Origin of the sequence: Coleofasciculus sp. A1-SPW-01 (assembly GCF_040217205.1) — a bacterium.
GTDB classification, from domain to species: Bacteria; Cyanobacteriota; Cyanobacteriia; order Cyanobacteriales; family Coleofasciculaceae; genus Coleofasciculus; species Coleofasciculus chthonoplastes_A.
The window spans coordinates 1-57,671 of record NZ_JAVJNP010000130.1; the positions used below are offsets into that span (position 1 = coordinate 1).

General features: G+C 44.6%; 40 protein-coding genes and 1 pseudogene (1 of these 41 running past the window's edge). 19 read left to right on the top strand and 22 right to left on the bottom strand.

Annotated elements, in window-relative coordinates; translation table 11 throughout:
• Positions 1-609: 609 nt before the first annotated feature.
• The 5 genes and pseudogenes from RH949_RS20400 to RH949_RS20420 form a co-directional block, all read right to left on the bottom strand.
• Complete coding sequence (locus RH949_RS20400; RefSeq protein WP_446355707.1) at positions 610-1,524, bottom strand: Rpn family recombination-promoting nuclease/putative transposase; 915 nt, start codon at positions 1,522-1,524, stop codon at positions 610-612.
• A gap of 273 nt (positions 1,525-1,797) precedes the next feature.
• A pseudogene (locus RH949_RS20405) lies at positions 1,798-1,989 on the bottom strand (alpha-amylase family glycosyl hydrolase); the annotation flags it as partial.
• Positions 1,990-2,070: 81 nt separating this feature from the next.
• Positions 2,071-2,766: a hypothetical protein gene (locus tag RH949_RS20410; RefSeq protein ID WP_446355709.1), complete on the bottom strand. Its 696-nt coding sequence runs from the start codon at positions 2,764-2,766 to the stop codon at positions 2,071-2,073.
• 313 nt (positions 2,767-3,079) lie between these two features.
• Entirely contained in the window at positions 3,080-6,466 is a 3,387-nt protein-coding gene (gene treS / locus RH949_RS20415) for a maltose alpha-D-glucosyltransferase (RefSeq protein ID WP_446355786.1), read from the bottom strand.
• A 136-nt stretch (positions 6,467-6,602) separates the two neighbouring features.
• Positions 6,603-8,564 (bottom strand): alpha-1,4-glucan--maltose-1-phosphate maltosyltransferase, encoded by a 1,962-nt coding sequence (locus RH949_RS20420; RefSeq protein WP_446355711.1) that lies wholly within the window; start codon positions 8,562-8,564, stop codon positions 6,603-6,605.
• Between the two features lie 729 nt (positions 8,565-9,293).
• Here RH949_RS20420 and RH949_RS20425 point away from each other — a divergent pair.
• The 4 genes from RH949_RS20425 (at position 9,294) to RH949_RS20440 (ending at position 15,615) form a co-directional block, all read left to right on the top strand.
• Positions 9,294-9,911 carry a helix-turn-helix domain-containing protein gene (locus tag RH949_RS20425; RefSeq protein WP_446355713.1) on the top strand — a complete coding sequence of 206 codons (618 nt, stop codon included), beginning with the start codon at positions 9,294-9,296 and terminating at the stop codon, positions 9,909-9,911.
• Positions 9,912-9,925: 14 nt separating this feature from the next.
• Entirely contained in the window at positions 9,926-12,634 is a 2,709-nt protein-coding gene (locus RH949_RS20430) for a peptidase domain-containing ABC transporter (RefSeq protein WP_446355715.1), read from the top strand.
• Positions 12,635-12,709: 75 nt separating this feature from the next.
• Positions 12,710-14,221, top strand: a complete 1,512-nt coding sequence (locus RH949_RS20435) for an HlyD family efflux transporter periplasmic adaptor subunit (RefSeq protein ID WP_446355717.1) — start codon at positions 12,710-12,712, stop codon at positions 14,219-14,221.
• A gap of 650 nt (positions 14,222-14,871) precedes the next feature.
• Positions 14,872-15,615 carry a peptidylprolyl isomerase gene (locus RH949_RS20440; RefSeq protein ID WP_446355719.1) on the top strand — a complete coding sequence of 248 codons (744 nt, stop codon included), beginning with the start codon at positions 14,872-14,874 and terminating at the stop codon, positions 15,613-15,615.
• A gap of 189 nt (positions 15,616-15,804) precedes the next feature.
• On the opposite strand, the gene RH949_RS20445 is transcribed toward RH949_RS20440, so the two are convergent.
• The 5 genes from RH949_RS20445 to RH949_RS20465 form a co-directional block, all read right to left on the bottom strand.
• Positions 15,805-19,083 (bottom strand): type 2 lanthipeptide synthetase LanM family protein, encoded by a 3,279-nt coding sequence (locus RH949_RS20445; protein WP_446355721.1) that lies wholly within the window; start codon positions 19,081-19,083, stop codon positions 15,805-15,807.
• 115 nt (positions 19,084-19,198) lie between these two features.
• Positions 19,199-19,441: a mersacidin/lichenicidin family type 2 lantibiotic gene (locus RH949_RS20450; RefSeq protein WP_446355723.1), complete on the bottom strand. Its 243-nt coding sequence runs from the start codon at positions 19,439-19,441 to the stop codon at positions 19,199-19,201.
• A gap of 419 nt (positions 19,442-19,860) precedes the next feature.
• A complete protein-coding gene (locus RH949_RS20455; protein WP_446355725.1) occupies positions 19,861-20,061 on the bottom strand; it encodes a hypothetical protein in 201 nt (66 codons plus the stop codon).
• A 438-nt stretch (positions 20,062-20,499) separates the two neighbouring features.
• Positions 20,500-21,591, bottom strand: coding sequence for a T3SS effector HopA1 family protein (locus RH949_RS20460; protein WP_446355727.1), 1,092 nt, complete (start codon positions 21,589-21,591; stop codon positions 20,500-20,502).
• Between the two features lie 35 nt (positions 21,592-21,626).
• Positions 21,627-22,808 (bottom strand): phosphotransferase family protein, encoded by a 1,182-nt coding sequence (locus tag RH949_RS20465; RefSeq protein WP_446355729.1) that lies wholly within the window; start codon positions 22,806-22,808, stop codon positions 21,627-21,629.
• An 839-nt stretch (positions 22,809-23,647) separates the two neighbouring features.
• Here RH949_RS20465 and RH949_RS20470 point away from each other — a divergent pair.
• The 7 genes from RH949_RS20470 to RH949_RS20500 all read left to right on the top strand — a co-directional run bounded on the left by RH949_RS20470 (position 23,648) and on the right by RH949_RS20500 (position 34,292).
• On the top strand, positions 23,648-23,896 hold the full coding sequence (locus RH949_RS20470) for a hypothetical protein (RefSeq protein ID WP_006100365.1): 249 nt from the start codon (positions 23,648-23,650) through the stop codon (positions 23,894-23,896).
• Positions 23,893-24,300, top strand: a complete 408-nt coding sequence (locus RH949_RS20475) for a PIN domain-containing protein (RefSeq protein ID WP_446355732.1) — start codon at positions 23,893-23,895, stop codon at positions 24,298-24,300. The genes RH949_RS20470 and RH949_RS20475 overlap by 4 nt, the downstream gene beginning before the upstream one ends.
• 390 nt (positions 24,301-24,690) lie before the next feature.
• Entirely contained in the window at positions 24,691-28,506 is a 3,816-nt protein-coding gene (locus tag RH949_RS20480; RefSeq protein WP_446355734.1) for a two-partner secretion domain-containing protein, read from the top strand.
• 309 nt (positions 28,507-28,815) lie between these two features.
• Positions 28,816-29,652 carry an Rpn family recombination-promoting nuclease/putative transposase gene (locus RH949_RS20485; protein ID WP_446355736.1) on the top strand — a complete coding sequence of 279 codons (837 nt, stop codon included), beginning with the start codon at positions 28,816-28,818 and terminating at the stop codon, positions 29,650-29,652.
• A 308-nt stretch (positions 29,653-29,960) separates the two neighbouring features.
• A complete protein-coding gene (locus RH949_RS20490; RefSeq protein ID WP_446355738.1) occupies positions 29,961-32,696 on the top strand; it encodes a CHAT domain-containing protein in 2,736 nt (911 codons plus the stop codon).
• A 172-nt stretch (positions 32,697-32,868) separates the two neighbouring features.
• The gene (locus RH949_RS20495; protein ID WP_446355740.1) at positions 32,869-33,510 is read left to right on the top strand and encodes a restriction endonuclease subunit R; all 642 of its coding nucleotides are present in this window, start codon (positions 32,869-32,871) and stop codon (positions 33,508-33,510) included.
• 212 nt (positions 33,511-33,722) lie between these two features.
• Positions 33,723-34,292 carry a Uma2 family endonuclease gene (locus RH949_RS20500; RefSeq protein WP_446355742.1) on the top strand — a complete coding sequence of 190 codons (570 nt, stop codon included), beginning with the start codon at positions 33,723-33,725 and terminating at the stop codon, positions 34,290-34,292.
• Positions 34,293-34,526: 234 nt separating this feature from the next.
• Here the strand turns inward: RH949_RS20500 and RH949_RS20505 are convergent, their stop codons facing one another.
• The 4 genes from RH949_RS20505 to RH949_RS20520 form a co-directional block, all read right to left on the bottom strand.
• Positions 34,527-35,504, bottom strand: a complete 978-nt coding sequence (locus RH949_RS20505; RefSeq protein ID WP_446355744.1) for a tetratricopeptide repeat protein — start codon at positions 35,502-35,504, stop codon at positions 34,527-34,529.
• Between the two features lie 162 nt (positions 35,505-35,666).
• The gene (locus RH949_RS20510) at positions 35,667-37,427 is read right to left on the bottom strand and encodes a protein kinase domain-containing protein (protein ID WP_446355746.1); all 1,761 of its coding nucleotides are present in this window, start codon (positions 37,425-37,427) and stop codon (positions 35,667-35,669) included.
• Positions 37,428-37,597: 170 nt separating this feature from the next.
• Entirely contained in the window at positions 37,598-38,896 is a 1,299-nt protein-coding gene (locus RH949_RS20515; RefSeq protein ID WP_446355748.1) for an NB-ARC domain-containing protein, read from the bottom strand.
• Between the two features lie 211 nt (positions 38,897-39,107).
• On the bottom strand, positions 39,108-39,500 hold the full coding sequence (locus RH949_RS20520) for a hypothetical protein (protein WP_006100053.1): 393 nt from the start codon (positions 39,498-39,500) through the stop codon (positions 39,108-39,110).
• 429 nt (positions 39,501-39,929) lie between these two features.
• Here RH949_RS20520 and RH949_RS20525 point away from each other — a divergent pair, with 429 nt between their 5' ends.
• The 8 genes from RH949_RS20525 (at position 39,930) to RH949_RS20560 (ending at position 47,012) form a co-directional block, all read left to right on the top strand.
• Positions 39,930-42,143, top strand: coding sequence for a phosphoketolase (locus tag RH949_RS20525; protein ID WP_446355751.1), 2,214 nt, complete (start codon positions 39,930-39,932; stop codon positions 42,141-42,143).
• 118 nt (positions 42,144-42,261) lie between these two features.
• The gene (locus tag RH949_RS20530; protein ID WP_044206282.1) at positions 42,262-42,594 is read left to right on the top strand and encodes a hypothetical protein; all 333 of its coding nucleotides are present in this window, start codon (positions 42,262-42,264) and stop codon (positions 42,592-42,594) included.
• Complete coding sequence (locus RH949_RS20535) at positions 42,591-43,025, top strand: type II toxin-antitoxin system VapC family toxin (RefSeq protein ID WP_006100354.1); 435 nt, start codon at positions 42,591-42,593, stop codon at positions 43,023-43,025. Before RH949_RS20530 ends, RH949_RS20535 begins: the two co-directional genes overlap by 4 nt.
• Positions 43,026-43,051: 26 nt before the next feature.
• A complete protein-coding gene (locus RH949_RS20540) occupies positions 43,052-44,002 on the top strand; it encodes an AlbA family DNA-binding domain-containing protein (RefSeq protein WP_446355754.1) in 951 nt (316 codons plus the stop codon).
• Positions 44,003-44,156: 154 nt separating this feature from the next.
• On the top strand, positions 44,157-44,399 hold the full coding sequence (locus RH949_RS20545) for a hypothetical protein (RefSeq protein ID WP_446355756.1): 243 nt from the start codon (positions 44,157-44,159) through the stop codon (positions 44,397-44,399).
• Between the two features lie 25 nt (positions 44,400-44,424).
• On the top strand, positions 44,425-45,558 hold the full coding sequence (locus tag RH949_RS20550) for an AAA family ATPase (RefSeq protein ID WP_044206280.1): 1,134 nt from the start codon (positions 44,425-44,427) through the stop codon (positions 45,556-45,558).
• Positions 45,512-46,321, top strand: a complete 810-nt coding sequence (locus tag RH949_RS20555) for a hypothetical protein (RefSeq protein ID WP_446355758.1) — start codon at positions 45,512-45,514, stop codon at positions 46,319-46,321. Before RH949_RS20550 ends, RH949_RS20555 begins: the two co-directional genes overlap by 47 nt.
• Before the next feature lie 94 nt (positions 46,322-46,415).
• Positions 46,416-47,012, top strand: coding sequence for a Uma2 family endonuclease (locus RH949_RS20560; RefSeq protein WP_006100161.1), 597 nt, complete (start codon positions 46,416-46,418; stop codon positions 47,010-47,012).
• 535 nt (positions 47,013-47,547) lie between these two features.
• Here RH949_RS20560 and mutL read toward each other — a convergent pair.
• The 8 genes from mutL to RH949_RS20600 all read right to left on the bottom strand — a co-directional run.
• Positions 47,548-49,275 (bottom strand): DNA mismatch repair endonuclease MutL, encoded by a 1,728-nt coding sequence (mutL, locus tag RH949_RS20565; RefSeq protein ID WP_446355761.1) that lies wholly within the window; start codon positions 49,273-49,275, stop codon positions 47,548-47,550.
• A 300-nt stretch (positions 49,276-49,575) separates the two neighbouring features.
• Positions 49,576-51,090 carry a PAS domain-containing sensor histidine kinase gene (locus RH949_RS20570; protein WP_446355763.1) on the bottom strand — a complete coding sequence of 505 codons (1,515 nt, stop codon included), beginning with the start codon at positions 51,088-51,090 and terminating at the stop codon, positions 49,576-49,578.
• Between the two features lie 7 nt (positions 51,091-51,097).
• Positions 51,098-51,604 carry a Rab family GTPase gene (locus RH949_RS20575; RefSeq protein ID WP_044206278.1) on the bottom strand — a complete coding sequence of 169 codons (507 nt, stop codon included), beginning with the start codon at positions 51,602-51,604 and terminating at the stop codon, positions 51,098-51,100.
• Between the two features lie 157 nt (positions 51,605-51,761).
• Positions 51,762-54,479 (bottom strand): OmpA family protein, encoded by a 2,718-nt coding sequence (locus tag RH949_RS20580; RefSeq protein WP_446355766.1) that lies wholly within the window; start codon positions 54,477-54,479, stop codon positions 51,762-51,764.
• A 201-nt stretch (positions 54,480-54,680) separates the two neighbouring features.
• On the bottom strand, positions 54,681-55,292 hold the full coding sequence (locus RH949_RS20585) for a hypothetical protein (protein WP_006100083.1): 612 nt from the start codon (positions 55,290-55,292) through the stop codon (positions 54,681-54,683).
• 391 nt (positions 55,293-55,683) lie between these two features.
• Positions 55,684-56,502: a DUF928 domain-containing protein gene (locus tag RH949_RS20590; RefSeq protein WP_446355768.1), complete on the bottom strand. Its 819-nt coding sequence runs from the start codon at positions 56,500-56,502 to the stop codon at positions 55,684-55,686.
• Between the two features lie 16 nt (positions 56,503-56,518).
• Entirely contained in the window at positions 56,519-57,352 is an 834-nt protein-coding gene (locus RH949_RS20595) for a DUF928 domain-containing protein (protein WP_446355770.1), read from the bottom strand.
• A gap of 237 nt (positions 57,353-57,589) precedes the next feature.
• Positions 57,590-57,671: the 3' end of a DUF928 domain-containing protein gene (locus tag RH949_RS20600; protein WP_446355772.1), read on the bottom strand. It continues 707 nt past the right edge of the window; the window shows 82 of its 789 coding nt (coding positions 708-789); the start codon falls outside the window, past its right edge — the gene reads right to left on this strand; it ends in the stop codon at positions 57,590-57,592.

The window sequence follows — 57,671 nt, forward strand, 5'->3', positions numbered from 1 at the left end:
ACCAATTAGGCTTAGAGATAGTCCGAACTAGGGAAGTATTCGGAAGTCTGTACCAGGACTAGGCTCAAAAAGCTATTCACCTCTTACGTTGTCCAAACTGGCTTGGTCAATCCTTGTCCCTTTTAGGGCAAGGTTGGTGAAGAGTGTGTTACTGATGAATTCACTGATAATCAATCTGCCCATTCAGACAAAACAGTTTGGCTAAAGGAAATTATCTCTGACCAGAAACAATTTTCGGCAGGTAAAGGAGGTCGCCCTCGTTTCAAGATTTAATACACGTTTGCTAGTTTAACGCTTTACGTTTCTTACTCTTTCGCTGATTTAAGGAATTTATTATTTTTTAGAAAAGAATATGTAAAACTTATCAAAATACTTGCCTAAGAAAGTAAATAAAGTATTATTTGTCAATAAGTAAAAATACTGAGGATGCCCGAAACGAGAGGAAAAACAGCTATCAACTTTCGGCAACACCAACTACTGTTTCCGCCAATGCAGAAAACAGCGATAATGATTCAAGAGTTAGGGTAGGTTAGGTAACGTTTACGCTTTACCCAACCTAAAAAATTGACATAATACTCGCTCTGATCTGCCGAAGTTGTTAAGGAATGTTCAGCGCGATCGCTCTTCCAGCCAATGTTCCAAATCTGCTAAACGGTTAAAGTCTAAAAAATCTTCTCCTAAACGTTCCAACTCTTCAATCGATAACATTTCAATTTGGCTAGTTATCGCGATATTAATCTCACCAAAACGCTTTTTGAGTTGACGCAGGATTAACGCGATCGCTTCCGTGAGTTTTCCTTCTTCTTTACCTTCTTCTTTTGCATAAGTTATCCGCCCTTTCTCATCTTGTAACATTATCCCTCGGCGATCAACCATGTCTAACTCTTCTACCGTCATTTTGGCTTGGTTAGCAATATTTAAAGCCAGTTCTATCTCACGGACTTCTCCTAGATTATCGGGTATGGCATCCAAGGTAGCAGCTTCTTTAATAAAATAAATCCATTTATCGCTTAAACTATTTAATTCTGACAGGGTTTTACGAAATTTCGGCAATTCTATAAAAATGAGTTGCAATTCGGTATCGGGATAGGCAATTTTTTTCGTTTTTTCCTGAAAGATAAATTGATTGATTACATCAGGAGTCTGGTTAAACAGGATAAAATCGGTGATAGTGACAGCAATCACCGGGGTCAGACTGAGATAGTCTTCGCCGATACCTAACTGATTGGTGTAAGCTTTGCTTAAATTATAAACAACTCGTTTACTAAAAGCACTCACCCGCGCTATTTGCATTTCAATAACGACAATAGACCCATCATATAAAACCGCTTTTATATCTAAATATGTGTCTTTTAAGGTCATTGCCTGACCAGGATTATAGGGATTGATAATTGTCAAAGATTGAATAATCTTCTCGCCCCCATAAATTATCGCATTGAGAAAACTGATTAAAATATCCTTGCTTTGTTCAGAGCCAAATATTTTTTTAAAGGCATAATCGACCTTGGGACTGATAAATTTCATACTTCCCCCATTTAAGCCTAAATATATTTAATATGGTTGAATTTTACCACGCTGTCATGCATTTAAATTGGGTATTAGTAGCGAGCAAGATGCTCGCACTACAACCCGCATTTCTCACAAGTTTTGCCATCTTAGTCCTTGAAACCTTTACCTAGAGGATGTTTCGAGCATTTTTGACCGAACCTAAATTTCGACAGAGTGTTGAAAGCCTTATTGTACCGTCAAGCCAGGTTGTATAAGTCTTTGGACAATTGTGGTGAGAAATCCGGGAGTCGTAAACCCCGCCTGATGCGCCTCAGCTTGCCAAGGAATCGGAGTACGAGAACCATCTCTCCCTTTCATCACCGGATACGCTGCAATTCCCAAAGGATCTTGCATTTTCTCATAGGGAACCTCGGCTTGGGGAAGTCCTAATTCATCCCCTTGATACAGACAACAACTCCCTGGTAAAGACAGAATCAGCGCCTCCTGTCATTCTGAACGCAGCGAAGCGGAGTGAAGAATCCCTCTAAATGTTGAGGCTAATCCTAATTTATGTCCAGGTACTTAGGGTTCCCACTCGACTGGAACAACTTTTATCTCCTGTTCGTTGTATGCGCTAAGACAAGCCCGTATCTGTCCGTTTGACTGGATTATGCCTCTGATGTGATACTTGTAACCGTCTCCGTATTCTATTCGCGCTATCTCCACGGCTTTAGCTTCAATTGCACTATCTGGTTTCAAGTAGAAGAACTTGATGCTCAGAGGTACTGCGACAAGCGCTATCCCCAAGATGAATGCCAGCATTAGAGGGGGAGCAGAGTGCAAATGATCTGATCGCACCAATGCTGACACGATAGGTGCAGCACGCAGTTGTGTGTAGACCCAGAAAGCAACAGCGATCGCTATAATCTGAACTAGGGTTGGCAGAAAATTGCTCACTGGATCAACGCGAAATGCAATTTCCCAAAAGTCTGTCGGAAACAAAAAGGGAAGTCGGATCAGATTGCTGGCGAAGTACGCGAGAATTAAGGCAGCAAACCATGTAACTAGGGAAACGATTTGCAGATTTCCCCGAAGGAACAACACACCCAATACCACTAAGATTGCCGATCCAGGTGATGAAGATGTTGGACTCGGATTTGATGATAATATGCACTGCGGATCATCAAGCGTAGACCAAAAATAGGCGAACTCGAGAATCCCACAAGCGATCAGCACAATACCTACCCGCGTCAAAATTTGTCTTTTGTCATTCGTCATTCGTCATTTGTTGAAGATGACTTGCACTCTAATCAGGGCGGGTTTAGTGATATCAGGGTGAAAACTAAACGTTAATAATAAAACCCGCCCCTACACACAGGGCGGATTTTGCTGTCAACCTAGTGCAGCGGGCATAAAAATACTTGAGCAGCTTCGTAGATACGATGAAGCAGGGGGAGCAGAGGGAGCAGGGGAAGCGGGGGGAGATATTAGCTGTTCAGTTATTTCTGCCTTCTTGCACTAGGGAGAATAACCAATATTAGTCCCTCACCCCCTCACCCTATCTCCCCATCTCCCCATCTCCCTTACCTGTCTACCTCATCGGCGGCGTTTGGAAACTCATCTGTTCCCCGGACATTGGCACTGACTCCAGCAACTGGAGAATGCGCTGTAAGGGAATATCTACCCACTTCGGTCGATTATTGAGTTCATAGCCTAACTCATAAATCGATTTCTCAAACAGATAAGCATCCAACAGCACCTGCAACTCCTGAGTCGTTTCCGGAATAAACGAATGACCTGCACTTGTCGCCAGATAGGTTTTCAGGAACGTATCACTCACCCAGGAATACCAGAACCCGGACCATTGTTCCATCACCGAGAGATTATCCGGGCGAATCATACCACTGTCAATTTCATTGCGTAAACCCAGAGTCACCGCATAGTGGAACGATTGCAGCATTCCCGCCACATCTCGCAGAGGCGATCGCTTCATCCGCCGTTCACTTAATGGACGGGCGGGTTCTCCCTCAAAGTCAATGATAATTAAGTCTTTCCCCGTATATAAGACTTGTCCTAAATGGAAATCCCCATGACAACGAGTCCGCATCGCCGTAATTTGCAGATTGACTATGGCTTTAAAGCGTCCTAAAATCTGCTCTTGGCGGTTGAGAATGGTTTGGGCTAAAGGCTGAGTTTCCTCCGGTAATACCTCGATCCGTTTTTTCAGTAGCAGTAAAACCTGACCCGTCAGGTTCCGCATATACTGATACACAGACCGTTGATAGAACGAGGTAAACGGTTCCGGGGCAAAGTTAGGATTCTCCGTATCTGAGGACAACGCAATATGCAATTGAGCGGTTCGCTTTGCCAACAGTTGGGTTGTATCCAAATAGGGAACAATCAGATTGTAGCCAAAGGGCGGATCAGTTCTATCCAGCGACTCCACAGCCGAAGGTAAGAGGAGTTCCATTTCCTGTAAATCTGATCCGGGCAATACCATCACTTGCTCAAAATAGCCGCGCAGGGAATCTAAGGTATAAGACCAAGCATTGGTGGTATTGGGAACAAATGCTTGCAAAGCGCCGATGGTGATTGTATCTGAGTTGGCACCACGATACTCCAACGCCCCCGCCACGGGAACAAAATGTTCGGTGACTTTTTTCTCGGTGAGGAAACGCCCAATTTCTAAGTCTGGGTTAATTCCTTCCTCAACCTTGCGGAACAGCTTTAAAATAAAGCGATCGCCATACACGATTGAAGTATTACTTTGTTCGCCTCTGAGCAGATGCGGCTCCAGGTGAGTCGCCTCCTGCATCAGTTCAGCCAGGGCGTCTGTTGCTGTAGCCACTAAGGTTCCCGCCTTTCCTTTATAGCGATGCTTGTGATGAACGGCATCTAAGGGGAAGGCTAAAAAGTCCGGTTCAGCTACCGCATCGAATAATAAGCCCACCTCTTCATGTCCCTCAACCTGGAGATAGGCGATGACTTGATTTGCCTGAATGTTCGACCCATCGCCACCCAGTTCCGTTCCTGGCGCGTAAGCTAAGGGCAGAATGTAGGTTTCTGGGATACCCTCAGTGTATTCGAGTTTGATAAAAATTAACTCCGCCTCGGTTTGTTTATAGGAGACGGGAATGGCTTCCACAATCTCTGCCGATTGCACTGTCCTTGCCTTACCCCCAAACCAGCGACAAGTATAGAGATAGTTGGGCAAAATTGACTCTAGGGTGGTCTTTAAAATCGGTTGAGAAAATACCGTTTGCCATTTGCCACTCACCCTCAGTGTCGGCGGTTGAACTTGGGAACTGGGGGTTTCTGCTAGAGTGTCTTGCAACTGGAGGGTAAACCAGTAGAAGCTATGGGGGGTAAGGCTGAGGAAATAGGATGCAGAACCAATCGCTGGGAATTGGGTACGTCCAAATATCTCCACTGGCACCATCCCTTGGAATGCCGAGAGATCCAATTCCACGGTTTGCACAAATCGCGACAAGTTGGCAACCACTAAGATATGTTCCCCCGCATAAGTGCGGGTAAATGCCAAGACTTTACGGTTATCGGGATGGAGAAACTCAAACGTCCCCCGCCCAAAGGCTTGGAAACGCTGGCGGGTAGCAATTAACCGCTTCATCCACCACCACAGGGAATTGGGATTCCCCTGCTGCGCTTCCACATTAATCGCTTCGTAATGATATTCTGGGTCAACAATCGGCGGAGCGTAGAGTTTTTGCGGATTCGTGCGCGAGAAGCCAGCATTGCGATCCGCACTCCATTGCATCGGTGTGCGTACCCCGTTGCGATCGCCCAGATAAATATTATCGCCCATACCAATCTCATCTCCGTAGTACAAGACTGGCGTACCCGGAAGAGACAGCAGCAACCCATTCATCAATTGAATTTGGTCGCGATTATTCCCCATCAGTGGTGCGAGGCGGCGACGAATCCCTAAATTAAGCCGTGCCTGCGGGTCTTCTGCATACACTTTATACATGTAGTCCCGGTCTTCATCGCTGACCATTTCCAGGGTCAGTTCATCGTGATTTCGTAGGAACAATGCCCACTGACAGTTATTGGGAATTTGCGGCGTCTGGTTGAGAATATCAATGATGGGGAAATTATCCTCCATCTTTAAGGACATGAACAGGCGTGGCATTAGGGGAAAATGGAAATTCATGTGGCACTCATCCCCCTGCCCATAATACGCCGCCGCATCTTCGGGCCACTGATTCGCCTCAGCCAACAGCATCCGATTGGGGAACTTGGCATCAACATGGGCGCGTAACTGTTTTAAGAACGCATGGGTTGCGGCTAAATTCTCACAGCTTGTGCCTTCTTGTTCATACAGATACGGCACAGCGTCCATCCGCAGTCCATCTACCCCCATCCCTAACCATAAATCCACAACCTCCAAAACGGCTTTACCTACTTCCGGATTTTCGTAATTGAGGTCAGGTTGATGGGAGTAGAAGCGATGCCAGTAATAGGCTTTCGCTAACGGGTCCCACGCCCAGTTAGAATGTTCAAAATCCTGGAAAATAATCCGGGCATCTTTATATTTTTCCGGGTTGTCACTCCAAACATAAAAATCCCGTTCATTGCTTCCCTTGGGGGCTTTGCGAGCGCGTTGAAACCAGGGGTGCTGATCGGAGGTATGGTTAACAATTAACTCAATAATTACCCGTATCCCCCGTTGATGCGCCGCCTCTAACAGCTCTCGCAAGTCTTCGATTGTGCCAAAAATGGGATTAATTTTTTTATATTCGGCAATATCGTAGCCATCATCTTTCAGCGGAGAGGGGAAAAAGGGTAATGTCCAGATGGCGGTGACCCCTAAATCCCGCAAATAATCCAGCTTCGATGTCAATCCGCGCAAGTCACCAACTCCATCGCTATTGCTATCGGCAAAGGCACGAATTGGCACTTCATAGATGATGGCATCTTTAAACCATAACGGATCATCTTTTAAGATCGAGTTAAGCATTTTTTCTTTGGTAGTTGTTCCTGGTTGATTCGTCATTGGTCATTGGTCCTTGGCTTCCCCTGCTTCCCCTGCTCCCCCTACATCGGAAATGAGGTTTGGAGACCAAACCCCTACTGTTCCCATCTCCCTCAGCTCTTTATTGCCTTACCCAGAAAACGTGTGCTGGAATATCCTGAGGATTGAGTTCCACATAGTTATGTCCGCCAAACCAGGTGTAGTGGGTATCACTGAGTAGATCATGGAGATAGTATTCCCGATAGGGGTCAATCCCTAAGGATTCTAAGGGCAAGTCAATGAACCCCGCTTGCATCCATTGAGGGTCAAAACTGACCACCATTAGAATCACATCCTTGCAATCATCAGTCTGTTTGCTGTAACAAATAATATGGTGATTATCCGTGTGATGAAACCGCAAACTGCCGTTACTTTGCAACGCGGGATGTTCCCGACGGGCAAAATTGACCCGGCTAATCAAGTCTTTGATTGTATAAGGACTATCTAAATCCCACTCCCGAATCTGATATTTCTCCGAGTTTAAATACTCTTCGCTACCGGGTTTGAGCGCCCGATTTTCGCAGACTTCAAACGCTGGTCCATAAATCCCATAGTTTGCCGTTAAGGTTGCCGCTAGGACTAAGCGAATAATACAGGCAGGGCGTCCTCCATGCTGAATAAACTCATGCAAAATATCGGGGGTATTGGGCCAGAAGTTAGGGCGAAAGATGTCATAAGCCGGGGTTTGGGTGAGTTCGGTGAGATATTGGGTCATTTCCCACTTACTATTACGCCAAGTGAAATAGGTATAGGATTGGGTAAATCCTAACTTGGCGAGGCGATACATCACCTTGGGACGGGTAAAGGATTCCGAGAGGTAAATTAAATCGGGATAGGTTTGTCTCAAATCCGCAATCACCCATTCCCAAAAGTCAAAAGCTTTGGTATGAGGGTTATCGACTCGGAAAATCCGCACGCCTTTTTCAATCCAAAAGAGCATGACACTCCGCAGTTCTTGCCACAGATTTTGCCAGTCTGGGGTTTCAAAGTCAATCGGATAAATATCCTGATATTTTTTCGGCGGATTCTCGGCGTATTGAATGGTTCCATCAGGGCGGCTACGGAACCATTGGGGATTTTCTTTGACGTAGGGGTGATCGGGGGAACATTGGAAGGCTAAGTCTAGGGCAATTTCCAGTCCATGTTCGGCGGCTTTGGCGACAAAGTCCTCAAAGTCAGCCATGGTTCCTAATTGGGGATGAACCGCCTTGTGTCCGCCTTCGGCTGCACCAATACCCCAGGGTACACCCACATCATCGGGTTCGGCGACATTGGTGTTATTTTTGCCTTTGCGATATTGTTTGCCAATGGGGTGAATCGGGGGTAAATAAAGAACATCAAACCCCATACTGGCAATATAGGGTAAGCGGGCTTGGGCATCTTTGAATGTGCCGTGTTTGCCCGGTTCACCACCGGAACGGGGAAACATTTCGTACCAGGTGCTAAACTTTGCCCGTTCTCGGTCTACGATAATTTTCAGTTCTTTGTGGTAGGTGCTGGCAAATTTGCGATCGGGGTATTTTGCCATTAGGGTGGCTAGTTCCGGGGAAATGGCTTTATCGCCTAAAATTGGTTGAGCGACATCTTGCGATCGCAGTGTCGCGACCCAGGTTTTTAACTGTGCCGCATCATCCCCACTGGCGCGTTTCACCGCCTCTTCGACTAAGTTTGCCCCAATCAGCAAGTCAACGGACACATCCTGTTCGGCTGCCAGTTTTTTGGTCATGTCCCGTTGCCAGGATTTAAAGTGGTCAGCCCAGCCCATAATGGTATAGACATAATCCCCCATCTCTGATACAGTAAACTCTCCCTGCCAGCGATCGTTCACCGTTGGCGACAGGGGAACCTCAAACCAGGTTTGCGACTTCTGGGGACGGTATAAAATGACACCCGATACAGCATCATGACTGTCACAGAACATATCCACTTCCACATGGACTCGTTCCCCAACTGTCCGCTTGATGGCAAAACGACCCCCATCAATTTGGGGCAACACACCCTCGATTTGAACTCGTCTCCGACCTTCCTCTGGCAATGGCAGCATGATCAACACGTCCTTTAGCTTTTGCTTCTAAAACAGTCGCAGGTGCCCCTTACTGTCATACCGCTTTATCCTTCAGCCCTTACTCTTGTTCCTTTGACTCTGGCTAAGGAACTGAAGTTGGTGTAACTACCTAACTGTAAAGCGTTTCAATAAACCTGTCCGACTGCTACCTTAGTTAACTTTACGAATTAATGTCAAGATTTCTATGCAAAATGTTAATAAATGAGACTATAGTCGAAAAGCTTACACAGTAGACTACAGGAAACGGTCAATCGACGCATCTGACCCAGGGAAGAGTTATTTTTTTCAGAAAGGATATTGGCGCAGTCACCGGGTTCATGTTTGATGGTTTATGGCGATGAACTCGGTTGGTTTAGCAGTAAGTAGGTAGGGGCTGCTGAATAAGTCTTGTGGTGGGGAGAGGCAATAGGCAATAGGCAATGGGCAATGGGCAATGGTTTCAACCCTCTGTCTAGGGAAGTAAGTGAGGTCTCTCAGAACCCCGACTTCTCAGAGAAGTCGGGGTTCTTGCTTGGATAATACTCACTTTGTATATAAACTAAAACCCAAGCTATAAAAGCATTTGGCGACAAAACCCAAAACAATGTATTTTTTGTCTTGACAGAGAACCTCTGTCTATTTTATATATAGTTTATACAAAGTGATTTCCATGAGAAAAGGGATAATCCTTGTGATAAATCCCTGCCCATCCCCAACGCAACCATAGAAATGTCCAGCCACCAATCCCCACCCAACCTGGGTCAACGCCGCACTCTGCATAAATCGGGCGGTGAATACCTCACTCCCTTTCAGCGCAAACGACTGCAAAAAAATCTGCAAGAAGATTTATCGCCAAAATATCGCCAGCGCCTGCAAATCATGCTAATGGCGGACGAGGGGAAAACCCAAGCCCAAATTTGTCAGGCGTTGAACTGTTCCCCCATCACCGCCCGACATTGGATGCTGATAGCCCGTAGTGGCGAGGCGCATCATTGGCAATCTCATCCGATTGGACGTCCTAAAGCGGTGAATGAAGAGTATCTGCAACGCTTACAAGAATTAGTCACTCAGAATCCCCGCGACATAGGCTATTCCTTTCGCAACTGGACCGCCCAGAAGTTAAGCCAACACCTGGCTAGAGAATTTGGCATTGAAGTTAGCGATCGCCATATTAATCGATTGTTGAAAAAAATGGGACTCTCGACTCGCCCCAAACCCCCTCAACCCGACACTCCCCCTGATGCAGAGGAGGATTCAGATAAACGGATTGTGATTAGCAACCTCACCCCCAGCCATACCCCAAAAACCCAGGATGTCTGGCAATTCAATCCGATTAAAATGAGTTGAGGTGCAAACCCATTATGGTACAAACTCCCCCCCGAATTTCCCGTCAACACCTTAGTGATTGTCTCGGACATAATTTTAGTGAATCACAATTCACTAACTGTCTGAAACAGATCAAAATCCTTGAACCCCAACTCGGTCAATTTTGGCAATCGGATCAATCTGAAGCCGGACTTTATCTGATTATTACCGGGAAAGTTAGACTCATTGATGCCAACGGTGAACTGATTACCACACTGAAACCTGGAGACACCTTTGGTGAAGTCACCTTTTTTCCCGATGAACCCTTTCAACCCTACTCCGCTAGGGCATCCCGTCATCTCCAATTATCCTACATTCCCCCAACCCTCCTCTTTTCCCTCGTCCAAAACCATCCTCATATTCGAGACCATCTTTATCATCGGGCAAAGGTCAGGAATTCCCAGTTTAGTTCCGGGGATAATTTAGCTGTCCCCCCAGTTATTCCAGAGGAGGTGGACACCCCCGAACCCTTAACAAACGGGCAGCAAACCATCAGTAAAGCCTACTTTCCCAATCCTACCCAGACAGTCGGTCATCTCTGGCAGCGGATCACGCGCCGCTATCCCTTTTATGCCCAACAAAGTGCCTCAGATTGTGGGGCGGCTTGTTTGGTGATGGTGGGTCGGTATTGGGGAAAAAAATTAAGTGTAAACCGCCTCAGAGATATCGCCAATGTTAACCGCAATGGGGCATCTCTACGGGGACTATCCGCCGCCGCTGAAAGTATTGGCTTTTCCACGCGACCCGTAAAAGCCAGTTTAGACCAACTCGCCCAACAACCGCTTCCAGCAATTGTTCACTGGGACGGAAACCATTATATCGTTGTCTATGAAATTACGGCAGATCAGGTGATTGTCGCCGACCCAGCCATTGGTCAACGCGGTCTTACTCCTGAGGAATTTAACGCCAGTTGGACAAGTTATTCTCTCCTGTTGCAACCCACCGCCTTATTACAGGAAACCGAGGAAGCGACGACTCCCTTCTGGCAATTCTTTGAATTAGTTAAACCCCACGGATTTGTTCTTCTGGAAGTCTTTATTGCTTCCCTGCTAATTCAAATATTCGGATTAATTACCCCCCTATTCACCCAACTTCTATTAGACCGCGTGGTTGTCCAAGGTAGTAACCTCACCTTAACCGCTGTTGGTTTAGGGATGCTAATTTTTGGTCTGTTCCGCGTCGCTATGACCGGATTGCGGCAATATTTATTAGACCATACCGCGAATAAAGTTAACTTAGCCCTAATTGTCGGCTTTATTCGCCATACCTTCCGCCTCCCCCTTTCCTTCTTTGAGTCTCGTTATGTGGGGGATATTATGTCGCGGGTACAAGAAAACCAGAAGATTCAGCGTTTTCTTACCGGGGAAGCCCTATCCATTTTACTTGACTTACTCACGGTGTTTGTTTACGTGGGGTTAATGTTTTGGTATAGCTGGAAAATGGCACTTTTGGCATTAGTGATTGTCCCGCCATTTATCCTACTTGCCCTAATTGCCACCCCATTCCTGCGCCGCATTTCCAGAGAAATCTTTAATGCTTTTGCAGTAGAAAATAGTTATCTAATTGAATCCCTCACCGGGGTTCGCACCGTAAAATCCATGGCGGTAGAACAAACCGTGCGTTGGCGCTGGGAGGAACATCTGCTGCAATCGGTGAAAAAGATGTTTTCTGGGCAGATTATTAGCAACCGCTTGCAAATTTTTAGCTCAACGCTAGAAACGGTGGTGACGACGGGGTTACTCTGGTTTGGCGCGTCGTTAGTGATTCAAAACGAACTGACGATTGGACAATTAGTAGCATTTAATATGTTAATCGGCAACGTAATTACGCCCTTTGAACGATTAACTGTACTCTGGAATCAGTTACAGGAAGTAATCATTGCCGTTGAGCGGATTAATGATGTCATTGATACCGAACCCGAAGAAAATTTACAGGCATCAGTGCGGCAAAGTTTACCTGATTTAAAGGGAGAAATTCAGTTTAATCAGGTGACATTCCGGTATCATCCCGAAAGCGACATTAATGTCCTAGAAAACTTAAGTTTTACCGTCAAACCCGGTCAAACCGTCGCCCTAGTGGGACGCAGTGGTTCCGGGAAAACCACGATATCAAAGTTAATTTTAGGACTGTATCCAGCAACAGATGGAAAAGTCTTAATTGATGGGCAAGATATCACCAGTTTATCCCTACAATCTTTGCGTCAACAAATCGGCGTTGTAGATCAAGATACTTTCCTCTTTGGTAGCACCATCCGGGAGAATATTAGCATTGGTCATCCCTCAGCCACCCTAGACGAAATCATCACCGCCGCCCAACAAGCCGGGGCGGATGAGTTCATCAAAAAGCTACCCATGGGCTACGAAACCCAGATAGGAGAAGGGGGTGGAATGTTATCCGGAGGACAAAGACAACGACTCGCGATCGCGCGGGCATTATTAGGCAATCCTAGCTTACTTATTTTAGATGAAGCCACGTCTCATTTAGACGCTGAATCGGAACGAATTATTCAGACCAATTTCAACACCATTCTCCAAGGACGAACCACGTTCATTATTGCCCACCGCCTGTCTACAGTTCGCAAAGCCGATTTAATTTTAGTCCTAGATAAAGGAGTTTTAGTTGAAAGTGGCACCCATCAGCAATTAATGGCAAAACGCGGTCATTATTATTACCTCAACCAGCAACAAATGGATCGGACAGAATAATTGTCATTTGTCATTCGTCATTCGTCATTCGTCATTCGTCATTCATCAGACACTTCAAAAGCCCATCTCTACATCATGAACTCCAATCAAACTCCCACCCCTCTGCGAACCTCTGCGCCAACCTCTGCGAACCTCTGCGTTTCCCAAAAAAATCCCCCCTCCGACTGGTCCTATGCAACAAAAGAACTACTAGATACCTTACCCCAAATTTGGACGCGGGGACTGTTATATTTCTTAATTTTGTTTGCCGCGATCGCACTTCCTTGGGCAATGTTAACCGAAGTCGAAGAAACCGGAAGTGCCAGAGGGCGATTAGAACCCAAAGAACCCACCGTAAAACTGGAATCCTCCGTCGGGGGTACAATTATAAACCTCCCCGTTATTGAAGGAAACCGCGTCAAAACTGGACAAACCTTACTCACCCTCGAATCCGACATCGTGCGGTCAGAAATTGAGCAACTTCGCAGTCAATTAGACGGTCAAAAAAATCGCCTCAATCAATTAGCCATCCTCAAAAACCAGTTAGACATTGCCCTCCATACCCAGCAGCAGCAAAACCAATCCCAAGAACTAGAAAAACAGTCTCAAATTGAACAAGCCAGACAAAACCTGAACGCCCTAGCGAGTACCTACACCCTGGAAAAAGCCGAAAAACTGGCGCAAGTCAACCAAGCCAAACAAGCCATCGCCTCCAGTCAAGCCGCCTACAATCAAGCCAAAGTTAACTTAATCGAGGCAAAAGATAAAGTCAAACGATACCGTAACGCCTTTGATGCTGGCGCCATTTCTACTGACCGCTTTACTGAAACACAAAACCTGGTAAAAGTCAACACAGAACGCTTAGTTCAAGCCAAATCCGACATCTCCCAAGCCCGGTTACGGCTCAAAGAACAACAAGGCAGTTATGACCGAATTCTCCATCAAACCCAAGCCGAAATTGAGCAGGCAAAACTGCGCCTACAGGAGCAACAAAAAAGCTATGATACCCTAGTTCATTCCGGTAAACTGGCGGTTCTAAAAATACAGGAACAACTCAAGAACCTAGAAACTCAGATTAGCACACTCCAGGCGGAAATCAAGCAAAGCGAAAGCCAAATTGCCGCCAAAGACATTGAACTCAAGCAGCGAGTCTTCAAAGCACCAGAAAGCGGTACCGTCTTTGGTTTACCCGATAAAGGAGTCGGGGCGGTGGTACAACCGGGAGAATTAATTGCCGAGATTGCGCCCCAGGGTTCCACCCTAATTCTCAAAGCCCAAATGCCCACGGCTGAAAGTGGCGCATTACAGGAAGGAATGGAAGTGAAGCTCAAATTTGATGCCTATCCCTTCCAGGATTATGGTGTGGTGGAGGGCAAACTAATTCGCAAATCGCCCACCTCTAAAGTCACCGAAACCGCCCAGGGTCAAGTAACCAGTTTTGAGTTAGAAATTGAGCTAAATCAGACCTGTATTCCCACCAAAAATCAATGTTTAGACTTGAAACCGGGGGATACAGCCACGGCTGAAGTCATCGTGCGGCGGCGGAAGATAATTGATTTTATTCTTGACCCATTTAAGAAGTTACAAAAAGGAGGATTAGAACTTTGACGTTCGTTCGTAGTAGGCACTTTAGTGCCATAAAGACCAAGTTTGTAGTAGGCACTTTGGTACCATAAAAACCAAGTTTGTAGTAGGCACTTTGGTACCATAAAAACCAAGTTCGTAGTAGGCACTTTGGTACCATAAAAACCAAGTTCGTAGTAAGCACTTTAGTGCCATAAAACCTAACCCACTAGCACATTGTATATCCCCTTACCGTCCCCCTTTTCGATCCCCCTCCCGTCCCCCTTAAAAAGGGGGAAGCCAGCGGATGCTTCGCTTTTTTTGCACGGGGAGACCAAAGGATGCTTCGCTTTTAAGCTGTCAGGCATTTAAATTGGGAATGGGTAGCGAGCAAGATGCTCAATGTAGCGAGCAAGATGCTCAATGTAGCGAGCAAGATGCTCAATGTAGCGAGCAAGATGCTCGCACTACGGCAAGAATTTCGCCCTTATTGATATTAAGGTTTAAATGCTGAACAGCTTATCGTACAGGAGAAACACAATGATACTTTGCTTATTGTCATGCTGCGGAATAGTAAGCCCCCCTTTTGAAGGGGGGTTTGGGGGGATCTCCGGATGTTCAATACAGGCTTCCAAGTCGTATTAACTCCCCAGCAATTTTCATCCAAAAACCTCTAATTATTTAGGAGAAAAATTATGTCACAAGCCATCACAATTACCAACCAAGACATCCTGCATCACCTCAAAATCGCCTGTCAGATTCCCACAATTGTTGAAGGAATCATCACCCGCAAAATCATTAACTCAGCCGCGACTGAAGCCAGTATCCAGGTTGAAATCACCGAATTACAACAAGCAGCAGATCAAATGCGGTTCATGAATAAACTGCTTAATGCGGATGACACCTGGGCGTGGCTGCAAAAATTTGCCCTTTCTTTGGATGATTTTGAAGAAATGGTTTATATCAATGTCCTTTCCGGGAAATTAGCCCAACATTTGTTTGGCGATAAAGTAGAACCCTGGTTTTATGAACATCAGTTAGACTATGCAGGGGCGGTAATGTATGAAGTGGTTTTGGATGATGAAGATTTAGCCCTAGAGTTATTTTATGAACTTCAGGAAGCAGAAACCAGTTTTGCGGAGATTGCTCAGGAGTATATTCAGGAGGAAGAATTACGGCGCAAGGGAGGATATTTAGGATTGGTTAAACGCCAGCAGATGAAACCAGAGATTTCGGCGAAAGTGTTTGCGGCGACACCAGGGGAGGTTTTGAAGCCAATTGTCATGTCTAAGGGGGTACATTTGATTAAAGTGGAGGAGATTATTCAGCCAGAGTTGAATGACAAGCTACGTTATCAGATTCTTTCGGAGTTGTTTGAAGGGTGGTTAAAGCGACAGGTTGAGGAGGTGGAGGTGGTGACGGCTATGGGCGAATCTTAGGTGTTTTTATTCTGGGTGTAATGTAGGGGCACGACACTGTCGTGCCCTTACCTCTTGTTATCTATTGGTATCCTGGAAAAAACCACAACATCGGTATAAAATATCCCACGTTGATAGGGCGCAAGCCTTGCGCCCCTACAATATTCACATCTTGTATCTTATGTCAAATACTTCGACTTGACCGACGCTCTAAACAGTTGAGAGGAATCGCGCCTTCTGTTCTATGCGGTTGAGTAACGGATGTTCAAGCGCCAGCACAGAGGGAACACGAGTTGGTTCTGCTAAACGTAGCAACTCATATCCAATACCGGCTAGCCCAGTCATCAATCCTGGTGTTTCAACGCCTAATGGTACTCCACAAAGCCAACCCTGCTGATTGATGCTTTCGAGAATAATTGCAGCCAAGCGGTTAACTTGGGTTTTCCACTGGGGGTGATCCAGGATGAGACTAGCTTGCAATAACAGTTCCAAATTGCCGAGATCGCCATGACACAAGGAGTGATTCATGCCAAATCCTTGAGTCAGAGTCGTGTTTAGGGCGGTGTCAATCTCTACACGAATTTGGGAATCATCAAGGTAGGATAGAGAACGTAATCGACCTAATCCAACTCCTGGCGCCCCATGACACCAAGCTGTCATAAAAATATCTATCTGTTTGTTATCTGAGAGAACTGTATTCTCAAACTCACGCAAATCGGGCCAGTTTCCGACTTTCCCAGAAAAGAGACTGCGTTCATAGGCGATCGCTCCCAGTGCAGCTTTGTGAAACCGTTGCTCACCTGTCATTGCTGAAAGTTCCAGCAACGCCCATGCTATACCCGCAGCGCCGTGAGAGAACCCTGTTAAAGGTCTTTTTCCCACACCTGTGGACACCCATCCGATCCCTTGGTTCATCGGTTGAGCGCAGGTAATCAGGCGATCGCCACATTGAATTGCCACAGCAAGTGTGCGTTGAGATGGTTTACAGCGATACAGATTGAGCAAACTGATCAGACAACCAGCAGCACCGCCGATGATATCGAATTGTTCATCTTTGGTAATCAAATCGGGAAGTAATTCAACCTGTGATTCCGCCTCAGCCAAGAGTTCGAGTTCATCCCACAAAATCCCCAGATGGGTCAAAGTATAGATTATTCCGCCCCAGCCACTATAACCACCGATCGCGGTTATCGATGCTTTTTGAGTCTCCACCTGACGTTGCATCGTCTTCAACGCCGCTTTTGCCAATTCGGTGTAACGCTTTTGGTTAGTGACATTGCCAAGGTAGGCAAGAAAGAGAATAATACCTGCTAAACCATCATAAAGGTCGATTCCTAATGGAGTCAGAATCCAGTGCTTTTGAGCGATTAGCGTTAAGCCAATCCAAGAGACATTTTGCTGTTCACCCAACGCCAGAAACTCTAAGCGATCGCCAATTTGTTGGGCGGCGATTAATAGTTGTTCACGAGTCACAGGATTTTTGGCTTCACTCAGATGATAACGAGTCCACTGCGCTTGTTCATCTGCCATGGCTAATGTTGTTAAAGAAGCACGAATAAACCATCGCTGTTGCTGCAAATCAGCTTCACTTAGTTGCTGGAGACGACGTTGCACTAAACTCATACCTGTTTCACCAAAGAAATCGCCAATGGGTTCGTTAGAGCTACTCCAAATCGTCCGCGAATTCGGGCGGGTGGTGAACATGGGAATATCACCCTGCCACAAATCTCTCTGTTCAGCCGCAATCACCCTGACTAGATAGGGGTGTCGCTCAATTTCTGCCCACAGTCGATCAAAAAAGCGATCGCGTTCTAAAGCATTGCGTAAGAAATCAGGATGGAAACTTTCAGAAAGTAACAGGCTGTAGGTGCGAGTCGGTCTGAGGATACAACGCACTTCATCTTCGGCGAAACAGGCTAACCGTCCATTTTCAGCCAATAACTCATCTTGATAGTGCAGCAGTAATTGATAAATGTTAGTAAAGCCAGTTAGAATGGCTTCAGTATAGTCTAAGACATTCACGTCAACACCATTCAACCTTGGTCGATTCTGACGTCCTGGCATTGGCATCCGCTTGCGAGCAAACCGCATTTCATCGGTTCCCACTGCTTCTAAATAAGGAACCGGACTTGGTGTCAATTGACCCGCTTTTCCTCCCAAACCACTCATTTCGATTCCTTCGGATTCAGCATTTGTCCAAAAGCGTTCCGGAAGTAATCCAACTCGCAAAACAGAATAAGCAATTTTGTGATCAGTCGGTAAGTCAGATTGAGTTGCTTCTAGACTTTCAGGACGAGGATGAAACAGAGACTCCAGATCAACTAAGACTGGATGTTCCCCAGCAGCGATTAAATTTTCAAAATGAAAATCAGTCGCTTCAATCGCATACAAAAGCGCTAAATAGGCTCCCTGTCGTTCATAAAAACGCTGAATCTCTGCTGTATCAGTACAGCCAGCCGCCTCCACAAATTCAACCCAACCATAATTGCCGCGATTTAATAGTTTGAGAATCCGGAATGGTGGATGATTCCCCCGTTGATTGAGCCAAGTTAGTAATTCCTGAAAATGAACATCGACGGCAAGTGATCTGGGCTTATATACGAGCTTTAAACCTGATGCAAATTGAGCAATTAGCACCGAACGTCCGCCCCGATGGGTGTCACCCAAGCTACCCTTTATCTGTTGCAATAATCCGGGTTGCTTATCGGGGCTGAATGTGGCACAAATTATTGACCAATCGTGACACAGATGTTCAAGGAATTCTTGGCTAAATTTGACCCATTGATTAGTACCAATTACAATTTGACGCGCCAAAACCGGATATTCTTCTAAAAGAGAAATCAGAGTGTCACGTTGGCACAGGCGTTGCCAAAAACTCTGAAATCGCTCATCTTGGGTGTTACCTTGTAATAACCCTTGTAGACGCGCTACATTCAGTTCTAAAACCATTGTCCGACTCACCATCCACAGCAGGCGTTCTGAAAGACTGGCGAGGAACAAATCTGCAACTGTATTGGGGTCAAAAGGAAGATTCGGGTAGGTTGGGATTAATTTTTGGATTTCTTGATGGAGGCGATCGCGTGCTTGATTAATAAAAGGTGCAAAGACATTTAGAAATCCAGTCGCTTCTTGATCTGGCAATTCTTCTAGGAGTGGAATTAAACCGAGATGAGGACGAGTCAAGGCTTCAGCAATTTCTGTTAACCAGTCTGGCGGAGTTGAAAAATAGTTTTGAACCGCCTGAATGGGTTCGCCGAGAATTTCCATGAATTTATCTTCCGTAATTCCATTTATGGCTAGGCGGTGACTCCAGCAACTACTTTTATTAAAGGAAGACGTTGATTTCCATTTCTGGATGCGCTGCTGAGCAATTTTGTGATTAATTTCCCTTTGACAGCAACCGCTTGACATATTACTTAGTAAGGCAATTCTCTCAGTTAAGGGAGTTGCATTGTACCAAGCAGCCGATTGAAAGTCAGGTTGATTCATAGGATTAACATCAATGAAAAGGATTTAAAATTATTCCAAGTCTGGAACTTTTTGTGCAGAAGAGGAATCTTAACAATCCCTCTTCTTACCGAACTGACCTAAACGTTAATTAGGTCTAACGCCTGCACCACCAAATTGTTTTTGGACAATAACATTCGGCAGTTGCTGTAAAGAAAGCTCCACAACGTCCTTTCAATGTAGATGCGAAAGTAAATCCTCCTTGGACACCATTGATTTCCTCATCTGTCAAGTCAACCAGTCCAGCCGGGTTGTCTGGTAACTGTGCTTTCTGTTCTTCACTCAAGCTATTGCGGAACTCTTCATCCTTCCAAGCACGGATGATATCGATGTTTGCCATTTATTTTTTCCTTGATTTAAATGAACAAATTTTAGTCGATAGGCTTAAATCAATATCGACAATTACATTGAAGCAAATGCACCAGAATATATCAATAAAATCTTGAATAATAAAAAGACTTTATCTTATATTAATGTCTTGTTCTTTCGATATCTTTCATGGATGTGTATATTATTTAAATTATATATTATTGGTATTGGGGAGTAAATTCCGTGAGCATGAAAAATAATTCGGACAAAAAGTTTATATATTTTTCTCAAAAAGCTTGGATAATATCATGTTAACTACCTCCCAAAAATTATCCCTGCCTCTTGACAAGGTGAGAGACAGGGATTGAATTAAAAGGAAGATATTTAGGACTCGTTAAACACCAACCGATGAAACCATAGATTTAGCTGATTTACATGAGGATGAACTCCTTATTTCTCGTCCCATTTAAAAAACCCCCAGAAAACCTCACCTTCCTTTCCATCATTCCATTGACAATAAGATGACCAAGCCAAATATTGTCCTTGTCCGAAGATCATGTCTTCATCAAGAAGATCATGAAGAAAACTTTCTGAATCATTAAACAAATCAGAACCAACTGGATTAAGAGTGTCAATTTTGATGGTAGCCATTGCAATCTCCTTGGATTTATTCGTTGAATTGAGAAGCATTATTTGTTTTTGCTTCTATTAATAGCTTAATCAATTAACATAAAAATGACAAGTGCCTAGCGAGTATATAAAAAGACATTAAAATAATGTTTAATGCTGGTTCATTAGCTAAAAAAAAATTTACTAATTGTAATGGGTTGAGGCTTATTTACATAAGTTGATATATGTGGGTTTATTGCCATCGTTCTACTTATCGCGTCAAAATTATTAGGACTTACGCAGTGGTTAAGGTGCGTTACGCTACCCTTCGGGAACGCTCTGCGAACGCTAACACACCCTACGATTAGAGGCTTTTCGTAAGTCCTAATTATATTATTTTGTCCGATTTATTTAGTTATGTGCATAATGATTTTAGAGTTTGTAGTAAGCGCTTTAGCGCTTATGGCACTCAAGTGCCTACTACGAACCCAGTAAAGGTGTATAATTATCGTCAGAATTGGCATTGAGATAGGCACGGTTTATGTCAATCCCAAACAGGGAAAACTGTTGGAGAATTGCCTGCATTCGCCCGTCTGGGGAGTTATCCCCGTTTTGCCAAGCTTCTAGTAATCCATTGGCAACCAGTTGACAGCGGTTCATGCCAAAACTTTCTTGTGTGCCAAACTTGGTATCGGGTTCTTCAGCTAACCCTAATCCGGGGGCGAGTATTTTAGTAAATAGGGGAACTTGGGGTTTAAAATGGGCTTGATTTTCCTCATAGATCACCTGCAACACTTGGCAAACCGTGGGGTAATTGGGTTTATCGAAGTAGAAAACTCCGGAATCATAACGTCCGTAGTCGGCGGGGTTATACAGGACTTTAAAGGTAAAGGGTAGGTTAATCGCGTTAAACTTCTGAGTTAGGCTATCCATGACCGAAACCGCCCCGTCTGGGGTGAGGTTAACGTAAATTCGCACGGTTTCTGAGGGATGATTTAAGGTGGGTTCACTCTGGGTTCCGGCGTTACTTACTGCCATGTAAAATCCGTTTTGGATCAGGTTTTTGGGCATCCGAATCGCTACGGTATCCCCAATAGCTGCGGCTTGGTTGGGGTGGAGATGGCGTTGGGGTTCAATATGCAGCTTTAAACTGCCTTTGCTGACGACAATTGTGTTATCTGATTCTTGTTTGAGGACGAACCAACCGGGGTCAAAGTAACCGGTTCCTTGATTGTGATCGTGTAATTGTTGATAGAAGTTTAAGTCTAATCCTAAAAGGGTATTATTTTCTAGGTCGAGGGGTAAGGCTGGGTTATCGGTATTCAGGGCGAGGCTATTTTCTAGGGATTGATTGTAGTAGATCCCGTAGAGAAAGCCACGTAGTTGTAGACTCCAGTAGCGTTGTTGGATGTCTGGGGGCATTTTCTGGAGACGGTTAATTATTTCTTGGGGTAGTTCAAAGGGTTTGTAGTTGGGATGATGGATGGAAAAGTTGGCTTGGAGTTCTATGGTGTTGGCGATGTTTTGTAAGGTGTCGAGGAGGGAATGGGTGGGGATGTTTAGGAGTTGCATGGTTTTCTTTTTTTTAACGCAGAGGAACGCAGAGGTTAACGCAGAGGGGCGCAGAGGGTTTCGGGGGAGTTGGGGGAGGGGTTTGGGGGTATTAGATTAGTAGCCATGGTGCCAAATAGGGTGGGGATGGATTGTTGGGGACGACAGAGTAAGGTTTTGGCGACTTGTAGCATGGCGATTCCTGAGTTGCTAAAGGATTTTTGGTATTGAATTGTTGCTTGAATTTGTTGAATTAAGGCTAAACCTGCAAATTGAATGATTTGGAGTAAGAAGGTGGGGCGGTGTGTTAAGATTTCGGGGAAGTTGTGGAAATAGGCTTGGGTTAAGCTGGCAATTGAGGGTTGCAGTTGGTCGAGGGGAGTTGTAGCTAACCGCAGGGATTCTTCAATATTCAGAGCGTTGCTGATGACTAAACTATCCAGCCAAATTTGGATATAGCTGGCGATGAGAGTTCCTACGTCAAAGGCTGGATCTCCCCAATGAGAACGTTCCCAGTCAATCAATCGTACTCTGCGATCGCGCGATTGTTCCCAGTGGTTAGACAGCAGGATATTATTGAGTTTCAGGTCATTATGGGTGAGACAACTGGGGGTGAAGGTTTTGCCGAGTTGGGCGATCGCGTTTCCTAAACTGTCGTATCGTTGATAGAGGGCAAAGAATTTGAGTCCATCGACGGGAACCAGCCCAAAGATGTCTGGAGTGATTCGTTCTAGTCCGCTAATCAGGTTGGGTACGGTTTCGGGGAGAGTGTGAGACTTTTGTGAGAAAAACTGCCGATAGTCGTCTCGGTTAAAGGTGGTGCGATGAATGGTTGCTAGAGTGGTACCAATAGACGCCGCGATCGCACTCGGGAAGATTGTCTCTTGGGCGTAGAATTCCATTAAGTCGCGGTACTCGTCTAAGTAGCGGAATATGATGATTGATTCCCCCGGGTCAAAATGCAGTATCTGGGGTAGATAGGGGTGAAGGGTAGTAAGTTCAGGAAAGTGCTGTAAAAACTCTTGAATCCGCCATTCTTGACTAAATTCTCCGGCTGTTTTCCCGTCCTGATTATACCGTTCTTGCTTAACTAGGAGTTTTTTACCGTCGGGTAAGGTGACTAAGAGGTTAAAGTTTTTCGCCGCAACGGGTTTAATAATGAGCTGATTTTGCTTTTCTGGTGGACATAGCCCCAGGCGGATTAAATAGTTGGGGAGATTAATTGAGCTTAATTGCATCGTTGATTAGGTCTGACTTCATGAATTCAGTGGTTATCTTAGGTTTCATTTTATTTTCAATCCCGGGTTTGTGAAGTATTGGCGGATGAATTAATTGGCGTAAATTTATAAAATTTTGTCTTCTGCCAGAATGCGTGGATATCCCCACAAATCCATAAACAGTGCTGGAATATAAGCAAGTGAAGCGCTTGCCAGAGTTGCCGTTGGGGATGCGATATGTTCTTTAATTGACAGAATTATGTCTGATTAACTACTGTGTTATCGGCACATAGAATTAGCCCTTGACTTTATTTCGGATTAAATGTAATTTTATAAAAGGGAAAAATGTGCCGTCCTCATATACCCCAATCAACCTTAATAACCATTTCTCGTAGGGTGGGTTAGGCGGTACTCAATTGACTTCCCAAACCCTTTAATTCCCTATCCGCCGTAACCCACCGAGTTATCGTTGGCAACAGGTAAACCCAAGAAGAGGGCGAGTCGATAAAATTAATGCCTCTCCCCGTCACGATAGTGCAGCGACTCGCCCCTACCAAGTTGTTACAAGGTTACAGGATTACAGGACACAGGACACAGAATACAATAAAATAAAATAAATATCAGGTTAGGAATGACCTAAACTTCAAATCCAGAGGGTGCTATGTTGACCATCAATCAAAGCTTACAGCGTCTGATATATGGAAGCGCGATCGCAAACTACCCCGCCATCCCCGACGTGCTAAGAAATGTTAACAAGCCTCAAACTCTTACTGTTCCCTGTTCCCTGATCCTTCCTAATCTCAACCGTTAACTTTAATTGTGTCCGACTACTTAAGTCATTAATGGAGGACGACTGACTCATGAATAGTTCAGAACTAAGAACCAAAGTTTTGCAAGAAATCCAGAGTGTTCCCGATGATAAACTGATTGAACTATTAGAGCTGATTCATACATTCCGACTACGTTCAGAACCTGCCCATTCTCCCAGCCAACTGATCATGAAATTCGCAGGTTGCTGGCAAGATCTACCCAACGAAACCTATACTGACTTCTTAGACGACATTTCCCAGCGCCGTCAGCAAGCATTTCAACAGAGGCAAAACCGATGAAGCCAGCCTTAGTTGACACTGACATTCTATCCATGTTTTTTCGCGGCAATCCAGCCGTCGTTTCTAATGTTCAGACCTATCTGAACAAATATCGTAAAATCAACCTCAGCATTATTACCTACTACGAAATTCTCAGTGGCTTAAACCATCGCGACGCCCACAAGCAACTTGCCTTATTTCTAGAATTTGCCACTCAAAACACCGTTTTGCCCCTCACCCAAACATCTGTCACCCTTTCAGCAGACTTCTATGCTAGCCTGCGAAAAGATGGAACGCCTGTCGATGATATTGATCTGTTAATTGCTGGTACTACAGTTGCCAATAATCTAGTTCTCATTACCCACAACCAGCGTCATTTTAGCCGAATTGAAGGGCTAGAATGGCAAGACTGGAGTCAATCTTGACGATGATCACGAAGGGAGATCGGGGAAATCGCGGCGAAAAAAATAGAATTAGTGCTTGACTTTCTTTCTGATTTTAGGTAATTTTATATCATGGAAAAATATGCCGTCCTATAGACCCCGATCACCCGTAAACCGTAGGGTGGGTTAGGCGGGATTAAATCCCAGAAACAAACCATTTAATTAACTATCCAACCTAACCCACCGAGTTATCGTTGGCAACAGGTGAACCAAGGAAGAGGGCGAGTCGATAAAAGTAATGGATTTCCCGGTAACGATAGTGGGGCGAGTCGCCCCTACAGGATTACAGGATTACAGGATTACAGGACACAAAACACAATAAAATAAATATCAGGTTAGGAATGACCTAACTATCAAATCAAAGAGGGTGCTATGATGACCATTAATCAAGGCTTACAGCAGATAGGATATGGAAGCGCGATCGCCTCATTCTTCTTCATCCCCTGTAACCCTGTCCTCGCCCAGATTACACCCGATTCCACATTAGGCGCTGAACAATCCTCAATCCTACCCAATGGAGTGGTTATTGATGGAGTAACCGCCGATTTAATTCAGGATGGCGCTAGCCGAGGTTCCGCCTTATTTCATAGCTTTTTAGAATTTAATATTAACGAAGGACAACGGGTTTATTTTGCCAATCCTGACGGAATTGAAGCCATTTTTAGTCGGGTAACCGGAACTGATTCCTCGGACATTTTGGGGACATTAGGCGTTAATGGTACAGCCGATTTAATTTTTATCAATCCTAATGGAATTCTCTTTGGCGAAAATGCTCAATTGGATATCCGGGGTTCCTTTATTGGGAGTACAGCCAATGGGGTGGTATTTGAGAATGGCACAACGTTTAGTGCAACTAATCCAGAAGCGCCACCATTACTCACTATTAATGTTCCCTTGGGGTTGCAATATGGAAATCAGAACTCAGCCGCGATTACGAATTCTGGGAGTCTAGAAGTTGGAGGAGATTTAACCTTAGTTGGCGGAAAAATTAGCAGTACCGGACAATTAGCCGCCCCCGCCGGACATTTGGAGATAGCCGCCGTGAATGGAGATGCAATGGTGCGGGATGGGTTGGCGCAGTCGGCTATTTTATTCGCGAATAATAATTTAATTTTAGAGGAAAGTCAGTTAGTCACCGCCGGAGATTTAATCTTATTGGCGGGGGATACGGTGCGAGTGCGGGATAGTGTCGAAATTCCGTTTATCGCCCATACAGGTGGGAATCTTTATATTCAAGGAAATCAAGGCATTGATATTCTGGCATTGAATCATCCAGGAACGCCGTTTCAGAGTGGTGGGGATTTGATTTTAATTAGTGATGGGGTGATTTCTGGGGATGCTCATTTTGCCAGTGGGGGTCAGTTTGCGATTCTAAATTTAGCGGGGGAACCGGGGGATTTTATCAGTTTATATGACCCGATTATTAGTTCCGAAGGGGATGTGGTTTTAGGGGATTATACAGGAGTTTCGCTGAAGGTTGAGGCGAGGGGAAGTATTACCACAGGAAATATTCGGATTACGGGTGAAGATACGACATTGAAAACTGAAGACTATCCGAATGATCCAGATGTCGATACGTTGATAAATAATCCTGCCTTAATTTCAAGAGCGGGGCTAGATGAGTTAAAACATCCGCCAACGACATTAATTCCTGTTTATTGGGATGATTTTGAAGGAGAAATTCCTGATGTATGGTCAAATACATCAACAGATATCACACCAAAAGGAAACCGTAGATTTTTGGGACAGTTTAGCGAAAAAGATGCGACGAGTTTGACACTTAATAATCTCCCCTCACACAACCTAGTAACAGTATCGTTCGATCTGTTTATCATCAACTCATGGGATGGTAATTCTACAACATTCGGACCCGATATTTGGGAGTTGAGTGTGGAGGGGGGTCAAACAGTTATCAATACAACTTTCAGCAACCAGGACTTTCCTCGGGAAAACCAACCCGGATACCCTCAGACACAGTCACACCCCGATGAATATAATCCGGCAAATATTATCAATAATCCAGCCCGCCAAGGAGCTATTGAGGATAGAAACTCTCTCGGATACGAATTCTTATTTCAAGAAGATACTGAAAAAACGCCGATGGATTCAGTCTATCACTTTAGCCCGACCTTTTCCCATACAGCGAATTCCCTTGAACTGAACTTTTCTGCCAGCCTGACAGAAGAGGATTATGATGAAAGTTGGGGAATAGATAATGTCAGTGTTTCTGTGGGCTCAAGTGTAACATTTTCGGGAGAACCATCACCAAATAATAGTCCCAATGATTCAAACTTAACCTTATCTCAAAATCCATCCCCAGGACGTATCACCACAGGCAACCTGGAAACCCCTGGAGGACCTATTATCTTAGACGCAAGCAATGATATCACGCTCAACGGCTCAATTAAAACAAACGGTGGGGATATTACACTGGAAAGTGGTGGTGTAATTGATACTACCGCAGGGGAAATTGACGCCTTTTCCGGTACTAATGGAGGAGACATTAATCTCGAAGCTGACGGTAATATCAAAGTAAGTAATATTACCTCATCGGGTAATGCATTCGGTGGCAATATCAACATTACCAGCAAAAATGGAGTCATCTCTCTAGATGGTGACACACTCGTTCGCAGCGATACCTTTGTTTTGGGTAGAGGAGGAGATGTTAACCTATCCGCTCGGTCAATATTGATCACCAATGGTGCTGGCATTATTACTGGAACGGATAAAGTAGGTCAAGGTGGAAATCTGACAGTAAATGCCCAAGAATCTGTTGAAATTCTTGGAACGTCAAATGACGCAAATCTATCTCTGAGTATGTTATCCACCGCCACCGCAGGAACTGAAGCTGCTGGAGATTTAACCATTCACACCAAGCGATTAATTGTCCGAGATGGGGGAGTTGTTTCAGCTTCAACGGCTGGTGCAGGTGATGGGGGAAATTTGATTGTAAATGCTTCTGAATTTATTGAATTAAGCGGTACAGCACCCGATGGATTTCCCAGTGGATTTTCTACAGATACGATTAGTAGTGGTAATGCGGGAGACTTAATTATTGAGCGAGGACGCTTAATTGTGCGAGATGGTGCCGCCGTATCCGTTTCCACATTTGCTGACGGTGAGAGTGGTAATTTAATCATCCGTGATTCGGAATCCATTGAACTGAGTGGGACTTCACGAGCAGGATTTCCTAGTGGGTTGTATGCTCAAGCATTTGGGGATGGGGATGCGGGAAATTTAACCATAAATCATACCCAAAATTTGAGCGTTCGGGATGGGGCAAAAATCACCGTAGCGGCGGGTAATGCGGTAGATAATAGAATTCCTACGGGGCGTTTGGATAGAGCGAAAACCGATGAAATTGCCGATATAATTGGTGCGCCTGACATATCTATCAGTCCCCAAGCAACAGGGAATGCAGGAAACATACAAATCACAGCAGACAATATCTTTCTGGAAAACCAAGGATTAATTATTGCTGAAACGGAATCAACTGAAGGTGGTAATATTACCCTCAACGTTAACGATATATTACTCCTACGCCATAACAGTTCAATTTCCACCACTGCTGGAACTGCTCAAGCTGGAGGAAATGGCGGTAATATCCGGATTAATTCACCCTTTATTGTCGGGCTTCCTTGGGAAAATAGCGATATTACCGCTAACGCCTTCTTGGGGAATGGGGGGAGAGTTGATATCACCGCCAACAAGATTTATGGACTCGAATTTCGCCCTCGCCTCACTCCCCTTTCTGACATTACCGCCAGTTCCGAATTTGGCGAACAAGGAGTCGTGGAACTCGACACCTTAGAAATTGACCCGAACACCGGATTACTGCAATTACCTCCCCCAGCTTCTCCACCGGATTTTGTCAATTTCTGTCAAGGGCGTTCTGACCAAACTCCTAGCCATTTTATTATTAGTGGACGTGGTGGTGTTCCGCCCACAATTTCTCAAGTCACCGGAACCGATAACGTGTGGGAAGATTTACGTCCATTGACTCCCAATAGTGATAGTCGCCCAGCCAAAATTGAACCCGTAACCCAGACTCGTTCAACGCCAATAATTGAAGCCCAAGGCTGGATAAAATTACCCGATGGAACAATCGTTCTCACCGCCGAAGCGCCTAATGTTACCCCTAATCCGGGTTGGCAAAATCCGATACATTGTCAGAGTGCTATTGAGTGATAAGTGGGGGATAATAATGAGGGACTGCTGAATCTAACTTTTCACGGTATTTGGCACATCTGTAGGGGCGGGTTTCACGACTATCTTTTTGGTTGCACCCAGATGTGACTAAACCCGCCCCGACTCAGGTTTGTACACTTCCCTTGAAAAGTAGGGACACCATCCTTGCGCCCTCATGTACCTCTATTTGAGCAACGCTATTTTTTAACGCAGAGTTTCGCAGAGGTTGACGCAGAGGTTCGCAGAGGGATTGAGTGGTGGGGAGGTGAGGGGTTGATGGTTCTGAAATAAATAGGAGGTGGATGATTGATGACGTTTATTAATCCGAAAACTGATTTTGCTTTTAAGAAGATTTTTGGCTCCAAGAAAAGTAAGGAGATTTTGATTAGTTTCCTGAATGCTATTCTGTATCAGGAACGGGAGATGATTCAAGACCTAGAAATCCTTGATCCTTATCAATCCCCTCGCATCCAGGGAATCAAGGATTCCTATTTAGATGTGAAAGCCGTCATCACTGGAAACAAAACTGTCATCATTGAAATGCAGGTACTCAACGTTTTAGGCTTTGAAAAACGAGTCCTGTATAATGCCGCCAAAGCCTTTTCCATTCAACTGAGAGTCGGGGAAGATTACAACCTCTTAAATCCAGTGATTGCCTTAACCATTACCGACTTTGAGATGTTCGCCAACAGTGCCAAAGTTATCTCTCGCTATTGCCTCAAGGAGAAAGAAACCTTAACCGATTATGCCGATGACATTGAATTAGTCTTTGTCGAATTACCCAAATTCAATAAAACCTTGGATGAATCAGAAACCTTAACCGATAAATGGCTCTACTTTCTCAAATTTGCCAACACCTTAAAAGACGTGCCGCCGCCAATGGCAACGATTCCCGCCATGAAACAGGCATTTACTATCGCCAGACAGAGTAAACTAACCAAGCGAGAGTTAGAAGCCCTAGAGAAGCGAGAGATTTTTATTCAAGATAGTCAGAATGCGATTCGCAAAGCCAAACTGGAAGGAAAAGAGGAAGGTATGAACGAAAAAGCAAATGCCATTGCCCGTGAACTCCTCGATGTTTTAGACATTGAAACAATCAGTCAAAAAACCGGATTAAGCATTACCGAAATTCAAGACTTAACCTAGATGTCAGTTCCCCTTGTTCCCCTTCTCCCTTGATGGGAGAAGGGGTTAGGGGATGAGGGTGAAAACCTTACCAGTCATGCTTTTTACCTTAAGTTGACACTAATAAAGACTTGCGCCCCATCCAGGATTGAGTTAAATCGATGCACTTCCCAAACAACAAACAACGTTAGCGGTCACAAACGGAGCTTTTGTCATGCAGAGCTTAGTGAAGTATAGCGTAACATAGTCGTGAGATTCTTCACTCCGCTATCGCTCCGTTCAGAATGACAAATTTGGCCGTGCGAAGTATAACAAAGGACAAATGACGAATGACCAATAACAATCGCCATCTACTGATTGGATTTATCCTCGGATTATTCCTATTCACAGGTATCCCCCCTGTCTTATCCCAAATTAACCCAATTACCCCTTCTATCCAATCCGCCGCACAATCTATAACCCAAGGGAGAACCTATTACGCCGCCAAAGACTATCAACAAGCCATTCACTTCTGGCGACAAGCCGCCCAAGGCTACGAAACCCAAGGGGATACCCTGCATCACGCCCAGGCGTTGAGTTATTTGTCCTTAGCCTATCAAAAACTCCACCAATGGACAGACGCCGACGCCGCCATCACAGCCAGTCTGACTCTATTAGATACCCTAGCAGAATCAACAGAGCGATCGCGTCTTTATGCTCAAGCCCTGAATCACCAAGGTCGTCTAGAATTAGCCTTAGGGCGGGCGGAATCTGCATTAGCCACCTGGAAGCAAGCCACGCAAATCTATCAACAACTCAATGATGACATCGGAGTAACAGGTAGCCTATTCAACCAAGCCCAAGCCATGGAAGCCTTAGGATTCTATCGTCGCGCCTGTCAGATTTCCCTGCAAGCCCTCCAGGTAGACAATCATTGCAACTTATCTGAGTCAGGCGAATTAGACGCCGCCGTTAACACCTTTACCCAGCAATCTCAACCCGCATTTACCGTTGTCGGGTTACGCCATCTAGGAAATGTTCTCCGCCTCGTTGGACATTGGCAAGAGTCAAACCTTATTTTACACCAAGCCTTAGACTTAGCCGAACAAATCGACTCCCCATCCCAACAAAGTGCCACATTACTCAGTTTAGGCAAAACCCAATACGCTATATATCGCCAAGACAAAGACTTATGGGAGAGAAGTAATATCACCCAGAATCGCGACAATGCCAAAGAATGGGCAAGAAAAGCCTTAAACACCTATCAGCAAGCCGCCACCATCAACACCGACTCCACCACCTTACCCTTAGAAGCCCAACTGCATCGACTCCGTTTATTAATCGAGTTTCAGCAGTGGTTACAAACCCTAGCAAAAACCGATAAAACCGCAAACCCAGCCGAATTTACCTCTCAAATTCAATCCCAAGTCCAGACATTACTCAACAGTCCCCTTGCCAACTTAGAGGACAGTAAAATCGCCATATATAGCCAACTATCCTTTGCCCAAACTCTACTGAAATTACCCCAGTATGACCCAAACTTTAGTCATGCCCTTGATTATACCCAAGCCGCATTAAATCAAGCACAATCCCTGGACAACAAACGGGCAGAATCTGAAGCCCTGGGGACATTAGCTCACATTTATGAACAGAACCAAAACTGGTCAGATGCCCAAGACTTAACCCATCAAGCCCTCGGTTTAGCCCAATCCCTTAACACCGAAGACTTAGCCTATAAATGGTTATGGCAATCGGGACGAATATATTGGCAACAACAACAAAAAGAAAAAGCAATTCATGCTTACGACGCCTCAATTAACCTGCTGGATTCCGTGCGGCGGAACTTATTAGCCATCAACCCCGGCGTGCAATTTTCTTTCTTAGACGATGTGCGACCCATTTATCAAGAATTCCTGCAAATCCTACTCCAACCCGACGCCAATCTTGACCATCTCAGTCAAGCCACACGCATCAGCGAAGCCCTACAATTAGCTGAACTCGAAGACTTTCTCCGCTGTAGTTTTACCAACTTAGTCCCCATTGACCAAAGTAAAAATCCCCCCGATGCAATTATTTATCCAATTTTACTCGAAGACCACCTCGAAGTTCTGGTAAAATTGCCCCAATCTGACTCATCTCCAGAAAACGTTTATCGGTATACCACCCAGGTTTCTGCTAAAGACTTTAGCCAAACCCTCTACGACTTGCGCCACCAATTAGACGACCCCAAAAATCCAGTAGACAGCCTAATTTTACCCCCAGCCCAAAAACTCTATAACTGGCTACTCAAATCAGCCCAGGCTGACTTACCCCCAGAGGGAACCCTAGTCTTTGTTCTCGATAGCACCCTGCAAAATCTCCCCATTGCCATTCTCCACGATGGTCAGCATTACTTAATCGAAACCTATAACATTACCGTTAGCCTCGGGTCACAATTACCCAACCTCAACCCCTTATCCCCAAACAATTGGCAAGGGCTACTAGCCGGAATTCATAAAAAAGCCGATAGTTACCCACCCAAATTACCACCCTTATCCAGTGTCTGGGAGGAACTACATCAGATTCACAATACTGTCCCCAGCCAACTTCTACAAAACGAACAATTTACCCAAACCAACTTCCGAAACCAACTAATTAACCATCCATTTTCCGTAATTCATCTAGCCACCCACGGCGAATTTAGTTCAGATGCAACCAAAACCATCATCTACGCTTGGGACAAGGAAATCCCCGTAGAAAAATTTGGTCAACTCCTGCAACAGAGACAACAAACCCGCCGCGAACCCATTCAATTATTAGTCCTCAGCGCCTGTCAAACAGCCTCTGGAGATAAACGCGCCGCATTAGGATTAGCCGGAGTCGCCTTAAGAACAAATGCCAGTAGTACAGTCGCCAGTTTATGGCGCGTTAGTGATAACTCTACCGCCCAATTAATGAACGACTTTTACCAGCAATTAAGCCAAGGCATTCCTAAAGCCGAAGCCCTAGCCAACGCCCAACGAAAACTTCTAACGAATCCCGATAATCCATCCCACAAACATCCTTACTATTGGGCAGCATTCATCCTCGCCGGAAACTGGTTTTAATCGTTCGTAGTAAGGGCTTTAGCCCTAGCTATATTTCCGACGTAAACCCAACCGACAATCAAATAACTCCCCATCGCTTGTAGCTTGTAGGGTGCGTTAGCGAAGCGTAACGCACCACTGCTATTCCAATAGCGTTAAAATAGCCAATATTAACGCTATAACTTGCAAGTCCATGGTTTTAACAGTTCAAGCCTCAGTTATCCCCATAGACCAACTAGAACAGCAATTTAGCTTAGTCGAAGTCGAGGATACTCAATTCTTCCAGGAATGGCAAAACAATCTCCCCGAACTCTCTGACATCGAGAAACAGATGTTAGACAAACTCAAGCGAGGTTACTTCAATCTCCTCAAACACCCACCCTTATTAGAAAATGCCATCCGCATGGCAATAATTGCCCCACTACTATTTTTAGCCGACTTTTACCTGTTCCCCTTTCACATCAAAGCCGAAAAATCCGTCGATATTTCCACAGAAGACGAAGGCTTAATTGTAGAAGGGCGACTAGACGTATTAGTCCTCAAGCAGCACCTCTGGGTAGCCGTAATCGAATCCAAACGCGCCGCCTATTCCATTGAAGCCGGACTCTCACAGATGTTAGCTTATATGCTAGCTAACCCTCACCCCGAACAACCCAGTTTTGGCATGATTTCCAATGGCGGAAGTTTCCTATTTGTCAAATTAGTTCAAGGACAAATACCTCAGTATGCGACATCAAGCCAATTCGACTTGCGACGCAAACCCGACAATGATCTCTATAGCGTCTTGAGTATCTTAAAGCATTTAGGAGAATTAACCCAAACTAACTCCAACTAGCCATCCCAATTCTCCTACCCGTAGATTCCCAATACCTGCAAAAACTCATATCACTTCCAATTGCTGGCAAAACCATAAACCATTAACCCAAAGCCTTCAACCCCCTCTGCGTACCTCTGCGTTAACCTCTGCGTACCTCTGCGTTAAAAAAAAATATAACCAACATAACATCAGCCTTCTCAATCCAACCCACCTAAACCCCAAAAAAACAAATGATTGCCAATCCCCAACCCAACTACCTAACGCCCCAAGACTACCTAGACTGGGAAAAACACCAAGACATCAAATACGAATACATCAATGGTGAAGTTTTCGCCATGACAGGAGGAACCATTCCCCATAATGAAATCGCCGTTAACCTCATCGCCGCCTTAAAAAATCACCTGCGTGGGAAAGGGTGTAAAGTCTTATCCTCAGATGCAAAAGTTGGCATATCAGACAATGGTTCATTTCACTATCCGGATGGCATGGTAACCTGCGACGAACGGGATAAATATGCCATCGAATTTGTGCGCTATCCCTGTCTAATTATCGAAGTTCTATCACCCAGCACCGAAGCCATTGACCAAGGTAAAAAATTTAGACATTATCGTCGCATTCCCACATTAAAAGAATACGTTCTCATTAGTACCGATCAAATCAATGTTGAGTATTTTCGACGCAACGCTGAAGGAATTTGGGAACTACATTCTTATACAGAAGAAAATGAATTACACCTAACCAGCGTTAATTTTCACTGTACGCTTGAAATGCTTTACGAAAACGTAGAATTAAGTTCGTAGTAGGGGAACCTTAGCCCTGTCCAGCTAGAGGGAGCGAGAACTAAAGTTCTCACTACAAACAAAGCCCTATTTTAGGTGGGTAACGGCACTACTGGACTGACCCAGCTAAAATTGTGCAATAGATTGATGGTTAAATCGGGCGCACGCCGTGCGCCCCTACAATTCTAATCCACCAATTAAGGTGTGCCACTACGTCTAAAACATTTAAGTCAATGACCAATGACCAATGACAAATCAATTTAATCGCTGCATCGCTTTTTCCACAGTCTCAACTCGCTGTTCAGCACCAATTGCCTCATATCCCGCCTTAGCTTCTTGATACCAACGCCGCGCCTCTTCATAATTATTATCCATTTCATAAACTTCGCCTAAAAACTGGGCAACTTGCGGAGTCAATTCAGCATTATTTAACTGCTGATAATTGCTGTAGGCTGCTGTTAACACCTCAACAGCTTGCGGTAATTTTTCCTGCGCCACAAAGGATCTCGCCAGTCCAATTTGCGCCTGGGCAAGTCCGGCAATATCTTGACGACTGCTTGCCAAATCTAGGGATTCTTGATACACTAATTCAGCTAATCCCGGTAACTCCAATCGATTATATAAATTCCCCAGACTCTGATAAACCTCTAAATTTTGGCTATTTGTATCAATCGCTTCTGTTAGCGTTTGAATCGCCAAAGTCATCAAGTCATAGTCTTCGTAAACCTGGGCAAGTTGCAGCGCCATTTCATCTGTACTCAGATTCTGCTGGCGAATCTCTTCCACCTCAACCATAACAGATTCAGCTTGGCTGGGTGTCATCAGTCTAAACATCGATTTCCCAGCTTTTCCATCCGCCTCAACCATCAATTCATAATTAATCCCAGGGGTTAAGGGAGATTGATTAGCCGGATAGGGAATTTCTGTGTCTCGCACATTCGGTAATTCCCAGACAGTTTCTCCCGATCGCAACAAACGCACGGTATACTCTTGAGTATCGGCTAGCGGTGTCCAAGATAGGGTAGGTTGGGGATTTAGCAGCGAACCTCGGGGCGGAGTGATAACCCGAATCTCCGTCAAACCACTGCGACGAGGGAAACGACAAGGACCATTTTCTGGGCAGATTGGCTTGGGGTTTTGGGTATCCGCGATCGCACGTTGCCAAACAATGCTTTCGATTCCCGTGGTTAAGCTGAATGCAACGATTAAGGGAAATAATACCTTAGGCTTCATATTAACACAAAAGCAGGGTAGCAGCACAAAACATTAATATCATTGTATAGACATTAACGATGACATTTCTAGCAACATTGCTTGTCTTAACAAAATTATTGCTTGTCTTAACAAAATCGTAGGGTGCGTTAGCGCAGCGTAACGCACCGTTGTTCTGTAGAATTACTGTGAATTTAAATATTCCTGGGCTTCACCTTGCCAAGTTTGAACTTCGGGCAATCCTCTCGACTCAAATTCAAGGCAGTTTTTCCAGGAAATCAGTGCATTTTTCTCATCGCCTTGTTTTTGTCGTACTTGGGCAAGTAAGCAGTGTGGCGCAGCTTGGGTTTCATCTAGAGTAATAGCAGCTTGCAAATAGTTCTCGGCTTGCTGATAGTCAGCTTTTTGTCTAAATGCCCAGCCGATATTTTTGTAGAGTACGGATTGGAGACTATTTTTTTCTGTCTCATCTAAATCAAGGGTTTCTGTACGCTGCAACGCCTTGAATAGAATATTGTTCGCTAAATCATAATTAAACATTTGCCAAATCTGTAGACGAGCAAAATTATTCGTAGCATCAATACCGACATAACCGTTATCTTGCATGGCACGTTTATATTCAGCCAGCGCCTGTTCAAAGTTTTCGCTATCCTCATAAAGTATTCCCAAGTTGTAGTGAATCGTTGCCCTTGTTTCAGCGTCTGACTTTAGATTTAAAGCTTGGATGAATTGTTCTTTAGCACATTTAAAGTCTTCTTGATACTTACAAACTAGTCCTAAATCACTACGCGCTATGGCACTATTAGGATTAATTTTAACCGCTCGTTCCAGATTTAATCTAGCTTGCTCTAAGCGAAGTTCCATAAGGTCTTCTCGTCCCTGTTTAAAATAATACTGAAATCGCCAAGGTTGTGAGATATGATATACGCCAACTCCCATCATTCCTAGAGTAATAATAGTGGCAATTCCTTTAGGCGATCGCACCCAGCAGCCCAAACCCCGCAACCACAGACTGACGCGGGTTAACCCCTGCGCGATCGCTTTCACATCTTGGGGACGATTCACCACCGCATCTGCCATCAAATCATCGATAAACTCGGCTAAAGGTTTAGAGATTTGTGGTGCTTTATCTTGCCAAATTAACTGACCTGTATTATGATTAATAGGTAGACAACTAGGCGGTTTATTAGTAAGTAAATGAACCAACGTGCGTCCCAAGGCATAAAAGTCGGATTGGGGCAAACATCTACCCTGCCTTTGTTCCGGTGCAGTGTATCCTTCTGATATAATCTTAGTTAATTCAATATCTCCCCGAAGTTTAGCTAAATACGTCCCTGTAATCTCCCGCACACTGCCAAAATCAATCAAGACCAATCTGCCATCCGGCTTCAGGATAATATTACTGGGTTTAATATCCCGATGAAAGAATTGGTTTTGATGCAAATACTCAAGAATCTCTAGAATTTGTCTCAGCCAATTGAGGGCTAATGCTTGAGAAATTTCCCCATACTGTTTTGCCCAGGCTTCTAAATTCTGTCCCTCAATTCTTTCCAAAACTAGGCAGTGTAATTCGGTGGTACTATTAACAGAAACCGTAAAATACCCATCACTCTCAACCTTGGGAATCCCTGGATGATTTAAAAGTTCCAGTGTCAAAGCTTCCCGTTCAAACAGTTCGACTAATTTGCTATGATTATCTCTGAGAACCTTCATCACTTTCCGGGTTCCCTGATCATCCACCTCAAAGATATCGGTATATTTCCGCGAATCTAATCGACGTAGGGGTTGAATCAACCGATATCGGTCATGAATTAATAGTGGAGTACCGCAGGTTTGGCAACACTCCAATTCATCGAGATTTTGACGCTGTTTGCAGTGGGGATTAATACAGTAAATCACATGATTGTTAAGGGTAGAAGGGGAAGAGAGTAAGCTGTTCGGCATTTAAACCTTAATGTCAATAATGACGAAATTCTTGCCGTAGTGCGAGCATCTTGCTCGCTACATTGAGCATCTTGCTCGCTACATTGAGCATCTTGCTCGCTACTAATACCCAATTTAAATGCATGACAGCTTAGAAGGGTCAACCTGTAGAGACGTTGCATGCAACGTCTCTACAAATCATTCAGTTTGTAGGTTTTAACATATTTCCTAATAATCGGTTGTAAAGTAAAAAATGGTTCGCTAGTCTTCTTCCCATCACCCCCAGTCTTCTCAATCAGAGAACGTCCCCGTAAGGAGTCCAATACCTCTAATAATTCCGAAAACGAGATAGAATTATTTTTTTGTAACGTTCTCAGAGACAGAGGCTTATCTTGACGCGCTAAACTCTGTAGAATATCTTTCTCTAAATCCGATAACTTCTCAAACTGTCGGTCGAGGTTTTCCCGAAAAATATCATCAACTAAAATCGTTTGCAGATTAGTGAATTCCACCACATCCCCATTAAAATACTCTGTAATCGTCGCGGCGACTAACTTTAACGCTAAAGGATTCCCTTGATAATCCCGAATCAAATTCTCCCATTTTTCCTCACCCGTTAACCCATTTTCGGCTAAAATTTGGCGGGCGGCGGCGTCGGGTAAGGGGTTCAGTGGTAAAGAATGAACCGAGGGACGAGTTGTTTCTAAGCGGCGGATATCTCTCAGAGTTTCTTGAGAACAAAGTAATAAGCAACTTTGATGGGACGATTCACCAACTTGTCTCACAAGTAACCCGTATTCCTCATAGTCAGGACTATAGCGTCCAAATCTATCACCACTTCGCACAATTGTTTCCACATCATCGAGGATTAATAGACAACGGTGTTGGTTTAAATAATCCCGCAACAGAGAGAGTCTCTCATTCAAATCTGTTGGTAAATCCGATTCCGCCTGATTTCCCAAAGCGATAAGCCAATCCCCTAAAAGGGTGTCTAGGGGTAGCGGATTCCTAAGCGATCGCCAGATAATAAACTCAAACTCCTCCTCTATATCCTGCGCCAGGTTCACCGCCAACGTAGTTTTGCCAATTCCTGCCATTCCCAGGATGGCGACTAAGCGCGAGTTATCCTGAACAATCCATTGCTTCAGCCTCTCTAGTTCCTCTTGACGCCCATACATCACCGAGATATCCGGCGCTTCTCCCCAATCTCGACGCCGAGCGGACTGAGTTTGATAGGATTGATAAGCAGAGATGAGACGCTGTTTCAATTCCACTAACTTACCCGGACCCGTTCCCGTAATCTCAAACTTGCGATAAACTTCACCCAGTCGCTTCCGCAAGGCGATGGGAGTGATCCCCAGAAATTGGGCAATCTCATCCTGAGTTGACTTGCCCGTCAGGACTAACGATAACGCCTCCAGTTCAGTGGAGGACACACCGCGTTCGTCGGTCAAGGTTTTCAGGAATTCAGGGGGAATCGGGGAAGTCAATGTCTTCGGTTCTCACGTTAGTCTGTACTTCTGATTATAGACTGTGAGACGGACAGTTTAATCCAGTCCATTTTAATGGACTTTAGCTATAAGCCCGGAGTTTGAACTCCGGGCTCCGGACTTTGCTTGTGTAGCTGTGACTTCTAGTCGTCCTTTATATTTTATATAAGGTGAGGCTTCGTTAACCCCATCACGGAGGCTAACGCTGCATTTATCTAGGAGAAGAACGCAACGATGGAGCCGCAGCCGCGCCATAATTCACTCGGCAACCGATATTAAAGACACTAACGCCACATTCTAGGGGAACTACATCACCGTTCCGCATGGCACTACAGCTCACATAACCATCATTGTTGGTATCTTTCATCATGCACTCAATGGGTTCTGCACCAGCACGATCAGACCAAGAATTCATCCCCATCCCAGCAACAATGTGATGCCAGAAGAAAACCAGCAGGAAGAAACCCAGAAAAATTGAAACAACGGCTGTCGTGATTAATCCAGCTCTAAATTTCCAACTTTGCAGAAAATTGCCCGACTGAGTTGGAGCTGCGTCTGGGGTAGACGTAGATTCATTAATTGGTTTATCTTGAGTTTCGGTCATAGGAGTACGTAATCTCTTGTGATTTTAAGATAATCGCTTATGGATCTATTCTGATTGTAGCGATCGCGCCTTCCCCCTGCTTCCCCTGCTTCCCCTGCTTCCCTTTATTCAGCAGCCCCTACTTCAGCCCTAGCCTTACCATCTGATCAGTTGCACGATGGCAGGGCTTGTCGGACCTTCAGGCAGTTTCATGGCAGGGTGTTTGAGTTCATGTTTCTTAGAGTAGCGAATTGCTGCCTATTGACATAACCCTGATTCTGTGAAACAGATTCAACTCCTTTCTGCGCCGTTATCGTGAATCCAGTCTGATTACCTAGAATTATCACTGCATAACGCAAAATTGATTAAGTTTAACAACATTCACGTTGCAAAACGTTGTAAAATTTTCATAAAGTTAATCTACCGATACAATTATTTAAGGTACTCAGCATGACTGCAACAACCCCAAAAACTACGTCACCCGTTCCAGCCTTTTGCGAAGGCATCCAATATTTTGGGCAAGGCTTACCGGGTTTGGAGACGTATGGTGGAAAACCTGCCATTGCTGAGGACAAAGTCGCGATCGCATCTCCATCTGACCCGGCGGCTGTCTTTCAAACCCTCCTAGCCGCTGATGCCCTGCGTTACCTAACCCTGCAAGTCACAGCCTCCAAAGCATCCGGTCATCCCGGCGGATTTGCCAGCGTCGCCGAAGGCATCGCCGCATTAATCATGCTGGGCTACAAAAATATTATTACCGAAGTAGGACACCATGCCCCTGGCTTTTACAGCACCATGTTCTTAGACCGTTCCCTAGAGGACATGGGGATTACCACCGTGCAACAAATGCGGGAACGCTTTCGGGAAATGCATGGACTCCTAGGACACCTATCCGGTCAAATTCCCGGACTGCTGAACCCCGCCGGACCCTTGGGACAAGGGCAGCATTTCGCCATGGCGGGGGCGTTACTCCACCGGGATACCCTTTTCCCCGTGACAATTGGCGACGGGGGGATTGGTGAACCCTACATAATGAGTAGTTTTGGTCACTTCAACACCGCCTATCCCGATGTCACCAACTTCCTGCCCATCTTAGTTTGGAATGGATACTCCCAGGAACACCACAGCATGGTATCCACCAAACCCAACGAGGAGATGATTAAATACTGGGAAGGTAATGGATTTAAAGAAATTATCCTAGTCAATGCCAAAGACTTTGACGACGCCAATCAACCCGGTGAATATGTGGATAGCACTGCCTTTTCCTGGGAAAAACGCTTGGAATTTACCAAAGCCGTATTAGAAGCTACCGACAAAGCCGCCAAATCTGCCCTAGGCGGTAAGCTTACCGTACTGATTATCAAACAGCTTAAAGGTGCTGGTGTCCATGCGCGAGGCGCAAAAGCCCACAACCTCTACGCCTACCATACCCTAGACAATGAAGAGATTGTCCAAGCCTTGAAACAGCGTGCCTTACCCCCAGAAGCTTGGCAACTGGTACGCACCAACTCTGAACGGGCGGCTGGGGGTCCTGCGTCCCATCAGGTAGTGACGGAGAAGGAGTTATCCCTACCGGATTTAGGCACATTACCCTTAAACGAATTTGAAATTAAGGGTGATAAGCAAGTGGCGACGACGGCGATGGGGGCGTTAGTTGCCCATGTCGGGAAACAAGACCCTAACTTTATCATTTCTAACGCCGATGGCAATGCCGCCTCTGGGATTAATAATGTTAACGTGGCGCTGAAGATTCTCCATCCTACCGTTGATGACCTCTATTATCAAGGACCTAAGGGTCAAGTTTACGAACCGTTGAGTGAAGATGCTTGTGCGGGGTTAGCCGCGAGTTTAGCCTTGTTTGGTTCCCGTACTCTGTGGTGTTCCTATGAATCCTTTGCGGTGAATGGGCTACCGATATGGCAAACTGTTACTCAAGCCATGGCAGAATTGCGGCGTCCCACACCTGCGACAATTACCTTATTTACCGCCGGGGCATTGGAACAAGGTCGCAACGGTTGGACTCACCAGCGTCCAGAGATTGAAAATTACTTTGCTGCCATGATGCGGAATGGCAATGTGTTTCCTTTGTTTCCTTGTGATGCTAATAGTATCCAGGTGTGTTATGACTGGGCGCTGACAATGAAGAATAAGGGGATTACGATTACGGCGAGTAAGTCACCTTTACCGGTATTAACTACATTTGAACAAACCCGTCAAGCCTTAAAAGATGGGGGTGTGGTACTCCATGAAACCGAAGGGAGTCAGAAAGTTGTGTTTGCCGTGATTGGCGATATGACACTGATTCCCGTCTTAGATGCAGCCGTTCACCTGGAAAATCAAGGGATTGGCGTGCGAGTTGTTTCGGTAATTAGTCCCCGGCGTTTGTATCGTCCCCATGATGTAGCGTGGGAAACTTGTACAGATCCTGATAGCCACTTTTTAAGTGATCAAGGGTTTGAGGAGTTGTTTGGTGGCGATGCGTTGATTGGCGTAACCGGGGGTGCCAGTGCCATGCTGGAACCGTTGATGTTACGGAGTACCGTTAAGCGCGATATTTTTGCCTGGAAGCGCGGGGAAACGGCATCGAGTGCAGGTCAAATTATGGCGTTTAATGGGTTAACGGCTGAGAATTTAGCGAAGCGAGCGACTGAGTTGGTTGGATAAGATTGATTTGCATTAGGGCTTGCTGAATCACGATTGTAGAGACGTTGCATGCAACGTCTCTACTCTTGGGTAGGAGATTGTTACAATAGAGCCAAAAATGAGGGTTAAAGCATCATTTATGACTATCTCACTATCTGTGCAAACAATAATTGAATCCATTGAAGCCCTTTCTCTTGAAGACCAAGCTTTATTATTTGAACAACTTTACAGGCGAAGGCTGGAAAAGCAGCGTCAAGAGAATATCAAGGAAATAGCTGAAACAAAAGAGAATGAGCCAGTAACAGGCAAGTCTCCTCAATCTCAGAATCCTTTACTACAGGTTCCTGCTACGCTCAAAAATAATCCCTTATTTGATGAGGTATTAGGATACATAGCAGCCTATCGCCATGAACTCGATCAGGAAACAGAAGCTTATTATCGTGAACGTGACACCGAGGTTCAAAGCAAGTGACTCGATACATTCTGGACACTGATCATGTCACATTTTTGCAACAAGTTCATCCAATTGTTACCCAGCGTGTTAGTGCAGTTAATCCCGATAATATTGGTGTTACTGTCGTAACCGTTGAAGAACAAGTACGGGGATGGCTAAGTGCGATCAGAAAAACATCCCAATCGTCCCAACCTGAACGATTAATATGGGCTTACAGAGGATTGCGAGATGGGGTTAAATATCTGAGCCGATTAAACCTAATTGACTTCAGTGAAGAGGCTTACGCTCATTATTTGGACTTGCGTCGTCAAAGAATACGCATTGGCACACAAGATTTGCGAATCGCCGCTATTGTGCTGGCAGAAAATTCTATCCTCGTTACGCGCAACCATCGTGATTTTGCACAAGTACCTGGTTTGGTATTTGAAGACTGGACAGTACCGAATTGAGATAGCAGAAATAGAAACAAGTAAAAATGAATTCTAGACAAATTGAAAGCTGGGCATTGAGAGTTATTGATTGTGTCAAAAATGGTCAACCCAACGAAGATTTTTTAGTTGAGTTGAAGCGAGATTGGATAGAAAAAGAAAAAGCGGCTCGTCGAATCGCAGGTCATGCCAATGCGGCGCGAGGAGAAAATATACTTTGGTTAATAGGTGTTGATGAAAAACAAGGTGTTATTGGAGTCAATGCCACCGACCTTGCTACTTGGTATCCTGCTGTAGAGTCTTGCTTTAATGAACTAGCTCCAAGAATGATACCATTAAATATTCCTGTAGATGGGAAAACAGTTGTAGCTTTACTGTTTGAAACTGATCGCGCTCCTTTTGTCGTTAAAAATCCGGTTTATGGATCTAAATGCGCAGGTGCTGTTGAGCTTGAAGTTCCTTGGCGTGAAAACACATCGGTAAGATCAGCACGTCGATCTGATCTGATTCGATTACTAGCACCACTCGAACGGCTACCAGATGTTGAAATTATTGATTGTGACTTTACCGCAACAATAAAAGGAGAAGACTCTTTCGGAAATTGTACTTTTGACGCATTAGAATTGAGTATAGAATTGTACCTTGTCCCTAAAAATAACAATCGTATAGTTATCCCGTTTCACCGATGTAAGGTAGAATTTGAAATGATCGGAATTACAACAATTCAATCTAATTGGATCGGATTAGAGCCAGCTAGGGGTAAGTCTTATGGAGGGGGACGTACAGGTAGACCTGGGTCTTTAACAATTCAAAGTACAGCATACGAAATCATAATTGATGATCCTGGTATGATTTTACTAAAAGCAAGATCAAGAAGACCATCATTACCTGATAACGCAAAAAATTGTGATGTTCGTATTTTCATTCATCTTTTACCAACTGATTCTGATCGCCCAGTTGTATTAACTAAGACATTGCCTTACCCAAAAGAACAATGACGGTTCATATTGTGGGGTCTTCCGTAGCAAGGCTTGCGCCCTTACCAAAGTGTCACGTCATCCAAAAAATTGCTATATTACAGCGGTTTTCAAGTTAGTAGACTAAAAATACAGTATAGTTTTAAATACAGTATAGTTTTAACGAGGTATCACCATGACACAGGAAGAGTTGTTGAATGATTTTTTGTCCCTGCCAACTGAAGCACAACGCCAAGTTCTAAACTTCATCGCTTTTTTAAAAAAATATAGGGAAACTGAACTTGCCTCTCAAACAAAAAATGTTGATTTAATCAACGATCCATTCATTGGGATGTGGCGAGAGCGTCAAGATTTAGCTAATAGTACGGCTTGGGTGCGTAGTGTTAGAGAAAACGAGTGGTCAAAATCCCGTGGCTAATCCAACTATTGTAGATATATAGCCAATGTTAGTAAAGTTAGAACTCCATAATTTTAAAAGCCATCAATCTACACAACTTAGCTTTGATCGTTCCCGTTTACATGCCATCGTCGGACAAAACAGTGCTGGAAAAACATCAGTACTGCAAGCATTGCATTATCTCAGTCGATTGGCTGGCTCAGAATTTAAATATATCTTCCAGTATGAAAGATCACCTCAATTTATTACAACAACAGGCAAAAACAATATGTCGGTTACTGCCAGCGGTTTTTGGGGATATGACAAGCGGCAAGATTGGCAAGCATCCTATAGCTGGACACAAGAAAAACCTGATCATTGGCATCCAAAGGCATCGTGGAAAGTAGATGGCAAACTCGATAACTGTGAGGGATGGCAAAGCTCACTAAAAGACTCGGCATATCCTATTCCTCAATCTCTAAGACATACAGTTTATCTTAAGCTAGTAGCCAGTAATCTTGCCAAAGCAGCGTACAGTGATGACATTACACCGCGAGTTGAGTACGATGGTTCAGGACTAGCACCGACTCTAGACTTTCTGCGTAATGAGAATCCAGATAACTTTCAAGCTTTAGAGGAAAGGTTAAGGCAAATCGTACCCGGTATACGCAAGGTAGGCGTCAAGCGAGCAAAGGTTGTCGTCAATCGCCAGCGTTCCCTCGAAGTCAATGGTAAATTTATTCCTTATGAAGAAACTCAAGAACTTACCGGACAAGAAGTTGTACTCGATATGAATAGTGGTGAGCGTATACCAGCTCATTCTGTTAGCGAAGGAACGATACTTACCCTAGGATTGCTGGCTGTGCTAATGAATCCTAATCAACCCAATTTGGTTTTACTCGATGATATTGAACAGGGACTCCATCCCAAAGCCCAACGAGAATTGATGACTGTTTTTCAGGAAATTATTCAAGACAACTCAAATCTGCAAATTATCTTTTCGACTCACTCTCCCTATATTATTGATGAACTAGTTCCTGCTCAAGTACATGTTTTAAATAATACCGATTCCGGCTTCACCGTCTCCAAGCGGTTAGATGAACATCCTGATGTGGAATGGGCAAAACAAACGTTAACAACGGGTGAGTTTTGGGATGCTGAGGGCGAAGATTGGGTTGTTGCAGGAGAAGGAAGTGATTGAGTTTATTGTTATTGTGGAAAGTGGTGCAGATGCACGAACGGCTACAAAATTAGCTGAGCGTGTTCTGGTCGAGAAAGTAGATTGGTTAGATGAGGATAATCTTCAGTACTTTTTCCGGTGGAGTGGATTACAGAATGGAACACAACATTCCTGCTGGAGCGATATTGGTAAAATTATTGACGAAGCAAAAGAACAACTGAGATTTAAACCGCCAAGATTTCTGGGTCATGATAGAAAGGGTGAACCGTTAAAAGCTGATGGGGCAATATCTGTAAAAGTCCTAAATTTGGTTCGTTTCCTCCAAAGAACGCGACAGATTAAGGCAATTCTCTTTATCCGTGATTTAGATAATCAACCCGAGCGCCGCCAGGGGCTTGAGCAAGCACGCTTAGAACAGGTTAATCGACAACCTTTATTAGAAATTATTATTGGTACAGCGAATCCAAAACGTGAAGCATGGGTTTTGAATGGATTTGTTCCCTTGAATCAAAAGGAAAGACAAATTTTAGAAGCAATAAAAACCCGATTAACTTTTGATCCTTGTACCGAATCTCACAGATTACGCTCTACTTCACTGAAAGAACCTGGTCGAATTAGAAATCCGAAAGTTATAGTTGAACAGCTAACGAATGGAGAGATGAGACGCGAACAACAGTGTTGGGAAGATACAGACTTAGAACTTCTGCGCGAAAGAGGTGTTTATACAGGTTTGCTAGACTATATCGGTGAACTTGAGCAACGATTACCCGCTCTAATTCAATAGACACTGAAACTTGTATTGATTAGCTTAATTGTTACTAAATATATTTTTCAATACAGTCGCATTCGTATACTATCCCGAAAATTTTAAATTTACTATGACCATACAACTTACAGAACAACAAAACCCAGTTAACGACCAGTACTTTATCTTACCTGGTCGTTATAATTGGCAGCAATTCAAGGCAATTCAAGCCGTGATGCAAGATGTTCCTGGATTAAAATTAACGTATTTTGATGGGTGTGTGGAGTTCATGACTACAGGTGAAGACCATGAAATGATTAAAAAATTTATAGCGATTCTCATAGAAGCCTATTTATTTGAAAAGGGTATTCGATTTATCCCGATTGGGAATGCAACTCGTGAAGCTGAAACAAAAGGTGCTTCCTTTGCTCCCGATGAGTCTTACTATATTGGTACAAAAAAAGAGCATCCTGATCTGGCAATTGAAGTGGCTCTCACCAGTGGCGGAACAGATAAACTCAAAAAGTACAAGCGGTTTCAAATTCCTGAAGTTTGGTTTTGGCAAAAGAATAAGATTTTAATCTACCGTTTTCGGCAAAATGACTATGAGCAAGTTGAGCGCAGTGAGTTTCTACCAAACTTGGATTTAGAGTTGCTGGTGCGCTGTGTGTTAATGTCTGATATAGTTGAGGCGAGAATGGCGTTTATTAATGGGATACGACAGTCGTAATTTCCGGGTTAATATATTGAATATTGACACGTTTGCGGAAATAATGACTGGAAGTATATACATCGATTAGGACAAACGAACTGTTGTAGAGACGTTGCATGCAACGTCTGGAACAAAATGATGTGTCCTAACCGCTATGGCGGTTGCTATATTACCCCCTTTTGCCACGGCGATTGAAATCGCTGCTACACAAACAAAGTCCGCCTGCGCGGACTGGCTTATAAGGGGGGTAGCTAACCCGGATTTATTATGACATTGCGGTTTCCGTAATCACGGTTATGAAATTGCGCTATGGCTTACAAATCAACCCTCAACGCGCCCAGAAAATTGAACCCGTTTTAACGGGTTTTCGCTTTTAGCCCTAACTTTAGTTCAGGGCTTAAGCTGTCATGCATTTAAATTGGGTATTAGTAGCGAGCAAGATGCTCTCACTACAAGGATTTCACCATTATTGACATTAAGGTTTAAATGCCGAACAGCTTAAGTTAACTACTCTAGCGATACGATTATGGCGAAGACAGCGCAACTACAAACGTTAAATGCCATGGCTTTTGCCAATCACCCAATGACGACGAAAGAAACGAGCCAGCGCTGATTCTTCTAGGGGTAAGTAAATCGGACGCCCATGGGGACAGGTGCGGGGATGGCGGGTCATTTTCCATTGATTTAATAATGTCTGCATCTGCTCTAAAGTTAAGGGTGTGCCATTGCGAATTGCACTGCGACAAGCTGTGGCAACTTGTGCGTTTTGTAAGTCTCCACCTAAACTGAGTTCTAATAGGGCATCAGCACAATCGTCTCGCTGATGCAGTAGGGCGGGTGCGTTGCGAACTGCCCACAGTTGATCGCCAAAGGGTTCTATTTCTAAGCCAATCCGTTGCAGTTGTTCGAGTTGAACGGGGGTTAAATAGTTGAGAATCACGGGGGGTTCTAGGGGAACCAGTTGCCAGCGATCGCACAGTTGTTCGTACAAGACTCGTTCATGGGCAATATGCTGCTCAATTAACCACATTCCTGTATCATGTTCTGCCAGAATATACATGTTACGCACCTGGGCAACGGCTTTTAATTCAATTAAGCCAATATCGGAAGGATTACGCTCCTGTTTTGGTGATTCATCCAGGTGATAAACTCCCTTTTTTGCCGAAGCTGTCAGTAATTTGCCGACGCGATGGGATTGAGAGGCGGTGTCGAAATTTTCCGCCCCAATCCGCAGGGCTTGTTCAATGGCTTGGCTAATTTGTTCTTGCCAATAGGAAAGGGAATGCAGATAAATTTCGGCTTTGGCGGGATGACGATTCCAATCAATTTGACTGGGGCAAATTTGTAGGTGAATAAAACAAATTGGATAGCGATCGCGCGGTAAGGTTTTCGCCATGGCGGTGAGAATCGTTTGTTCCAATTCTGGCGATCGCACTAACCGCCCATTCGTCGCCACTTTAACCCAATCTGGGCGGCGACGGTGACAGCGATCGGGTAATCCTAACACTAAATGTAGAGACGCGCCATGGCGCGTCTTTGGGGTTGAGTTGTAAGTAAACTCCCTTATCTCCCCTGCACTCCCCTCCTCTGGTGTAGGAACATCTAGGGTTAATTGCTGCAAATCATGCACCCGAACCTGTTTGAGAAGTTGTGGGATGATCTGTTGAGTCGTTTTACCCGGACTAATTGTAAACCAGGAGCGATCGCTTTGCTGAACTTGCCAAGTCACCGATGGATGGCAAAGGGCTATATTCTGTATCGTGGCTTGGATTATGCGTTGTTGTTGACTCCTCGACGGTAATCCCTGACGACGCAGACGCCACTTGCCAAATAGATTCGAGACAGTCACCACTGTACCTGGCGCGATCGCAACCGCTTCTGTTTCTTCTGCTTCTCCCTGCGTATTATACGTACAGCGCCATCCCTCAAAACCTGTCTGTCGGCTGCATATTTCTAATTCGGCTAACGCTGCAATACTATGCAAAGCTTCACCGCGAAATCCCAAACTGGTAATCTTGTATAAATCATCGCGACTTTTAATTTTGCTGGTACTGTGTGCCGATGCAGCTTTTTGTAAATCTGTCAAGTCCATACCCGTGCCATTATCTGCCACACGCACGCGCCACAAATCAAACCATACAGCCACAGCGATGCGCGTCGCCCCCGCATCCAAAGCATTTTCCACCAATTCTCGTACTACAGCGGCTAAGGAATCAATCACCTCGCCAGCCGCAATTAAGTTAACAACCTCCGTCGGTAGGGTTTGAATAGAACCAGTCATAGTGGTGAAGTAGGGGCGGGTTTAGACGCTTGCGTTTCGCTGTTGATGATAACGTTTTCTCAACACCAGCCCTGTAAACACTGATTTCACAGATTTATTGAAACAGTAGCGGTGGGGTGTCACAGGTTAGTCACACTGATTTCACGGATTTACGGTAGCGGTGGGGCTGTGATACCAAATCCGGGTTAGCCACCCCCTTTATAATCTAGTCCGCGCAGGCGGACTTTGTTTGTGTAGCTGCGACTTCTAGTCGCCAAGGCAAAAAGGGGGTTTCTTGACCGATGTCCTAGAGAATGTCATTCAATCTGTGTAATCTGTGTTCAGAGGTAACGTGACTTTAAACGTTGTACCCACACCCACTTCACTGTGAACCGCCAATTTACCCCCGTGTAAATCAACCGATTTTTTGACAATGGATAAACCTAATCCTGTCCCCTGAATATTGCCCACATTTTTAGCCCGATGAAAGGACTCAAAAAGTCGCTTTTGATCCTCTGGAGGAATGCCAATCCCTTGGTCTTTAATTTCAAAAATAACCTCCTGTTCTCGACAGTGACAGTTAAACTGCACGGTAGAACCTAGTGGTGAATACTTTACCGCATTTGTCAGCAAATTGGTCAAAATATGCCGCAGGAGTTTTTCATCCATGCAAGCCTTGCTCGCCATACCTGAATTAATCCAACTGATTTCATGCTGCTTACCGATACCCAGTTCAATGTCTTCGACTAAATCCTGGCACAACTGGTTTAAATTTAAGGGTTGAGGATTAAACTCCAGCTTACCTGATTCCGCTTTGTTGACAATCAACACATCATCTAACAGGGTTGTCATGCGGTTCACTGAGTCTTTAATTCGATTAAAGTGTTTGAGCTTTTTCTCCTCCGCCCAATTACTACTATACTGTTCCAGTAATTCGGTCGAGGAATAAACCGCCGTTAACGGAACCCGGAATTCATGACTCGTCATGGAAATAAAGCGAGATTTTAGTTCCGTAAGTTCTTTTTCTCGCTCTAGTGCCTGAAGCATTTCTGCTTCCAAAAGTTTACGCTGGATCAAATCTCGACCGACATAGACGAAATTGAGTGAACCTTCTAGATCAGTTATCAGAGCCGAACAAGAAAACGCTACAGCGACGGTTTCACCCTGTTTAGTCAGGCAATTTAATTCGATGTCCTGAAATGTCGAACTATCCGGTGATAAATGATTTAAGTTATTTAAAAATTCTTGATTTTTAATGATTTTGCTTATCGGTTGTCCCACTAATTCGTCTATCTTGTATCCAAATAGAGTTTGTGCGGCACGGTTTGCCGTTTTGATGTCTCCTGAAGCTGTAGTGACTAATAGGGCATCAGCCATTGAACTGATAATTTTATCAATATAATTTTTAGAATGAGTTAGCGCACTTAATAATAGATTAGTTTCATTTGATTTTTGAATTAATTTTTGCTGTAACATCATCCATTCGGTGACGTCCTTAAATAAAAGGATTAAATAATTTTCATTCTCATCTTGATGGTGACAAATATGTAAATCAAAATAAAAAGGAGAATCAGGCGCTTGATCTGTGTGATGCTGATCAGCTCGAACAATTCCTGCTAACTGAAAACTTATCTGCCGTCCTGCTAAAATGTCCATCATTATCCCTTCCATACCGACTAATTCCGGAAAGGCTAAGCGGACATCTTCGCCTAATTTTAAATCTTGAGGAGATTCCGCAAAATTAGGAACACCGTCAGACAAGTCTTGAACGAGTAACTCGTGATCAAGGGTTAGATACTCGTAATCGGGTGCTAATAGTTTTAAGCGGGACGGCATAAAAATCCTAAGCCTTTAATATCTGATCAGCAAGTTGTTGAAAAATTTCATCGACATAAGCACCTGTTTTCGCTGAGGTTTGATAAAGTCCGGCTTCGGGATTTAAATCTTTATCCTGAAAAATTTGAATCAGTTGGTTCAGTTTTTCCGGTTCGACTAAATCCGATTTATTTAAGGCAATGGCTATTTTGCCTTTAGGATTAACCGATAGAAACAGGTTAACGTGTTCATCTAATCGCTCAACGGTTTCCAGGCGGCTGACATCAGCCACGACGATGACACCACTCGCCCCCTGTAAGTAACTGGGAGCGATAGATTTAAATTTAGTATGTCCCTCCAAGTCCCAGATGAGCAACTGTAAATTTACGGATTCTAGGGTTTTTCGAGAAATCTTCACACCGACGGTGGACAGATACTGATCGCTAAACTGGCGTTCGACGAAGCGGCGAATTAGGCTGGTTTTGCCCACGCCAAAGTCACCGACGAGACAAATTTTCTTGGATATTTTAGCCATTGGTCATTGGTCATTGGTCATTGGTCATTGGTCATTGGTCATTGGTCATTGGTTCATGGTAATCCTTCTTACTGTTCCCTGTGACACACCGAGCGAAGTCGAGGTGTTCCCGGTTCCCTTGTCGTTTAACTTTAATTATGTCCGACTACTTATGCTGTTAACGTGCGATCGCCTCAAATTCGACGAATCGGCTGTATTGATGGGGTTCATCCGCATACACGCCTGTGGGGGGTTTGGTGGTTCCGGACACTTCTAAGCGTCTCGCATCAATCCCTTGACGCACCAGTAACTCAGCTACGGCTTTTGCCCGTTCCAGGGCTAATTCCTGATTTTCTAAGGGTGTACCACTGGGATCACTATGACCAATGACTCGCAGGGATTGGTTGGGGTAATCGGCGAGGAATGCAGTCAAGGCGTCCATTTTGGCTTGTTCTGACGCTTTTAAGTCGGCGGAATTGAGATCGAAGTAGATGCGAGAGGCTAAGGCGAGAGGTTGCAGTTGCACGGTGTTGGTTACCGAGTCCACTCCCGGAATTTCTTCTAAAGCCTCGGTAATTTTCTGGGCATCTTTGACCTGAATTACACTGCCTTCTACGGTAACTTGACCGTCCTGAAAATTCGTCCAAATTGCCAAACGTTCGGTTTGATTGAGAATCGCGGTGACACGCTCAACCTCGGCGGCGACTTCGACGGGATCGGGGGGAACCTTGATGGCAATGATATCATTATCTATCTCACCATTCGGTATAGTCGTTTGGGCAATTTGTCCCGCTTTTTCGACGAGATATTGATTCGGTAATTTGCCGGATAGGGTAATCGTATCGCCTTGTGCCTCGACATTTAACCGATAGACGGCAAGTTCGGGATCAGATGCCAAAGCCACGGCGGTTTTTTCCTCAAACTGCTGATTGACACCACTACGATGCAGATGAAAACCCCAAGGAATAAAAATTAGACCCAATACGGCGGCGCAAAAGCTTAACAAGGCGACAGGTACTTTACGCGGCGACGTTTCGGATTTGGGATTAACGATGGTTAATGAATTCAGAAGAGACGGGATTTGTTCCGGTACATTATCCGGATCGCCATCAAATGATTCGATCGCCTTCCCATGGCGAAGAACGATAGTACCCAAAGCCTCGCGTATTTTGTCGATAAATGACTTCGGCGGATCGCCTTGTGTCACCACAGCCAGATAACAGTACCCAGCGACTTCTAAGAGAATGTCACAATGTCCGTATTCGATGCGATCCAGTTCTGAGATTTCACCGGATTGCATAATACAATCATTGACAAAACTGCGAATGGCGGTCAGCATCCCCGCCACCATATCTGACTCTAATTGTTGTTTGCCAAAGGGTTGAACTTCAGCAATCACTAATCCTGATGCTTTATGAATCAGAAACATTGCTTGGATGCTAAAGGGCATCGACTCTTTAAATATGAGTTCTGCCTCAGAGATTCCCTGACTTTTCGCCCGAATTTTGCGAGCAATTCCCTCCGGACTTAGGGAGTTTTCCAATTTTTGATCAATCGCCCGCATCGCTTCAGACAAATATTTATAGAATGTCCCGCCCATGACTGGATAAAGGGCGTCTACCATGGCATCCCGTTCAATCTCTATTTGTTCTTTAATCGCCGCGCTCATTTCCGGGGCAATGGCGCGGGCAAATTCACCGGGGTTGCTGAGGATTTGATAGTTAACGGCAGAGGGAATAATCGGTGCTAAGGCGGAACAGATCCCCTCTTTATCTTCTTTGGTTTTCGCCTCAATCATCTCATCCACAATCGGCGCGATCGCACTTGCCATTTCTTCTCTAGCTTCAGCAATTTTCATGCTTAAAATTTGAGTAATTAATGGCAGCATTAATTTAATTAAATTACTCGGATCATAAATTTGACTTTCTAAAGAGGAAAATTTTTCTTTGAGCAGTTCAATGCCTTCTTGCGAATCGAGGATATCGGGTGTTAGGAGTAATTTTTGCAATCGTTCAAATTCATCCTCAATATTTGCATCATAAGTGGCGAGGGATTCCTGGCTCTGGTTTTCAGGTATATGTTGAAGCTGATATGAGGATGCGGCTGACTGTTCAAATTCCTCAGGTTTTGACTGATCCGATTCGCTTAACTGGGATGAGTATAGTCCATTTTCGGTTGACTCTAATGGTGATTGATTCAACTCTTCTAGTGCGGTCAAAAGTTGATCAGAAATTAAAGGGTTGCTGGATTCGGTAGATTGTTCAGACACGTTTTCAGGTGAGGTTGGGTTAATCTGAGATTGATTCAATGAGTTCAACTTTTCAGCGGAGGATAGTTCAGGCGTTGAATGGTCAAATAATGATTCAGTTTCCCCATTTGATAAATTTTTTACTGCTGTTTGAGTCTCCTTTGCAGCGAAATTATCTGTAGGGTTTTGTGATTCCTCTAGATTAGCCTGACTTTTCACGGAATCTGAAATATCTCTCTCCCAACCTTGCTCCTGCTCTTGAGAAGGTGTTGAATTCTGGGGGGGTGATTTATCCTCCAGACTACTCGAATCGGCTATAATTCCATCTTCCTCTGCTTCCCCTGCTTCCCCTGCTTCCCCTACTTCCCCTACTTCCTCTGCTTCCCCTACTTCCTCTGCTTCCCCTACTTCCTCTGCTTCCTCTGCTTCCCCTACTTCCTCTGCTTCCTCTATTGCTTCATCTTTTTCTACTCCCTGTTGTTTTAACTGATCGGTATGGGGTTCACCCTGAGTTTCCCCTTTCTCCTTGGCGGAAGACATTCCTGTTGTGGTGGCTTCAGTCGAGTTAGGATCTTGTAAATCCATCAATAAATCCAGCAAGTCCTCTAGCTGGGATATGGCAGATCCCTTTTTTCCTGGTAAAGCCATAATTTGATCCTGCCTTGTTCTATATCGGCACCGAGTTTGTAAATGCCAAATTGAGTCAAAGTTGGCATTTGACCCAATTCTAATCCTATTCATCTAGGACATCCACTACATTGCTAGCTTTGAGCCAACATTTTGCTGAACGTTAGGACTAATAACCAGCCACTTGAGTGAATGACAACAATTTATCTATCATCCCTTATTTTACTGCGAAAGGGGACCTGCTTCTAAAAGCCGAACATCAACATCCACATCACTACCTGCTGCTTCTTTCAGCTCAGGCGCAAACTCTGTTCCTTTAATTCTTAATCCCAATTCAAACAAAATGTCTGCCATATCATCTTTAGCAACTTTACCATCATTAATCAGAGAAAAGCGCCGTTCGAGTTCTTCAAAAACATACGATCTCAGGCTTCTAATATCCTCTTGGAGTTTTTCGCGAGTTTCTGAGAGTTCGTTATGCAAATTATTGGTTTGTTTTTCTAAACTATTATCCAGGGATTCCAGATTTCCGGAAAACTTTTTGTTGACCATATCGATGGTTTGCCGAATCTCCGAATTGTCGTTTTGAACTGTCATATTCAGCGACTTCAGTTTTTTCTCCAGGGAATCTACAGCGGCTCGTAGCTCTGTCGCATAAACAGTCTTGGTTTGCTCGATGCGATCGCGCATTTCTTGCTGCATCAATGCCAGGTTCGATTCAATTTTGTCAATTCGGCTATCGTACTCTCGGAGTTGAGCGCCGAAGATGATATCTCGGATCTGGTCAATATTGCCTAGGCGCTCGCGCATTTGTTCTTTACTGATTTCTGCCATACTTTTCCCTCTCACTGGGTTAAACGTCTGGTTGGCTCAACTTGATAGGTTGGTGGTAAATATCCTCCGATCGGGGGGTGACACTACTATAACACTGCTGTTGGCGCTAAAAGATAAGTCAGAATCTTTCAAGTTAGAGTCTTTCCCACCGAGTCAGTTGTTGGATTGATGCACTGTCTTATTTATTGCCGTCCCTATTTTTATCGAGTTTAACCATAGTTTTCTGAGATTACCAAGTTCCCTAGAAAAAGTTGACAAATTAGGCTTTATATGAATTGTAGGGACACGATATGTCGTGTCCCTACAGGTAACGGATACAATAGATTAGGTTATTGTATTAACCGATTCGGGGAATTCCCCCCTCTCTTAGAGGTTGTAGTGCTTCCCAGGATTATGGTTGTACCGACGATAAGGGTACATCAACAGGTGTATTCTGGGATGCGAGTGACTCACCCACCAGATTGCTAAGTCCCGCCGCGTTCAAAAGGTTGACCCACTGATTCGCCACCTCCGAATCACTCGGATAATTGCGGCGCAGTTCAACAAGCTGTGCTAGAGTATCTTGCCACAGTTGTGCCTCAGCATAGAGTTCCACTTTTTTTGTCGGTGATGCCTGCGCTAACTGAGTTTCTAGGGTAGGAGCGATCGCTACCCGTCTTACCCATCCTTCAACCACCAGATCATTAGAGCGTTCGTCCTCAGGCGGACAGAGAATCGAGAACGTCCAACGATAATCCTCACCCACCGCCAAGGGTGACAAGCTAACATCCTGGGGTAGATTTAATGTGATGATTCCTGACTTGCCATTGGTACGGAATTGGCTTTGATAAACGAGATTTCCCTCGCTATCCTCCAGAACAAACTCCACAGGTAAGGGTGTACTGGGATCGGGTGAGGCTGGTAGGTAGACAAAAAAGCTGGGATAAGCCGCAACCGTTGTACCAAAGCGATCGCTTGGCATTAAAGCCGTTAACGGTTTACCGACAACAGGGCAATTAACTCCAGCACTTCGGGTTGCTCCTCCTTCGACACGGTTCGCCGAGCCGATTCCCCTTGGCGGTTCATATTTGTTAGTTGTCCAGGTTTGGGGGATTCCCTGAGCCTGGAGAATTTGGGGGCTGTGGATCAGGGCAAAGCCTGCGGCAAATAGCGCCAGTTTGACCCCAACAGCCAAAGAAAATCGATAAAAAGGACGTCGCTTATGTACCATGACAGTGACTCAGTGATTAATTCGGATTGGTTCTGCCACCCTGAGCTACTGGTTCTTCGACAATTTGCTCGAGTTCGACTGAACGGAGCAATTGGCTCCACGCCGCCTTCAAACCCTGATCATTGGGGCGATCGCGACGTAGTTCCACTAAGGTATTCAACGTTTCATACCAAAGTCGCTCACTGGCGTAGATAGCCACTCGCTGTTCCGGCGTTGCTTGTTGGATGCGGCGTACCAGATTGGGATCAGGTTCCACGCGCTCGAACGCACCATCGACATATACATCACCGGATGGTTCTTGAGTATTACAAATCAGTCTTAACGTCCACTTATATGTCTGATCAGTCTCTGGAGGAAGGACACTACTTTCTAAGTTAGGCAACGTTAAGCTCATAATACCGGGAGCACCGACAACATATTGTTTGTCATCTCCCTGAGAATCTTGTCCGGTGTAATGGGCGAAAGCATACTTCGTCGAATAAATTTCCTTACCCTTGCCATTACGCACCGTCAACTCTACTCCCCAAGCTGTGTTTTTCGGTAGATACCAAGAGAGAGTAGGATACTCAGCGATGGTTTTGCCAACACCAGACTCAGGAACCAATGCGATCGGAACTTGACCGGGTTTAGGGTTTGCAATACAAGGTCCTCTTGTACCACCACCTTCTCTATTACCTGGAATCGCTGGACCTTGACTGTCTGGCGGCGTGAATTCCCATTCTGTGGGGATATCACGGCTGAGGGGTGAACCTCCTAACTGTGCTTGTACCCCAGCGGGAACATTAGCCACAAGTCCTAGGGTTAGCGCTAAAGCGACTGTAAAACGGGATGAATGGGTAAACCAAGCCATAATAATTTAGAACTCCTTCTTAATCAGAGTCTTTCAAAGTTTTTGGAAAAATCTGTCTGAGCAGATACTTAACCTTCCTACAAGAGGGATGATAATTGCATAATTTTCAGGGTTCTCGCCGAATAATTTGCCTGAATAGTTCTATTCTAGCTTGAGATAGGGAGTGAACTGAAACCTGGGATTGCAATTTTATCTGAATCTTTATGTTAGTTTTTCCCTATCTTTGTATTGGTTGTTTTATTCAACAGAACTAGCTCCTGAGTTAGACAACGATTCTCTTAAGGTTGCACTCCTGTCTGGATTTAATTGCTCAGAAAGA

Coding starts and splice junctions, on each gene's coding strand:
- RH949_RS20505 (WP_446355744.1), bottom strand. CDS start 35,504: ATGAAGCCTAAGGTATTATTTCCCTTAATCGTTGCATTCAGCTTAACC.
- RH949_RS20420 (WP_446355711.1), bottom strand. CDS start 8,564: ATGCTGCCATTGCCAGAGGAAGGTCGGAGACGAGTTCAAATCGAGGGT.
- RH949_RS20455 (WP_446355725.1), bottom strand. CDS start 20,061: ATGGCTACCATCAAAATTGACACTCTTAATCCAGTTGGTTCTGATTTG.
- RH949_RS20450 (WP_446355723.1), bottom strand. CDS start 19,441: ATGGCAAACATCGATATCATCCGTGCTTGGAAGGATGAAGAGTTCCGC.
- RH949_RS20480 (WP_446355734.1), top strand. CDS start 24,691: ATGATGACCATTAATCAAGGCTTACAGCAGATAGGATATGGAAGCGCG.
- mutL (WP_446355761.1), bottom strand. CDS start 49,275: ATGACTGGTTCTATTCAAACCCTACCGACGGAGGTTGTTAACTTAATT.
- RH949_RS20445 (WP_446355721.1), bottom strand. CDS start 19,083: ATGAATCAACCTGACTTTCAATCGGCTGCTTGGTACAATGCAACTCCC.
- RH949_RS20510 (WP_446355746.1), bottom strand. CDS start 37,427: ATGCCGAACAGCTTACTCTCTTCCCCTTCTACCCTTAACAATCATGTG.
- RH949_RS20560 (WP_006100161.1), top strand. CDS start 46,416: ATGACCATACAACTTACAGAACAACAAAACCCAGTTAACGACCAGTAC.
- RH949_RS20465 (WP_446355729.1), bottom strand. CDS start 22,808: ATGCAATTAAGCTCAATTAATCTCCCCAACTATTTAATCCGCCTGGGG.
- RH949_RS20590 (WP_446355768.1), bottom strand. CDS start 56,502: ATGGTACATAAGCGACGTCCTTTTTATCGATTTTCTTTGGCTGTTGGG.
- RH949_RS20595 (WP_446355770.1), bottom strand. CDS start 57,352: ATGGCTTGGTTTACCCATTCATCCCGTTTTACAGTCGCTTTAGCGCTA.
- RH949_RS20555 (WP_446355758.1), top strand. CDS start 45,512: ATGCTGAGGGCGAAGATTGGGTTGTTGCAGGAGAAGGAAGTGATTGAG.
- RH949_RS20525 (WP_446355751.1), top strand. CDS start 39,930: ATGACTGCAACAACCCCAAAAACTACGTCACCCGTTCCAGCCTTTTGC.
- RH949_RS20440 (WP_446355719.1), top strand. CDS start 14,872: ATGTCACAAGCCATCACAATTACCAACCAAGACATCCTGCATCACCTC.
- RH949_RS20570 (WP_446355763.1), bottom strand. CDS start 51,090: ATGCCGTCCCGCTTAAAACTATTAGCACCCGATTACGAGTATCTAACC.
- RH949_RS20495 (WP_446355740.1), top strand. CDS start 32,869: ATGGTTTTAACAGTTCAAGCCTCAGTTATCCCCATAGACCAACTAGAA.
- RH949_RS20500 (WP_446355742.1), top strand. CDS start 33,723: ATGATTGCCAATCCCCAACCCAACTACCTAACGCCCCAAGACTACCTA.
- treS (WP_446355786.1), bottom strand. CDS start 6,466: ATGCTTAACTCGATCTTAAAAGATGATCCGTTATGGTTTAAAGATGCC.
- RH949_RS20540 (WP_446355754.1), top strand. CDS start 43,052: ATGAATTCTAGACAAATTGAAAGCTGGGCATTGAGAGTTATTGATTGT.
- RH949_RS20490 (WP_446355738.1), top strand. CDS start 29,961: ATGACCAATAACAATCGCCATCTACTGATTGGATTTATCCTCGGATTA.
- RH949_RS20520 (WP_006100053.1), bottom strand. CDS start 39,500: ATGACCGAAACTCAAGATAAACCAATTAATGAATCTACGTCTACCCCA.
- RH949_RS20400 (WP_446355707.1), bottom strand. CDS start 1,524: ATGAAATTTATCAGTCCCAAGGTCGATTATGCCTTTAAAAAAATATTT.
- RH949_RS20430 (WP_446355715.1), top strand. CDS start 9,926: ATGGTACAAACTCCCCCCCGAATTTCCCGTCAACACCTTAGTGATTGT.
- RH949_RS20575 (WP_044206278.1), bottom strand. CDS start 51,604: ATGGCTAAAATATCCAAGAAAATTTGTCTCGTCGGTGACTTTGGCGTG.
- RH949_RS20410 (WP_446355709.1), bottom strand. CDS start 2,766: ATGACGAATGACAAAAGACAAATTTTGACGCGGGTAGGTATTGTGCTG.
- RH949_RS20585 (WP_006100083.1), bottom strand. CDS start 55,292: ATGGCAGAAATCAGTAAAGAACAAATGCGCGAGCGCCTAGGCAATATT.
- RH949_RS20470 (WP_006100365.1), top strand. CDS start 23,648: ATGAATAGTTCAGAACTAAGAACCAAAGTTTTGCAAGAAATCCAGAGT.
- RH949_RS20580 (WP_446355766.1), bottom strand. CDS start 54,479: ATGGCTTTACCAGGAAAAAAGGGATCTGCCATATCCCAGCTAGAGGAC.
- RH949_RS20485 (WP_446355736.1), top strand. CDS start 28,816: ATGACGTTTATTAATCCGAAAACTGATTTTGCTTTTAAGAAGATTTTT.
- RH949_RS20425 (WP_446355713.1), top strand. CDS start 9,294: ATGTCCAGCCACCAATCCCCACCCAACCTGGGTCAACGCCGCACTCTG.
- RH949_RS20550 (WP_044206280.1), top strand. CDS start 44,425: ATGTTAGTAAAGTTAGAACTCCATAATTTTAAAAGCCATCAATCTACA.
- RH949_RS20530 (WP_044206282.1), top strand. CDS start 42,262: ATGACTATCTCACTATCTGTGCAAACAATAATTGAATCCATTGAAGCC.
- RH949_RS20460 (WP_446355727.1), bottom strand. CDS start 21,591: ATGCAACTCCTAAACATCCCCACCCATTCCCTCCTCGACACCTTACAA.
- RH949_RS20545 (WP_446355756.1), top strand. CDS start 44,157: ATGACACAGGAAGAGTTGTTGAATGATTTTTTGTCCCTGCCAACTGAA.
- RH949_RS20475 (WP_446355732.1), top strand. CDS start 23,893: ATGAAGCCAGCCTTAGTTGACACTGACATTCTATCCATGTTTTTTCGC.
- RH949_RS20435 (WP_446355717.1), top strand. CDS start 12,710: ATGAACTCCAATCAAACTCCCACCCCTCTGCGAACCTCTGCGCCAACC.